We start from the raw sequence: 54829 nt of genomic DNA, 5'->3' as shown, positions 1-54829 counted from the left end.
ACCTGAACATCCAGCAGCGCCATATCGATGTGCTGGCCACCGCCATCGTGATCGCGGTGAGCCAGCGCCGCCAGAATCGCCACCGTCGAATACAGACCGGTAAGAATATCCGTCAACGCCACACCCACCTTCACCGGCCCGGCCCCCTCATCACCCTCAGGCCGACCAGTCAGGCTCATCAGCCCGCCCAACCCCTGGATCATGAAGTCATAACCGGCGCGCTTGGCGTAAGGCCCCGTCTGGCCGAACCCGGTAATCGAGCAATAGATCAAGTTCGGATTCATCGCCTTCAGCGATTCATAGTCCAGCCCATAAGCCGCCAGACCACCGACCTTGAAGTTCTCGATGAGAATGTCCGACTTCGCCGCCAGCTCGCGCACCAGCTTCTGCCCCTCGGGGCGAGTGAAATCGATGGTCACCGACTGCTTGTTGCGGTTGGCCGACAGGTAATAGGCCGCTTCTGACGTATTCTCGCCATAAGCGTCTTTAAGGAAGGGTGGCCCCCAGGCGCGAGTGTCATCGCCATTACCAGGGCGCTCGACCTTGATCACCTCGGCGCCAAGGTCGGCGAGGATCTGCCCGGCCCACGGCCCGGCCAATACTCGCGATAAATCCAGTACCCGCAGATGCGACAGCGCGCCCATGGTCGCTCTCCTATTAATAGAACGCCTGCAGACCGGTTTGCGCACGCCCAAGGATCAGCGCGTGGACGTCGTGAGTGCCTTCATAGGTATTCACCACTTCCAGGTTAACCAGGTGACGCGCCACGCCGAACTCGTCGGAGATACCGTTACCACCCAACATGTCGCGCGCCATACGAGCGATATCCAGCGACTTGCCGCACGAGTTGCGCTTCATGATCGAGGTGATTTCGACCGCCGCAGTACCTTCGTCCTTCATACGGCCCAGACGCAGGCAGCCCTGAAGGGCCAACGTGATCTCGGTCTGCATGTCAGCCAGTTTCTTCTGGATCAACTGAGTAGCGGCCAATGGGCGACCGAACTGCTGACGATCCAGCGTGTATTGGCGAGCGGTGTGCCAGCAGAACTCGGCAGCGCCCAGTGCGCCCCAGGAGATGCCGTAACGTGCAGAGTTCAGGCAGGTGAACGGGCCTTTCAAACCACGCACGTCAGGGAAGATGTTCTCTTCCGGTACGAACACATTATCCATGACGATCTCACCGGTGATCGACGCACGCAGACCAACCTTGCCGTGAATCGCCGGGGCGCTCAGGCCTTTCCAGCCTTTTTCCAACACGAAGCCACGAATGTCGCCGGCATCGTCTTTGGCCCAGACCACAAACACATCAGCGATCGGGCTGTTGGTGATCCACATCTTCGCGCCGGTCAGGCTGTAGCCGCCGTCGACCTTACGTGCACGAGTGATCATCGCACCCGGGTCGGAACCGTGGTTGGGTTCGGTCAGGCCGAAGCAGCCGATCCACTCGCCGGAAGCCAGTTTCGGCAGGTATTTCTGCTTCTGTGCTTCGGTGCCGAATTCGTTGATCGGCACCATTACCAGCGACGACTGCACGCTCATCATCGAGCGGTAGCCGGAATCGACCCGCTCGACTTCACGGGCAATCAGACCATAGCTGACATAGTTGAGGCCACTGCCACCGTACTGCTCAGGAATCGTCGCACCCAACAGGCCGACTTCGCCCATCTCGCGGAAGATCGCCGGGTCAGTCTTCTCATGACGGAAAGCTTCGAGGACACGCGGTGCGAGGCTCTGTTGAGCAAACTGCTCGGCGGTGTCGCGGATCATGCGCTCTTCTTCGGTGAGCTGTTGATCCAGCAGCAGGGGATCGATCCAGTTGAAGCTAGCTTTACCGCCCATGAGTGTGTCCTCGCAAATCGGCTGAATTAACGTGGCATTGATCGTAGGCGCGGTTCGCCGTCGCGACAAACGAGGATTTCGCATTCTGTTGTGCTAATTTCTCATTCCGAAACGTCGCGAAATGCCTTTTATGCGGCGCATTAGTGAGGTTGACGTACATGCGCAGGAAGATCCCCAGTACAACCGCCCTGATCAGCTTCGAAGCTGCCGCTCGCCACGAGAGCTTTACCCGGGCCGCTGAAGAACTTTCCCTCACTCAAGGCGCCATTTGCCGACAGATCGCCAGCCTTGAAGAGTTCCTCAGTGTGGAACTGTTCCGACGCTCGCGACGCGGGGTAAAACTGACCGAGGCGGGACTTTCCTACAGTCGCCGTGTCGCCACGCAACTGGATGCAGTCGAACGCGACACCTTGTCGGTGATGGGCCAGCAAGGCACCAACGTGATCGAACTGGCGGTGGTGCCGACCTTCGGCACGCAATGGCTGCTACCGCGGCTCAAGGATTTCCAGCTCAAACACCCGGAAGTCACGGTCAACCTGACCAACCGCACCCGGCCCTTTCTGTTTGCCGATACCGAATTCGATGCCGCGATCTACTTTGGCGATGCCGACTGGTCGGGTACCGAATCCCACAGGCTGATGGGCGAAAATCCGATGCCGGTGTGCAGCCCCGCCCTACTCGGTAACAAGACACATCTGACAGCCGAGGCAATCGCCGAGCTACCGTTGTTGCAGCAGACCACCCGCCCTTATGCCTGGCGTCAATGGTTCAACTCACAACACCTGAACATCCCCCGCGACATGACAGGCCCGCGCTACGAGCTATTCTCCATGCTCGCCCAAGCCGCCATGCACGACATGGGCATCGCGCTGATTCCACCGTTCTTGATTCAGCGTGAATTGGCAGAGAAGCGCCTGGTGATTGCCAACCCGCAGGCACTCTCCAGCATCAAGGCCTATTACCTGATGATTCCCGAACGAAAGGTCGAATCAGCGTCATTAAAGGCTTTTCGTGACTGGCTGGTAATCCAGGCGCAGAGCTACAGCCTAGAAGGATAAAGGCTTACAGCAATTGCTAACCCGGTAGTCAGGAAAATAAAAGCCCTACAGATATAAGTATTTGTCGCAATTGCACAGACTGTATCCGAAAGTCGTACAGACGTCCCACAAGCGCCTGACGACGTGGCTTTGAGCCTTCATCGGCGACGCATTGATGCCTATTCACGTCACCGATGAGAAATTTTTCCATAATCGGCCAGAATCCTTACAAGGCACGGCCTGCAAGGGATTCAGCTGGCCATCTGCGACATTCGGTCACGGCATGACTTGTAGTTAATTTTCCGTCACCCGTCATAATCCCTTGAAGGGCATAAAGTTCGCCTGCAAAATGCCGCGCCCCGCCCTGATTTGGCGGGATCGTGCTGATCGGCCGCCCCAGTCGCACCATCCGTAGTGCATGGGTTTACTCAATAAGATCACGCAGGAGATTTGACGTGCACATTGGTGTTCCTCTCGAAACCCAGACCGGTGAAACAAGGGTTGCTGCAACCCCGGAAACCATTAAAAAGCTGATCAGCCAAGGTCATAAGGTCACAGTGCAAACCGGCGCCGGCGTAAAAGCCAGTGTGGTCGACAGTGCCTATGAAGCGGCAGGCGCAACCATTGGCAGTGCCAATGACGCGTTTGGCGCCGAGCTGATTCTCAAAGTGGTCGCCCCGAGCGATACCGAACTGGCGCTGATCAAGCGCGGTACGGTGCTGGTCGGCATGCTCAACCCGTTCAACAACGAAACGATCGCGAAGATGGCCGAGTGCGGCATTACCGCGTTCGCCCTCGAAGCGGCGCCGCGCACCTCGCGCGCGCAGAGTCTCGATGTGTTGTCGTCGCAGGCGAACATTGCCGGCTATAAGGCTGTGTTGCTGGCCGCTCACCACTATCCGCGCTTCATGCCGATGCTGATGACGGCAGCGGGCACCGTGAAAGCGGCGCGCGTGCTGATTCTTGGCGCCGGCGTTGCCGGGTTACAGGCGATTGCCACGGCGAAACGTCTGGGTGCGGTGATCGAAGCGTCTGACGTGCGTCCGGCAGTAAAAGAGCAGATCGAATCCCTCGGCGCCAAGTTCGTCGACGTGCCTTACGAGACCGATGAAGAGCGTGAATGCGCCGTTGGTGTCGGCGGTTACGCCCGGCCTATGCCGGCGAGCTGGATGCAGCGGCAGGCACAGGCCGTGCACGAGCGCGCCAAGCAGGCTGACATCGTCATCACTACTGCGCTGATTCCGGGCCGCAAGGCACCGACGCTGTTGAGCGCGGACACCGTGGCGCAGATGAAACCGGGCTCGGTGGTCATCGACCTCGCCGCGGCTCAGGGTGGAAACTGCCCGCTGACCGTGGCTGATCAAGTCGTGATCGAGAATGGCGTGACCATTTGCGGCCCGACCAATCTGGCCGGTGAAGTCGCTGCAGACGCCTCGGCACTGTACGCCCGCAACCTGCTGGACTTCCTCAAGCTGGTCTTCACCAAAGAAGGCCAGTTCGACGTCAACCTCGAAGACGACATCGTCGCCGCGTGCCTGATGTGCCGCGACGGCCAAGTCATCCGCAAAAACGCCTAAGCAGGGATTCAGACGATGGAAGAGCTTATTTCCCCCGGTATCTACAACCTGATCATCTTCGTGCTGGCGATTTATGTCGGTTACCACGTGGTCTGGAACGTTACACCTGCGCTGCACACGCCATTGATGGCAGTGACCAACGCCATTTCGGCGATCGTGATCGTCGGCGCCATGCTGGCGGCCGCACTGACCGTCACGCCGCTGGGCAAAACCATGGGCACCCTCGCCGTGGCATTGGCTGCGGTCAACGTGTTCGGTGGCTTCCTGGTCACCCGCCGCATGCTTGAGATGTTCAAGAAGAAAGCCCCGAAAGTAAAAGAAGAGGCGCCGAAGTAATGAGCATGAATCTCGTCACGACGCTCTACCTGATCGCGTCGATCTGCTTTATCCAGGCCCTCAAAGGCCTGTCGCACCCGACCACTTCGCGGCGCGGCAACCTGTTCGGCATGCTCGGCATGGCGCTAGCCATCCTGACCACCGTCGGCCTCATCTATAAGCTCGGGGCTGAGCTCGCCACTGCCGGTATCGGTTACGTCATCGTTGGTCTGCTGGTCGGTGGCACGGCCGGTTCGATCATGGCCAAGCGCGTTGAAATGACCAAGATGCCGGAACTGGTCGCCTTCATGCACAGCATGATCGGCCTCGCAGCAGTGTTCATCGCTATCGCTGCGGTGGTTGAGCCGCAATCGCTGGGCATCGTCAAACAACTGGGCGACTCGATCCCGACGGGCAACCGTCTGGAGCTGTTCCTTGGTGCCGCTATCGGTGCAATCACCTTCTCTGGTTCGGTAATCGCCTTCGGCAAGCTGTCGGGCAAGTACAAGTTCCGTCTGTTCCAGGGCGCACCGGTACAGTTCGCCGGTCAGCACAAACTGAACGCTGTGCTGGGGCTGGCGACGCTGGCACTCGGCCTGACCTTCATGTTCACCGGCAACCTCACCGCGTTCGCGCTGATGCTGGCGCTGGCGTTCGTGATGGGCGTGCTGATCATTATCCCGATCGGCGGCGCGGACATGCCGGTGGTGGTGTCGATGCTCAACAGCTATTCCGGCTGGGCGGCGGCCGGTATTGGCTTCTCACTGAACAACTCGATGCTGATCATTGCCGGCTCCCTGGTGGGTTCGAGCGGTGCAATCCTCTCGTACATCATGTGCAAGGCGATGAACCGTTCCTTCTTTAATGTACTGCTCGGCGGTTTCGGCAACACGGCCGATGCAGGCCCTGCCGGTGCGAAAGAAGCCCGTCCGGTTAAATCCGGTTCGGCTGACGACGCGACCTTCCTGCTGACCAACGCCGACACCGTGATCATCGTCCCGGGTTATGGCTTGGCGGTCGCGCGTGCACAACATGCGCTGAAAGAGCTGACCGAGAAGCTGACCCACCGAGGCGTGACCGTGAAGTACGCGATCCACCCGGTGGCCGGCCGTATGCCGGGGCACATGAACGTTCTGCTCGCCGAGGCCGAAGTGCCTTACGACCAAGTGTTCGAGATGGAAGACATCAACTCCGAGTTCGGCCAGGCCGACGTGGTGCTGGTGCTCGGTGCGAACGACGTGGTCAACCCGGCCGCGAAGAACGATCCGAAGTCGCCGATTGCCGGCATGCCGATTCTCGAAGCGTTCAAGGCCAAGACCATCATCGTCAACAAGCGCTCGATGGCCAGCGGCTACGCCGGTCTGGACAACGAACTGTTCTACCTGGACAAGACCATGATGGTTTTCGGCGACGCGAAGAAAGTCATCGAAGACATGGTCAAAGCGGTCGAGTAATCCACCGTTGCAATACCAAACGCCCCGACCTGTCGGGGCGTTTTTGTTTGCGCAAACGGTCGGACAATATGCCGCGTTGTTGCAGATCCAGTAACGGTGTTTTACTTGAAACCCGCTGAATAGACGCCTCGTTTGCGACCTTGGTAGCGGGACAGGCGCCCGTCAAATTCACTAGACTGCGCATCCTGCTACTCGCTTCCCGAGATAATAATCCATGTACCGTGACCGTATTCGCCTGCCTTCGTTGTTGGATAAAGTGATGAGCGCCGCCGACGCAGCCGCTCTGATTGAGGACGGGATGACCGTCGGCATGAGCGGTTTCACCCGTGCCGGCGAAGCCAAAGCCGTCCCTCACGCACTGGCCGAGCGGGCCAAGGTCACGCCGCTGAAGATCAGCCTGATGACTGGCGCCAGCCTGGGCAACGACCTCGACAAGCAATTGACCGAAGCCGGCGTATTGTCGCGACGCATGCCATTCCAGGTCGACAGCACCCTGCGCAAGGCGATCAACGCCGGCCAAGTGATGTTCATCGACCAGCATCTGTCGGAAACCGTCGAGCAACTGCGCAACCAGCAACTGAAGCTGCCGGACATCGCGGTCATCGAAGCCGTGGCCATCACCGAGCAGGGCCACATCGTGCCGACCACTTCGGTGGGCAACTCGGCGAGCTTCGCGATTTTCGCCAAACAGGTGATCGTCGAGATCAACCTGGCGCACAACGCCAACCTCGAAGGCCTGCATGACATCTATATCCCGACGTATCGCCCGACGCGCACGCCGATCCCGCTGGTAAAAGTTGACGACCGCATCGGTAGCACGGCGATTCCGATACCGCCGGAGAAGATTGTCGCCATCGTCATCACCCAGCAGGCGGATTCGCCGTCCACCGTGTCGTCGCCGGACGTCGACACCAACGCCATCGCCGATCACCTGATCACCTTCTTCAAGCAGGAAGTCGACGCCGGGCGCATGACCAACAAGCTCGGCCCGTTGCAGGCCGGCATCGGCAACATTGCCAACGCGGTGATGTGCGGCCTGATTGATTCGCCGTTCGAAGACCTGACCATGTACTCCGAAGTGCTGCAGGATTCGACCTTCGACCTGATCGATGCCGGCAAGCTGAGCTTCGCTTCGGGCAGCTCGATCACCCTGTCGGAGCGCCGCAACAGCGACGTGTTCGGTAACCTGGAGAAGTACAAGGACAAACTGGTACTGCGTCCGCAGGAGATCTCCAACCACCCGGAAGTGGTCCGTCGCTTGGGCATCATCGGCATCAACACGGCGCTGGAGTTCGACATCTACGGCAACGTCAATTCCACCCACGTTTGCGGTACGCGGATGATGAATGGCATCGGCGGTTCCGGCGACTTCGCGCGCAACGCGCATCTGGCGGTGTTTGTGACCAAGTCGATCGCCAAGGGTGGCGCGATTTCCAGCGTAGTACCGATGGTCAGCCACGTTGACCACACCGAGCACGACGTCGACATTCTGGTGACCGAAGTGGGTCTGGCCGATTTACGCGGCCTGGCGCCACGGGAGCGTGCGCGGGTCATCATCGATAACTGCGTGCACCCGGACTTCCGTCAGGCACTGAACGATTACTTCACGGCGGCCTGTGCAATCGGTGGTCATACCCCGCACATCCTGCGGGAAGCCTTGAGCTGGCACATGAATCTGGAAGAAACCGGGCGCATGCTCGCGGTCTGATTCACACAGATAAACCGCCGACGCAACCACAGTTTGCGTCGGCGGACTTTCGCAAGCCTCCAACCTGACAAAAACTGTACTTCTGTACTGGTCATTTCCTACAGACTTTGCCTACCTTTCCAAGTGAATCGAGCATAAATGCACCACTTGAGTGCGGACAAGTACAGTTTGCTCAATTTTGACCCATACACCCGCTATAAACAGTTAACTGGTCACTCACAATACAGTTGAACTGTATCTAGAGAGACTTGGCAAACGAGAGGATCATGGGCACCAGTCAAACCACTACCTGATCCCGCCACAAGCGGAAGGATGTCAACCATGGAACGTACACTCAGTTCCGAACTGTTCTTCGAAGACAAAGCTGTAAACACCCAGGCTTCCCTGCCTCTGCGCGTTATCGCCAACCTGATGTTGTGGCAGCGCCGCATCTCCAGCCGCCACCAATTGGCCCGTCTGGATTCGCGTCTGCTGGCTGACGCCGGTATCAGCGAAGCACAACGCTACGAAGAGCTGAGCAAGCCGTTCTGGCGCTAAGTAGCGTCGCTGGCTCTGGTCGTTAGACCCACCGCCAGCAACCCGAATTGAACAAACAAAACCCGTCGTGGGAAACCACGACGGGTTTTGTCGTTTTCGGGCCGGAAAAATGCCGGTACACCTGCCGATATCGATAACAGGTACAGTTTTAAATAATCAACATCTGAACCAGTACAATTTCATTCGAGTGTATCTGCATCTTTGTCCGCGACAGGCTCAACATGACCTTCCGCCTTCACCGGTAAACGGAATACGCCATGAATGACTTACAGGATGTTTCAGAAATTTTAAGCTTACCGGCTTCTCGCCCCAACGCTCTGCAACGCTTGTTTCACAGCCTCTGGGGCAGCCTGGAGCGCGCCAGAACGCGGCGCCTGCTATCTCAACTCGATAATCGTGATCTCGCTGATCTTGGTCTCAGCCACGCCGACCGCGTGAACGAACTGGATAAACCCTTCTGGCGCTAGCACTCTGCCCACTGTGCGAAAGTCGCCCGTCGGCCTAATATCCACGCAGAACGTGGCGAATGCTGTGTCACTGGCGTCTGACTCCTCAGATACCGAGCCACCTCTCAATACGGTTTATCCACAGGAGTTACACCATGTCCCGTCTTCGTCTGCTCAGTGCCGCCGCCATGCTGGCCGTGGCTGCCAACGCCAGCGCCACCAGCTTTATCGTCACCACCGACGCCGTTGTCGGTGCACTGAAGTCCTCGTCCGACGCGACTTCCGACGTCACCTCGTCCTTCCGTGACGACAAAATCGTTCTGGCTGCCCGTGACGACGCCGCCAGCTTCGTCGCCAGCGAAGGCGAGATCCGTGGGGTGAAACTGGAAAGCGCGCTGGATCATATCCGTCACCAGGCGCCACAACTGAATGCGACCGACGCACAGCTGGCCCAAGCCATACTGACGATCTAAGCGAGTCCAGGCATTGCGGGACACGCGCAACGTGTCCCGATGTTTCGGCGCTGGCTCTGGCCCGGGCATTGCGCTAGCCTTTGGGCTCAGCAAAAATTACCGAGTCCGATGCGCTTTCTTTCAAATCTACTGATCCCCTCTGTATTGTTCAGCACCTGCTGGGCGACGCCAGTCAATGCCTTTGATGCCTTCAATGCGTCGACACAAGGCACCGTCGTCAGTGGTTACGCCACCAGCATGGTGTCTTCCGCACCTTTCGACCGTAAACTAGTGCTCGCGGCCCGCGATGATGCGGCTGCGTTTGTTGCCAGTGACGGTGAATGGCGAGGTGCCCGTCTGGAATCCGCGCTGCATTACTTGCGCAAAACCCGGCCGAAACTTCATGTCAGTGACCTTGAACTGGCAGAGGCAATTCTCGTCCAATAGTTATCCTGTTCCCCCGTTATCCTTGCCCCTCCGGAGTCGTTCCATGCGTAGCCCGCTGATTGCTGCCGCCCTTGGCCTGTTTTTGTTGGCCGATGTGGCCCAGGCGCACACCCTGGTAGCCACCAGTAACATCATCGTTCGTGCCTCCCAGCGCACCATCGATTTCACTTCCGATACCACCACGTCGATTCGCGACTCGAAAATCATCCGCGAAGCGCACGATGACGCCGCCAGTTTCGTCGCCACAAACGGCGATATCCGCGGCGCGCATCTGGAAGCAGCGCTGAACACCCTGCGCACTCGTGTGCCGGAAGCGCGTGACGCCAGCGATCAGGTACTCGCCGAAGCCATCCTCGCACTGTGAAGTCAATCGGCGCCTGGCTGCTGGCCGGGGCGTTGTTGCTACTTGGCAACAGCGCCCACGCCGGCCTGCAATTGCGGCTCAAGACCGACGGTCTGAGCCCCACCCAACAACAGGCCAGCCAGGCGCTGATCGATGAGGCGATGCAAAAGCTGCCGCCGAGTTTTATCGAGCGGCTGGACCGGCGCATTGATGTCGGCTGGACCGATGACATGCCCGGCAATGCCTATGGCCAGGCCACGCTGGTTTCCGAGCTCGATCTGAATCGCAAACTGCTCGCGGGCCTCACCGATGGCAGCGCGGCCAAAGAAAAAACCAATCGCCCCCACGGCACTGTGCGCCAGGAACTGCTCGCCACGGTGCTGCATGAGATCACCCACATTTACGACCGTGCGCGCTTGTGGCCGGACGCCGAGCGCACGCTGATCCAGCGCTGCACCCGACGATTCAACAGCGCCGGGCTGATCGGCATTCCCGACGAATGCCGTGGCCAGAATGGCCGGCGCTTCACCCTCAGCGATGATCCGCGCCTGCTCGACCTCGCTGGTTGGCAGCAATACGTCGGTCGTCGCGGTGAGCGCGAACAACACAATCGGCAGATCGCCCGCAGCCCGGACCTGTACGAAATCTCCAGTCCCAAGGAGTTCGTCGCGGTCAACATGGAGTATTTCCTCCTCGACCCGAGTTATGCCTGCCGCCGTCCTGCGTTGTACCGCTATTACCAGCAACACTTCGGCTGGGCGCCATCGGCCAAAGACTCTTGCAGCAAGACCTTCGCGTTTCTCAATGCCGGTAACGACTTTGCCAAGCAACCGTTAGGGCAAGTCGACCCGGAACGGGTCTATGCAGTCGACTACCTGCTGGCCGAGGCCAATCAGAACTGGGTCAGCCGCTGGGGCCACAGCATGTTGCGTCTGGTGATCTGCGCGCCGGGCCGCCCACGTGGCCCGGATTGCCGGCTCGATCTGGACCAGCATCTGGTGTTGTCCTACCGCGCCTTTGTCGGTGATGTGCAGCTGTCGAGCTGGGACGGACTGGTCGGCAAATACCCATCGCGCCTGTTCGTGTTGCCGCTGGCGCAGGTCATCGACGAATACACCAAGACCGAACTGCGCAGCCTCGCCTCCGTGCCACTGAACCTGTCCCGCGACGAGATCGAAGGCGTGGTCGAACACGCTGCCGAAATGCACTGGAGCTATGACGGCAACTACTTCTTCCTGTCCAACAACTGCGCGGTAGAAGGCCTGAAGCTATTGCGCAGCGGCAGCAACAACACGCAGTTCGTGGGCCTGGACAGCATCATGCCCAACGGCTTGCTGGAAGTGATGAAGGGCCGTGGTCTGGCGGACACCAGTGTGCTGGATGATCCGAAAGAAGCGTTGCGTCTGGGCTATCGCTTCGACTCGTTCCGCGATCGCTATCAGGCGATGTTCGATGTGCTGAAAAAGCAATTACCGATCAAGCAGAACACCGTCGAGGAATGGCTTTCGCTGACAGCCGAAGAACGCCGTGAGTGGTTCGAACGTGCAGATCTGCGCACCAGTGCCGCGCTGCTGTTGCTGGAGCAAGCCAGCTATCGCCGCCAATTGCTGCTGGCGCAGGACGAGGTCAAGCAGCGTTACCTCGGCGCTCGCGAGCTGGAAAACGGCGGCATGGACAAGGCCAACGCGACCTTGCAGGAAATTCTCGCCAACAGCGGGTTCCTCAGTCGCCCGGCGGAACTGCTCGATAGCCGTGGTTATGGATTGCCGCAACCGAGCGAGTTCAAGCGACTGGAAGACGAAAGCAGCCAACGACAGAAAAAGCTATTGGTGCTTTCCGGCGATCTGGACGCAGAAGTACGCAAGTTGCTGGAACCCAAGCGTGCTGCGGAGATTGCCGCCAGCGAGGAGAACGTGAAGCAGATTGGCGCGCATCTGCGCAAACTGCACAAGGCCTCCGGCGGACTGGAGCTGCCCTGAAAAAAGACCGCAGCCATTGGCTGCGGTCTTTTTTATTACCTGCAGATCAATTCAAGACGCCATCCAGAATCTCGTAAACGATCCCGGTGCCCACCGCGATCAGCACGATATCGCCTCCCGCCCGCCGCCATTCGTAGCCCGGATACACCGGCAAACGACCTAGCGCACGATTATCCAGACGCTCGCCGTAATAGCCGTGCGGCAACGGCCGGCCACGCTCCAGATGAATCCCCGGAGGCGGCGGTGCGCCGCGCACGAAGTAGCCATGGTTATCGCGAATGGTCTGGCGTACCGGGCCGAAGTCGCGCGGTGGCGGGCCGCCACGGTGATCGTTCTGCGGGCCACGGTGATCGTCGCGATGGTCATTACCATGGTTGTCGTACTGGCCCTGCTGCGGGCCGCCGTGGTCGTGATCATCGCGCTGATCGGCGCTGGCCAGCAGCGGTGTCGCACTGATCAACAGCACGCCCAGTCCGGCCATCAGACGTTTCGGCATTTTCATCGGGTCTTTCCTCACGGCACAAACAGCAAAAAGGGCCTCAGAACGATGTTCTGAAGCCCTCGGTCTTGCTCATTTAGTCTGTGCTTTAAGGTGCTAATTCCTCTGTATCAGGAACTTTACCTTCAGCTGACGCGGGCCTTACGTACGCCTTCGGAAAGTGCCGAGCACAGGCTCAGTACACCGTCGATGGCCTGGGCTGGCGTCGTTGCGTTGGCAATGTGATCGATCAACGCCGAACCCACCACAACACCGTCGGCCAGACGCGCGATGGCCGCTGCCTGCTCCGGCGTGCGAATACCAAAACCGATACTGATCGGCAGGTCGGTATGACGACGCAGACGGGTCACCGCCTCTTCGACGTGCTCCAGCGTTGCTGCACCAGCACCGGTCACACCGGCCACCGACACGTAGTAAACGAAGCCGGAGCTGCCATTGAGCACCTTCGGCAGACGCGCGTCGTCAGTGGTCGGCGTGGTCAGACGGATGAAGTCCAGACCGGCAGCCTGTGCCGGGTCGCACAGCTCGGCGTTGTGCTCAGGCGGCATGTCGACCACGATCAGGCCATCGACGCCGGCCTCTTTCGCATCAGCAATGAAGCGCGACACACCGTACATGTGAATCGGGTTGAAATAGCCCATCAACACCAGCGGCGTGTCGCTGTTGCCTTCACGGAACTCACGAACCATTTGCAGGGTTTTCAGCAGATTCTGCTTGGCACCCAGCGCGCGAATATTCGCCAGTTGAATCGCCGGACCATCGGCCATCGGGTCGGTAAACGGCATGCCCAGCTCGATTACGTCGGCGCCAGCACCCGGCAAGCCTTTGAGTATCGCCAGCGAGGTGTCGTAGTCCGGATCACCGGCGGTGACGAAGGTCACCAGCGCGGCGCGGTTCTGTTCTTTGAGGTCGGCAAAACGGCTTTGCAGGCGGCTCATCAGTGTTTCTCCTGCTGGGACTGTTCCATATGGTGCATGACGGTCTGCATATCTTTGTCGCCACGGCCCGACAGGTTAACCACCATCAGATGGTCCTTCGGCAGCTTCGGTGCGCGTTTGAAAACCTCAGCCAGAGCGTGAGCGCTTTCCAGGGCAGGAATGATCCCTTCCAGACGGCAGCATTTGTGGAACGCGTCGAGGGCTTCGTCGTCGGTCACCGAGGTGTACTGAACACGGCCGATGTCATGCAACCACGCGTGTTCCGGGCCGATGCCCGGATAGTCGAGGCCGGCGGAAATCGAGTGGGCGTCGATGATCTGGCCATCGTCGTCCTGCAGCAGGAAGGTGCGGTTGCCGTGCAACACACCCGGAACGCCACCATTCAGGCTCGCCGCATGCTTGCCGGTTTCAATGCCGTAACCGGCGGCTTCAACGCCGATGATTTCAACGCTCTTGTCGTCGAGGAACGGGTGGAACAGCCCCATGGCATTGGAACCGCCACCGATGCACGCCACCAGGCTGTCCGGCAGACGGCCTTCCTGCGCCTGCAACTGATCGCGGGTTTCCTTGCCGATCACGGCCTGGAAGTCGCGAACCATTGCTGGATAAGGGTGCGGGCCGGCCACAGTGCCGATCAGGTAGAAGGTGTTGTCGACGTTGGTCACCCAGTCACGCAGGGCTTCGTTCATCGCATCTTTCAGAGTGCCAGTGCCTGCCACGACCGGAATCACTTCAGCGCCCAGCAGCTTCATGCGGAATACGTTGGCCTGCTGACGTTCGATGTCAGTGGTGCCCATGTAGATCACGCAATCCAGGCCGAAACGCGCGGCGACGGTGGCAGTGGCCACGCCGTGCATGCCGGCGCCGGTCTCGGCGATGATGCGTTTCTTGCCCATGCGCCGCGCCAGCAGGATCTGGCCGATGCAGTTGTTGATCTTGTGCGCGCCGGTGTGGTTCAGCTCTTCGCGTTTGAGGTAGATCTTCGCGCCGCCGCAGAACTCGGTCAGGCGTTCAGCGAAATACAGCGGGCTCGGACGTCCGACGTAGTCGCGCTGGAAGTAGGCCAATTCTTCTTTGAATGCAGGATCTTCCTTGGCCGCTTCGTATTCACGGGCCAGATCGAGGATCAACGGCATCAGGGTTTCCGCCACGTAGCGGCCACCAAACGAGCCGAACAAGCCGTTATCGTCCGGGCCGTTGCGCAGATCAGAGGTGTTCGAAGTCTGGGTCATGAGTCGCTCCAGGTGAATTCGGGTGAAAAGACAATGACGACCACTCTACCCCTGACCTACTACGCTGAAAACCGATAAGATCGCCACAACCTGTCAGGAAAACTCACAGATACCATGAGCCATGACCTTCCCCCGTTGAATGCCTTGCGCGCGTTCGAAGCCACCGCCCGGCTGAACAGTGTCAGTCAAGCTGCCGAGCAGCTGCACGTTACCCATGGCGCGGTCAGTCGTCAGCTCAAGGTGCTGGAAGAGCACTTGGGAATCAGTTTGTTCGTCAAGGACGGGCGCGGCTTGAAACTCACAGGTGCCGGCATGCGTTTACGCGATGCCAGCGGTGAGGCGTTTGACCGGTTGCGCAGTGTTTGTGCCGAATTGACGCAAAGCACGGCGGATGCACCGTTTGTGCTGGGTTGCTCCGGAAGCCTGCTGGCACGCTGGTTTATTCCACGCTTGGGGCGATTGAATGCCGATCTGCCGGATTTGCGTCTGCACCTGTCGGCGGGAGAAGGCGATCTTGATCCCCGTCGCCCCGGACTGGATGCCTTGCTGCTATTCGCCGAGCCACCGTGGCCAGCAGACATGCAGGTCTACGAACTCGCCGCAGAACGCATCGGCCCAGTGATGAGTCCGCTGTTCAGCGGCTATCAGCGCCTGCAAACAGCGCCAGCCTCAGCGCTGCTCGATGAACCGCTGCTGCACACTACTTCCCGCCCACAAGCCTGGCCAAGCTGGACACAGCAAAACCACCTCGATGCCAAAGCATTGAAATTGGGGCAAGGTTTCGAGCATTTGTATTACTTGCTGGAAGCAGCAGTCGCAGGTCTGGGCGTAGCAATCGCGCCGGAGCCGCTGGTAACAGAAGATTTGAAGGCCGGTCGCCTGGTTGCGCCATGGGGCTTCTGTGAAACCCCGGCGCAACTGGCGTTGTGGCTACCCAAGCGCGCCGCAGACGGACGCGCTCGGCAACTGGCGCAATGGCTCAAGAATGAGCTGCGCCAGAGCGATCACTCGCCGCGCTTGAACAGCAAGTAAGCGGCGAGCAGACCGATTGCACCGACCGCGACACCGGCAGTCGTCCACGGATGTTCCTGCGCGTAGTCGCGGGTGGCGATCCCGGTTTCGCGGGTTTTCACTTTGACTTCTTCATAGGCATCGCTGAGCAAGTGACGTGAATGTTTCAGCGCACTTTCGGCATTGCTTTTCAGCGCCTTGAGGGTCTTGCGCGACTCGTCCGAAGCGTCGTCCTTCAAGCTTTCCAACGATTTGAGCAGACTCTCGATCTCGGCTTCCATGCTTTGCAACGAGGCTTTACGTAAAGAGGTGTTGGCCATGGTGGCTCTCCTGCATTGGTGATGAGTGGCGTGTGTTGGTTGGGACTTCAGCGGTTTGAGAAAGTGCAGAAAATCTGAACTTCGCTTGCGCGCCGCCACCGAAATCAACAGTGCAGATTCACTGCTAGTCTCAAATCCACACGCCAAGGAGATCGTTATGAGTGACCATCACACGTACAAGAAAGTCGAGCTGGTCGGTTCGTCCGCCAGCAGCATTGAAGATGCCATCAACAACGCGCTGGCCGAAGCCAACAAGAGCATCAAGCATCTTGAGTGGTTTGAAGTGGTCGACACCCGTGGCCACATCAAGGACGGCAAGGCTGCGCACTTTCAGGTAACGCTGAAAGTCGGCTTCCGCATTGCCAGCAGCTGAGTTTGGTCTAGTCTTCTGAACTTGCGCGCTGGCCGAGTGCCATAGGAATGGCAAAGCGCTACAGGGTGAGTGCATCGGGTGATCGCTCGATGCCCGCCTCTTTTAATCCGACCAGGGAGTGCGACCGATGAAGAAGTTCATGTTGGCAGTAGGTTTGTTGAGCCTTGCGGGTGGTGCGTTTGCTGCCGGTAAGCCATGTGAAGAGCTGAAAAGCGAGATTGCGGCGAAGCTGGATGCCAAGGGCGTTTCCGGGTATTCGCTGGAGATTGTTGATAAGGGTGCAGATGCAGGCGCCAAGGTCGTTGGCACCTGCGAAGCTGGCTCCAAGGAAATCGTCTACAAGCGCGGTTGAACGGGCCTGAAATGCAAAAGCCGACGTGAAGGCGTCGGCTTTTTTGTGTCCGGGATTTGAGATTTTTGTGGATTTGAAATCGAACCCCCTCACCCCAGCCCTCTCCCCCAAGGGGGGCGAGGGGGAGAGGGAGCAGATCGGGGGCTGTTCAGACCGTGAGTTCGACTCGATTTTTCAGTTCGATGTATCTCGAACATTCAACCCGGTCAGTCCCCTCTCCCTCCGGGAGAGGGCTAGGGTGAGGGTGCCTTTCGGCTTTTCAGCCCTTCATCACCTGCGCCAGCAACTCGTACGAATGCACCCGATCAGCATGCTCATACAGATCACTGGTGAAAATCAGCTCATCCGCCTGGGTCTGCTCAACCAGCACTTCCAGCTTGGCGCGGATCTTCTGCGGACTCCCCACCATCGCCAGCCCCAGGAAATCCCCCACTGCCTCACGCTCATGTGGCAGCCACAGGCCATCCATGGTTTTCACTGGCGGACGCTGCACCAGGCTTTGCCCGCGCATCAGCGCAAGAATGCGCTGATACACCGACGTCGCCAGATAGTCGGCTTGTTCATCGGTATCCGCCGCCACCAGCGGCACACCGAGCATCACATACGGCTTGTCGAGCACCGCCGAAGGCTTGAAGTGATTGCGATAGACGCGAATCGCCTCGTGCATGAAGCGCGGGGCGAAATGCGAGGCGAAGGCATACGGCAAACCGCGCTCACCGGCTAATTGCGCGCTGAACAGGCTGGAACCGAGCAGCCAGATCGGCACATTGGTGCCGGTGCCAGGCATCGCGATCACGCGCTGGTCCGGGGTACGCGGACCGAGGTAGCGCACCAGTTCGGCAACGTCTTCGGGGAAATCATCAGCGCTGCCGGAGCGCTCACGGCGCAAAGCACGCGCGGTCATTTGGTCAGAACCCGGTGCGCGGCCCAGGCCGAGGTCAATCCGCCCCGGATACAGGCTTTCCAGCGTGCCGAACTGCTCGGCGATCACCAGCGGCGCATGGTTGGGCAGCATTACGCCGCCAGAGCCGACACGAATGGTCGAAGTACCGCCGGCCAGATAACCGAGCAGCACAGACGTCGCCGAGCTGGCGATGCCGTCCATGTTGTGGTGTTCGGCCACCCAGAACCGCGTGTAGCCGAATTTCTCGACGTGCTGTGCCAGGTCCAGCGAATTGCGCAGCGACTGCGCCGGGCTGCCGTTCTCGCGCACCGGCACCAGATCGAGGGTGGAAAATTTTACGTCGGACAGTTGCTTCATAAACCTGCGTCTCCGAGTGAGGAGGCAGGTTTTTCTTGCGAACGAAAACCTGCCGAATTCATAAGCGTGTTTTGTGCAATGAGGGCATATACCCGAGTTTCAATAGCAGAGTCGAAATTTCCTACTAAAAAAGTCAACGATTCAACCGGGCTGAACTTTGTTCCGGCGTCTATCCTCAGAAGCCTTGCAAGCAAAAACCACGACGACGCGGCGTTTCCGCGCCAGAGACTGAGGAGGAAAACATGGCTATCGTGAAGAAAGCATCCGCACATTGGGCAGGTGATCTGAAAACCGGTATCGGCTCGATTTCCACCGAAACCGGCGTTCTCAGAGAAGCTCCGTACGGCTTCAAGGCGCGCTTTGAGGGCGGCAAGGGCACCAACCCGGAAGAATTGATCGGCGCGGCGCATGCCGGCTGTTTCTCCATGGCGTTTTCGATGATTCTTGGCGATGCGGGCTTGAAGGCTGACAGCATTGATACTCAGGCTGAAGTCACGCTCGATCAGGTAGAGGGCGGGTTCGCGATCACCGCGGTGAAACTGATCCTCAAGGCGAAAATCCCCGGGGCGACGCAGGCGCAGTTCGAAGAGCTGAGCAACAAGGCCAAGGAAGGGTGCCCGGTGTCGAAAGTGCTGAATGCGAAGATTACGCTTGAGGCTTCGCTGGTCAGCTGATTCTGTGTTGTCTGATCTGACACCTTCGCGAGCAAGCTCGCTCCCACAATGAACCTGTGCAGCAGGACCAATGTGGGAGCGAGCTTGCTCGCGAAGGCGATTTTGCAATCGACACAGGTCTGAAACCAAACATACAAGTTGTGAGCGAAGTCAGAACCCCCGCTGTAAAAATGTGGTCGAATAAATGACAGCAGCTTCAGCGCACACCCGTGCGCGCTGCCTCAGGGAGCTTCACTCATGAAACGTATTGGCTTGGCGATCCTCTGCAGTGCACTGGCCACCTCGGTAATTGCGGCACCCAAAGACTGCGAGGAACTGAAGAAAGAAATCGAAGTGAAGATTCAGGCCAAAGCCGTGCCCTCCTACACGCTGGAAATCGTCAGCAAGAAAGAGGCTGCAAAACACGATATCGCCATGGTTGTCGGCACTTGCGACTATGGTCGCAAGAAAATCATCTACCAGAAGAACGACAGCTGAGTCACCTCAGATAATGCAGTTGTAGTCGTAATCCTCGGCAACGATTTCGCGCTTGGCGTTGTAGAGCCGGGCACTCGGGGTGAACGCCAGCGAACGGCCCTCCAGCGTGTAACGCTGGCCGGCCTCGAAATGGTCGTAGCGGATGTACATGTAACACAACCGTTCCACCGGGCCGGTCATCAATGCACCACCACCGCCAAACACTTCGAAATCAAAGCGTACGCGCAGCTCATGACTGCCGGGCGTAACCTGGAAAAAACGCCCGTCGTCCAGGCGTTGATTATCCAGCCGTTCGGCCATCAACAGCTTGCCGCCCGGGGTGGGTGTTGAGAAGTCGACCCAGGCCATGTGCGGATCGACCGGTGGCAACGGCGTCTGACAACCGGCCACAAGACTGGCAACGAGCAACAACAGCAACGGGCGCATGATGGATATCCACAGATCTGAATATTCAGCATAGCGCCGATCAGCTGCTCTGACAGCCTGCCGGCGTGCCTTGGCCTACCACTCTGCGCTGCTCGTCATAGAGCTTCGCCCATGGCCGAAAACCAATGCTGCCAGCCTGCAACTGATAACGCTGGCCGGCATTGAAGTCCTTGAATTTCACGTTCAATTGGCAATCGCGCCACAACGGCTCAGCGTCAGGACCGATGTTGGTCGCTGCCACCGGAAACTGATAACGCACCCTCAGTTCATGGCTGCCGGGCTGCACTTCGAAATAGCGTTTGTCGTCGCTCACGCTGCTATCGACCTTTAGCGCTTGCAACGTCGTGTCCTGTTGCCGGGCATCAAGCTCGATCCAGGCTTGCGAAGGGTCGGGGTCGGGCATTCCGAAATTGGCACAACCGGCCAGCGTCAGCAGGCCTCCTGACAGCATCAATATGCGCATAGCGGTGCTCCTTAAGGCGGGATAGTCTTGCGGGCAGACTCTCCGGGGGATTTCTTATTTTGAGCAGGCCGTTTCCAAGCCTTGGGTTACTTGATCGCGTTTTTCGGGTTTTGTTTCCAGGTGTGTTGTTTTTGTTGCTCAACGGTTGCGCCAGCGTCAGCTATTACGGGCAGCTGGCTAGCGGCCAGTTGCAATTGCTGCGGGCGCGCGAGCCGGTGGAAAAAGTCATTGCCGACCCGAGCCGCGACGCGACACTACGCAAGCACTTGGCGCAATCGCAGAAGGCCCGCGCTTTTGCCAGCGAGCATCTGCACCTGCCGGACAACCAGAGCTATCGCCTGTACGCCGACATCGGCCGGCCGTTTGTGGTGTGGAATGTATTCGCCACTTCAGAGTTCTCCCTGACGCCGCAAAACCATTGCTTCCCGATTGCCGGGTGTGTGGCCTATCGCGGTTACTACAGCCAGAGCGCCGCGCGCGGTGAGGCGGCAATCCAGCGATTGCAGGGCATGGATGTATCGATTGGCGGCGTCGAGGCCTATTCGACGCTCGGCTGGTTCAATGACCCGATCATCAACACAATGATGGGCTGGGGCGATGAACGCCTGGCCACGCTGATCTTTCATGAACTGGCGCACCAACGCTTCTATGTAAAGGACGACACAGAATTCAACGAGTCCTTCGCCACGTTTGTCGAGCAGGAAGGCACGCGGCAGTGGCGAGCGTTTCGCGGGTTGTCGGCGGATACCGATTCACGGTTGCAGCAGCGTGATCAGTTTATTGGGTTGGTACTCCAGACCCGCTCACGGCTGGAAAAGCTTTACGCGCAGCCATTGCCGATTGAGCAGATGCGCGAACGCAAAGCGGCGGAGTTCGAGCAGTTTCGCCGGGATTATCGGGTGATGAGGGACAGTCAGTGGGCTGGAGACAAGCGCTATGACGGCTGGGTGAATGCGCCGCTGAACAACGCGCGGTTGCTGCCGTTTGGACTGTATGACCAGTGGGTGCCGGCGTTTGCGGCGTTGTTCAAAAAGGTCGGGGGGGATTGGGGGAGGTTTTATGCTGAGGTTGAGCGGTTGGGTGGGTTGCCGGTGGCTGAGCGTAAGGCGGCACTGAAAGCACTGGAACAACCTGGGACCTAACAGGCCCCTTCGCGAGCAGGCTCGCTCCCACAGGGGATTTGCGCCGTATACAAATCCAGTGTGGGAGCGAGCCTGCTCGCGAAAGCTATTTCATCAGCGCCGCAGAAACGCCTGATGCAACGCGTCCAGCGTTTCAAAGTGATAAGCCGGCGCCTCGGCATTCAACTCTTCAAAACTGCCAAACCCATAACCGACCGCCGCCGCATCCAGCCCGTTGCTGCGCGCCCCGATCAGGTCATGCTTGCGATCGCCGATCATCAGCGTGTTCGCCGGATCCAGCCCTTCTTCTTTCATCAGATGCGCAATCAACTCGACCTTGTTGGTCCGCGTGCCATCCAGCTCGCTGCCGTAGATCACCTTGAAATGCCGGGCGAAATCAAAATGCCGGGCAATCTCGCGGGCAAATTCCCACGGCTTCGAAGTGGCGATATACAGCTGCCGCCCTTGCCCGCTCAAGGTTTCCAGCAACGGCGTAACGCCGTCGAACATACGGTTTTCATACAGGCCGGTGACCTTGAAACGCTCGCGATAGAAATTCACCGCCTGCCATGCCTTGGCTTCATCAAAATCGTAGAACTGCATGAACGCCTGCAACAGCGGCGGGCCGATGAAGTGTTCGAGTTTGGTCAGGTCTGGCTCATCAATACCGAGTTTGGCGAGGGCAAACTGGATGGATCGGGTGATGCCCTCCCGCGGGTCGGTCAGGGTGCCATCGAGGTCGAACAGTACGGTTTGGTAATGCATGGGAAGTCCTGAGCAGTCGCAAATTCGATTCAGAGTGTGTCGTAGCCTTCGGCCAGATGCAGATCCTTGAGTTTCACGTAGTTCGCCGCGCTGTAGGTGAAGAAGGCTTTTTCCTTGTCGGTGAGCGGACGCACCTGCTTCACCGGGCTACCCACATAGAGGAAGCCACTTTGAAGACGCTTGCCCGGCGGCACCAGGCTGCCGGCGCCGATGATCACATCGTCCTCGACCACCGCACCGTCCATGACAATGCTGCCCATGCCGATCAACACGCGACTGCCAACGCTGCAGCCGTGCAACATGACTTTGTGGGCGATGGTCACGTCATCGCCGATCAGCAGCGGGAAACCGTCCGGGTTGAACGGGCCGGCGTGGGTGATGTGCAGCACGCAGCCGTCTTGCACGCTGGTGCGCGCACCGATGCGAATGCGGTGCATGTCGCCGCGGATCACGGTCAGCGGCCATACGGAGCTGTCTTCGCCGATTTCGACGTCGCCGATAACCACCGCCGAGCCGTCGACAAACGCGCCTTTGCTCAAGCGCGGGGTGTGATTCTGGTACTTGCGAACGGACACGATAATTTCTCTCTCTGTCGCCGATAGCTGCGGTGAATGCCGATTGTAATTAAGATGGGGCAATGTTTCCCCAGCCAAGGTGCCAACCGTGAGCGTGAACAACCCTCTGCTGCAGTCCTATGACCTGCCACCGTTCTCCACGATCCGTGCCGAACACGTCCTGCCCGCCATCGAAACGATCCTGGCCGACAACCGCGCCGCCATTGCCGAAATCCTCAAGACTCAGGTTCAGAACCCGACCTGGGCCGGCCTGGTATTGGCGATGGACGAACTCAATGATCGCCTCGGCGCTGCCTGGAGCCCGGTCAGCCACCTCAATGCCGTGTGCAACAGTGCCGAACTGCGCGAAGCCTACGAGTCGTGCCTGCCAGCCTTGAGCGCCTACTCCACCGAGATGGGCCAGAACCGCGAGCTGTTCCAGGCTTATGAAGCACTGGCCAACAGCCCGGAAGCCGGCGGTTTCGACGTGGCGCAAAAGACTATTCTGGAACACGCCCTGCGCGACTTCCGTCTGTCGGGTATCGACTTGCCGGAAGCCGAACAGAAACGCTACGCCGAAGTGCAAAGCAAACTGTCCGAGCTGGGCAGCCGCTTCTCCAATCAACTGCTCGACGCCACTCAGGCGTGGACCAAACACGTCAGCGACGAAGCCGACCTCGCCGGCCTGACCGACTCGGCCAAGGCGCAAATGGCGGCCGCCGCACAGGCCAAAGGCCTCGATGGCTGGCTGATCACTCTGGAATTCCCGAGCTACTACGCGGTGATGACCTACGCGCAAGACCGCACACTGCGTGAAGAAGTCTACGCCGCCTACTGCACCCGCGCCTCGGATCAAGGCCCGAACGCCGGCCAGAACGACAACGGCCCGGTGATGGAAGAGATCCTCGACCTGCGTCGGGAACTGGCCAGACTGTTGGGCTTTGCCAGCTTCTCCGAGCTTAGCCTGGCCACGAAAATGGCTGAATCCAGCGATCAGGTGCTGAGCTTCCTCCGTGATCTGGCCAAGCGCAGCAAGCCGTTCGCCGCCCAGGATCTGCAACAGCTGCGCGCTTACGCCGCCGAACAGGGCTGCGCCGATCTGCAAAGCTGGGACAGCGGTTTCTACGGCGAGAAGCTGCGTGAACAACGTTACAGCGTTGCTCAGGAAACCCTGCGCGCCTACTTTCCGATCGACAAAGTGCTGGGCGGTCTGTTTGCCATTGTTCAGCGTCTGTACGGCATCGAAATCGCCGAACAGAAAGGCTTCGACACCTGGCACTCGGACGTTCGCCTGTTCGAGATCCAGGAAAACGGCCAGCACGTCGGCCGCTTCTTCTTCGACCTCTACGCCCGCGCCAACAAGCGTGGCGGTGCCTGGATGGACGGCGCCCGTGACCGTCGCCGCACCGTCGACGGCGTGCTGCAAAGCCCGGTGGCCAATCTGGTGTGCAACTTCACCCCGGCCGACAGCGGCAAGCCTGCGCTGCTGACCCACGATGAAGTGACCACGCTGTTCCACGAGTTCGGTCATGGCCTGCATCACCTGCTGACCCGCGTTGATCACGCCGGTGTTTCCGGCATCAACGGCGTGGCGTGGGACGCGGTCGAGCTGCCAAGCCAATTCATGGAAAACTGGTGCTGGGAACCGGAAGGTCTCGCGCTGATTTCCGGTCATTACGAAAGCGGCGAGCCGCTGCCGCAGGACCTGCTGGAAAAAATGCTCGCGGCGAAAAACTTCCAGTCCGGCCTGATGATGGTCCGTCAGCTGGAGTTCTCGCTGTTCGACTTCGAACTGCACGCCACCCACGGTGATGGTCGCAGCGTTGCGCAGGTGCTCGAAGGCGTGCGTGACGAAGTTTCTGTCATGCGCCCACCGGCCTACAACCGCTTCCCCAACAGCTTCGCGCACATCTTCGCCGGCGGTTACGCGGCGGGTTACTACAGCTACAAGTGGGCTGAAGTGCTGTCGGCCGATGCCTTCTCGAAATTCGAAGAAGACGGCGTGCTCAACGCAGAAACCGGTCGCGCCTTCCGTGAAGCGATTCTGGCGCGCGGCGGTTCGCAGGCACCGATGGTGCTGTTCGTCGACTTCCGTGGCCGTGAGCCGTCGATTGACGCACTGTTGCGCCACAGCGGCCTGGGTGAGGACGCGGCAGCATGAGTGAGGCGCCTGTGATTACCAAGAAACGCTTTATCGCCGGGGCTGTGTGCCCGGCATGCAGCGAGCCGGACAAGTTGATGATGTGGAACGAAGACAGCGTGCCGCATCGTGAGTGTGTGGCTTGCGGTTACTCCGACACGCTCAACGAGCAAGGGCTGTCGGTGCCGAAAGAGCTGGGCACGCGGGTCAACACCAGCGCGCTGAACAAACCTGCACCAGACAAAACCGTGCAGGCAGTGCAGTTCTTCCCGAATCCGAAGCTGAAGAAAAAGTCCGAAGACTGAGTCGTTGCTGAAAACCTTCCACGACGCAATGTCGTGGAAGGTCGCGACTACTTCAGATTGACCGACTGAAACCAGCTTTTCATCGAGCAGGTAGCGAACGCGCTGGTGCTGCAATCACCATTGGCCAGCGCCGTGCGCAGCTTGTCGACATCGGCCTGCATCACGTAACGCACGCTGTCGCGAAAGTGCCCACTCTCACCAAAACCACCCTGGGTCATCTCGCTCAAGGCATCTTCTTTGCTCCAGCCCTGCACCACCACCCGATACATCGCAGCCATCAGGCCGGTGCGGTCGGAGCCGTGTTTGCAATGCATCAACACCGGACCGTTGGCTTCGGCGGACTGAATCGCGCGCAGTGTCTTGAGCACATCGGCGTCATCGACATGGTTGGTGCGGTAAGGCAATTGCACTTGGTTGATGCCCGGTTCGGACAACCAGCTGCTGTCCGCTTCCGGAAGGAAGTCGATCACCGTGGCGACTTTGAGATTTTTCAGCAAAGGTACTGCGCCGCCATCGGGCAAGGCGCTGCGATAGAGCGTCGGCGACATCTGGAACAGGTTGTATTGCACTTCGACCGGTTGCGCCCAATCAGTGGGCCGGGCTGTCGCTGGCGTCGCAGCGTGGGCCGGCAGCCAGTACAACAGCGCTAGAAACGATAAACACAAAGCAGGGAAAAAACGCACTCGGGACATGCTGGGGTGACCGTTTCGGGATTCATCAATGAGGGAAACGCAGCTTCGGCGTTACGCGGTCAAAGCCCTGTGAGGCGCCTGTCAAAGAATCGTGAATCCACACGCTTTCAACCATTGCAGTTAAGAAAACCGGTCTTTTTTCCGCTGAATCGGTTCATCCGGAAGCTTAGCCTGCTACCATTTGTCACATCATGTTGCAGACGCGTCCCCATTTTTGGGGGCAGACCGGATCCGTCTCAACGAAAAATCCTCAAGCCGTTCGCAGAAACGGCTGTCCCCTAATGCCTGATGAGGTGCACCCCCATGTCTGATGAAGATCGAGACAACCCGCGGCGTGAGTTTTTGCGCAAATCCCTGACCCTGATTCCGGTGGTCACCCTGGCTGGCACCAGCCTGGGCAGCAGCGTCCTGCAAGCAGCACCCGAAGCCGCGCCTGCGGCACCGGTCGCGCAACCCGCTCGCGCTGAAGCCGGCGTGTATCAGCCGAACTACTTCACCGCCGAAGAATGGGCGTTCATCAATGCCGCCGTCGCGCAGTTGATCCCCAACGATGCCCAAGGCCCGGGTGCGCTCGAAGCCGGCGTGCCGGAATACATCGACCGGCAGATGAACACGCCGTACGCCGCCGGTGCCCTTTGGTACATGCAAGGCCCGTTCAATGCCGACGCCGCACCCGAGATGGGTTGGCAGAGCAAACTGGTGCCCAAAGAGATCTATCGCCTCGGCATCGCCGCCACGGATCAGTGGGCAAAATCCCTCAACGGTAAAGTATTTGCTGAGCAAGACAGCGCTACCCGAGACGATTTGCTCAAGCAACTCGAAGCCGGCAAACCGCAATTCGACGCGGTTCCGGCGAAGATTTTCTTCAACCTGCTGCTGCAAAACACCAAGGAAGGGTTCTTCTGCGACCCGATCCACGGTGGCAACAAAGGCATGGTCGGCTGGACCATGATCGGCTTCCCCGGCGCCCGCGCCGATTTCATGGATTGGGTGGAACGCAACGAGCAATACCCCTTCCCGGCAGTTTCGATTCGCGGCGAGAGGGCGTAAGCATGGCAACGGTAATGAAGAAGGTTGACGCAGTCATCGTCGGTTTCGGCTGGACGGGCGCGATCATGGCCAAGGAGCTGACCGAAGCGGGTCTTAACGTGCTGGCGCTGGAGCGCGGGCCGATGCAGGACACCTACCCCGACGGCAACTATCCGCAGGTGATCGACGAGCTCACCTACAGCGTGCGCAAAAAACTCTTTCAGGACATCTCCAAAGAGACCGTGACCATTCGCCACAGCGTCAACGACATTGCTCTGCCGAACCGCCAGTTGGGCGCGTTCCTGCCGGGCAACGGCGTCGGTGGTGCTGGCCTGCACTGGTCGGGCGTGCACTTTCGGGTCGACCCGATCGAGTTGCGCATGCGCAGCCACTACGAAGAGCGCTACGGCAAAAGCTTCATCCCCAAGGACATGACCATCCAGGACTTCGGCGTCAGCTATGAAGAGCTGGAGCCGTTCTTCGATTTCGCTGAAAAAGTCTTCGGGACTTCGGGTCAGGCCTGGACGGTGAAAGGTCAATTGGTCGGTCAGGGCAAGGGCGGCAACCCGTACGCACCGGATCGCTCCAACCCGTTCCCGCTGGAAGCGCAGAAGAACACCGTGTCCGCACAGCTGTTCGGCAAAGCGGCAACAGAGGTCGGTTACAAACCCTACAACCTGCCTTCGGCAAACACCTCCGGGCCGTACACCAACCCTTACGGCGCACAGATGGGCCCGTGCAACTTCTGCGGTTTCTGCAGCGGTTATGTCTGCTACATGTATTCCAAGGCTTCGCCAAACGTGAACATTCTGCCGGCGTTGAAACCGCTGCCGAATTTCGAGTTGCGCGCCAACGCCCACGTGCTGCGCATCAACCTCGACAGTACGAAAAGCAAAGCCACTGGCGTCACCTACATCGACGCTCAGGGCCGCGAGATCGAGCAACCGGCGGATCTGGTGATCCTCGGCGCGTTTCAGTTGCACAACGTGCGCTTGATGCTGCTCTCCGGGATCGGCAAGCCATACGACCCGATCACGGGCAAAGGCGTGGTCGGGCGTAACTTCGCCTACCAGAACATGGCGACCATCAAGGCGTTCTTCGACAAGGACACCCACACCAACAACTTCATCGGCGCCGGCGGCAACGGTGTGGCGCTGGACGATTTCAACGCCGACAACTTCGACCACGGCCCGCACGGCTTCGTCGGTGGCTCGCCGATGTGGGTCAATCAGGCCGGCAGCCGGCCGATTGCCGGCACCTCGAACCCGCCGGGCACCCCGGCGTGGGGCAGTGACTGGAAACGTGCGACCGCCGATTACTACACCCACCAGGTATCGATGGACGCCCACGGCGCGCATCAGTCCTACCGTGGCAACTACCTCGATCTCGATCCGGTGTACCGCGACGCTTACGGTTTGCCGTTGCTGCGAATGACCTTCGACTGGCAGGAAAACGACATCAAGATGAACCGCTTCATGGTCGAGAAAATGGGCAAGGTCGCCGAAGCGATGGGCCCGAAAGCCATCGCGGTGATCGGCAAGAAAGTCGGCGACCACTTCAACACCGCGTCATACCAGACCACCCACCTCAACGGTGGCGCGATCATGGGCACCGATCCGAAGAAGAGCGCGCTGAACCGCTACTTGCAGAGCTGGGACGTGCACAACGTCTTCGTTCCGGGCGCCTCGGCGTTCCCGCAAGGCCTCGGTTACAACCCGACCGGGCTGGTTGCGGCACTGACCTATTGGTCGGCGAAGGCGATCCGCGAGCAATACCTGAAAAACCCCGGCCCGCTGGTTCAGGCTTAAGGAGCGATGACCATGAAAAATCTCGTTATCGCGACCCTGGCGCTGCTCGGCAGTGCCTCCATTCATGCGGCCGACGTTGATCAAAGTCTGATCAAACAGGGCGAATATCTGGCCCGCGCCGGTGACTGCGTGGCGTGCCACACCGCCAAGGGCGGCAAACCGTTTGCCGGTGGCCTGCCGATGGAAACCCCGATCGGCACCATTTACTCGACCAACATCACTCCGGACAAGACCGGCGTCGGCGAATACAGCTTCGAAGACTTCGATCAGGCCGTACGCCATGGCGTCGCCAAAAACGGTAGTACGTTGTACCCGGCGATGCCGTATCCGTCCTACGCGCGTGTCAGCGAAACCGACATGCAAGCGCTGTACGCGTACTTCATGCACGGCGTCGAACCGGTGGCGCAAGAGAACAAGGCCAGCGATATTCCGTGGCCACTCAGCATGCGCTGGCCGCTGATGGGCTGGCGCTGGATGTTTGCGCCGAAGGTCGAGGATTACCAAGCGACGAGTGCCGACCCGGTGATCGATCGTGGCGCGTATCTGGTCGAAGGCCTCGGTCATTGCGGCGCCTGCCATACGCCACGTGCGCTGACCATGCAGGAGAAATCCCTGAGCGCCGCTGACGGTACAACCTTCCTCGCCGGCAGTGCGCCGCTGGAAGGCTGGATCGCCAAAAGCCTGCGCGGCGATCACAAGGATGGCCTCGGCGGCTGGAGCGAAGAGCAACTGGTGCAGTTCCTAAAGACCGGTCGCAGCGATCGCAGCGCGGTGTTCGGCGGCATGAGTGATGTGGTCACCCACAGCATGCAATACATGACCGATGCCGACCTGACCGCAATTGCCCGCTACCTCAAGTCGTTGCCGGCCACTGATCCGAACGATCAGCCGCATCAGTACGACGAGACAGCGGCGAAAGCCCTGTGGAACGGCGATGACAGTCAGCGTGGCGCTGCCGTGTACATCGACAACTGCGCGGCGTGCCACCGCACCGATGGCCACGGTTATACCCGGGTGTTCCCGGCGCTGGCGGGTAATCCGGTGCTGCAATCGGAAGACCCGACTTCACTGATCCACATCGTGCTCAAGGGCGGTACGTTGCCGGCGACGCACACCGCACCATCGACGTTCACCATGCCGGGCTTCGCCTGGCGCCTGTCGGATCAGGAAGTGGCGGATGTGGTGAGTTTCATTCGGGGCAGTTGGGGCAACAAAGGCGCGCCGGTCAGCGCCAAAGAAGTTGCGGAGTTACGCAGCGACGATATGAAAACAACGTCCACTGATGATCTTGGCCAGGTAACCGAACATCATTAAAAACAGAAACCCTGCATGAACCGTTCATGCAGGGTTTTTTAATATACGTATATCGCAACAAACTTCGATCTCAAGGATTAACAATACTTACATAAGCCTTGGCCAGCGCAATCAACTTCGCCTTGTCATCGTTATCAATATCGCCATCACCGTCGACATCTTTCTTGTTGGTGCGGATAGTGAAGGTCTTGCCACGGTCGCTGGACACCGCCACCACGTAGATCGAGTCAACCAGAGTCTCGGTCGGCAGTTCCTGCTCGGCGTTCCAGCCCAACTCCTTGCGCGCAAGTTGCATCGAAACAATGGTATTGGGCTCCGATGCATTGGGCAGCATCAGTTGCATAAAAACGCCACGCTGATTGAGAAAAGACATGAATTAAATCCTTTTAATTTAATTATCGGACAAGTGCCGATGGAAGTGGCCAAGACTATATTCGATAACTTGTCGCGACAATCGAGCATATGTATCTCGGGTTGTATTTAGCCTTTGCACCTCTATATAAACTCTAGAATTCAAAGCCCCATCGCTGAACGGTACTGGATCACACCGAGCACGCTCAGGTACTGTATGCATATACAGATCAGGAGCCCACCCAATGATCAACGCTCTCCCGCCACGCGGTCGCGGCACCGCCAGCAACCCGCATAACCGCTTCGCGCCGAACCGCTCGGTGGCCGAGGATGACGGCTGGTATCAGGAAGTGCCGCTGACGCAAGGCACCGAGGTGATGATCGAAACCGCAAAAACCATCATCACCCGCAACACTTCACCGGATCTGCCTTTCGACCGCTCGATCAATCCTTATCGCGGCTGCGAACATGGCTGCATCTATTGCTACGCACGGCCCAGCCACGCCTATTGGGACATGTCGCCGGGGCTGGATTTCGAAACCAGGCTGATCGCCAAGACCAACGCCGCCCAAGTGCTGGAAGAACAGCTCGGAAAAAAAGGCTATCAATGCGCGCCGATCAATCTGGGTTCCAACACCGACCCGTATCAGCCAATCGAACGCGAACACAAAATCACCCGCCAGACCCTCGAAGTGCTGCTGCGTTACAGGCATCCGGTAACCATCGTCACCAAGGGCTCGCTGATCCTGCGCGACCTCGACCTGCTCACCGAACTGGCGCAGCAACGGTTGGTCGCGGTGATGATCAGCCTGACCACGCTCGATGACGAGCTCAAACGCATCCTCGAACCGCGCGCGGCGGCGCCCAAGGCGCGATTGCGCGCTATTCGAGTGATGCGCGAGGCGGGGATTCCGGTCGGTGTGCTGTGTTCGCCGATGATTCCGATGATCAACGACAGCGAGATCGAAAACCTGCTCAACGAGGCCCACGCCGCCGGCGCGCAAAGTGCCGCCTACATGATGTTGCGTCTACCGCTGGAAGTGGCGCCGCTGTTCGAAGAATGGCTGCAGGCGCACTATCCGCAACGGGCGGCGCATGTCTTGAGCCTGATCCGTCAGAGCCGTGGCGGCGAGCTGTACGACAGTCGTTTTAGCGCACGCATGCGCGGCGAAGGAGTGTTTGCCGATCTGTTGGCTCAGCGGTTTGCGAAGGCGATTAAACGCCTTGGTCTGAATCATCGCGAAGGCTACAACCTCGATTGCACAGCCTTCTGTCCGCCGGGTCGCCAGATGTCGTTGATTTAGCGACAATTGGCCTATGGTTGAGGGGTCGGAATCCTTCCGCCGAAATCACCCAGTCACGTTTTTTGTGACCTGGAACACACGTTCTAGAGCGTTTGATTCAGTTTGAGTTAAGTTTCGGCGGCTACCTTGTTCATCGAGTGACTGACGGGTCGGGATGACCCGGATGTTTAAACAGCCACTGGCTTCATACCGGAATACATGGGAATGACTCCCCTAATCCGCCAAAGAGGATGAATCATGAGTGACAAGGATAAACAGCCGTTGGCTGCGTCGGCGCAAACCCCTGAAGCGGAATCCGCCGATGCAGCGCTGCGACAGATCGTAGACGGCTTTTTGCATTTTCATCATGAGGTCTTCCCACAGCAGGAAGAACTCTTCAAGAAACTCGCCACGGCCCAGGCGCCCAAGGCGATGTTCATCACCTGCGCCGACTCGCGTATCGTCCCCGAGCTGATTACTCACAGCTCGCCCGGCGATCTGTTCGTGACCCGTAACGTCGGCAACGTTGTGCCGCCTTACGGGCAGATGAACGGCGGCGTTTCCACCGCCATCGAATACGCGGTACTGGCGCTCGGCGTGCAGCACATCATCATCTGCGGCCACTCCGATTGCGGCGCCATGCGTGCGGTGCTCAACCCGGACAGCCTGGAAAAAATGCCGACGGTCAAAGCCTGGCTGCGCCACGCTGAAGTCGCGAAAACCATGGTGCATGAGAACTGTAACTGCGCCGACGAAAAAGAAAGCATGCCGATCCTCACCGAGGAAAACGTCATCGCCCAATTGCAGCACTTGCGTACCCATCCTTCGGTAGCCTCGCGCATGGCGAACGGTCATTTGTTCATCCATGGCTGGGTCTACGACATCGAAACCAGCGAAATCAAAGCTTACGACGCGGATCAGGGCCGTTTCCTGCCGCTCGACGGCAGCCATCCGATTCCGGTGGCGACGCCCAAAGCGCGCTTCTAAATCCTCCTAAACATCTGTGTGGTTTGACGCCGGTCGCTGATTCAGCGACCCGGCCTCGCCATGCCTGAAGAAAACTTCGGGAGAATCGCCATGCGTGCGGCTCAATTGAAAGCGGTGTTGCCACGGGAGCTGCTCGCTTCAGTGGTTGTGTTTCTGGTCGCCCTGCCGCTGTGCATGGGTATTGCGATCGCCTCAGGGTTGCCGCCGGCCAAAGGGCTGATCACCGGGATCATCGGTGGTCTGGTGGTCGGCTGGCTGGCGGGATCGCCGTTACAGGTCAGCGGGCCGGCGGCGGGTCTGGCGGTGTTGGTGTTTGAACTGGTGCGTCAGCACGGCATCGAGATGCTCGGGCCGATTCTGCTGCTCGCCGGTTTTCTGCAACTGGTCGCCGGGCGCTTGAAGCTCGGTTGCTGGTTTCGGGTCACGGCGCCAGCGGTGGTGTACGGGATGCTGGCGGGGATTGGCGTCTTGATCGTGCTGTCGCAGGTGCATGTGATGCTGGATGCGTCGCCCAAGCCTTCGGGGCTGGATAACCTCACCGCGTTCCCGGCGGCAGTGGCACAAGCGCTGCCGTCGTTCGGCTGGCAGGCCGGGCTACTCGGGCTGTCGACGATTGCGGTGATGTGGTTGTGGGAGAAGTTTCGTCCGCATTCGTTGCGCTTCGTTCCGGGTGCGTTGCTCGGTGTAGGTCTGGCGACCGGGGCAAGTCTGTTGCTCGCTTTGCAGGTGAAGCGTGTTGAAGTGCCGGCGAATCTGGCGGAGGCCATCGATTGGCTCAAGCCTGCAGATCTGCTCAGCCTGGCCGACCCGACGCTGCTGATCGCCGCGTTCGCCGTGGCGTTTATCGCCAGCGCGGAAACCCTGCTGTCCGCCGCAGCAGTGGATCGCATGCACAGCGGCGTGCGTTCGGACTTCGACCGTGAACTGTCGGCGCAAGGGGTCGGCAACATGCTCTGCGGTCTGCTCGGCGCACTGCCGATGACCGGGGTGATCGTGCGCAGCTCGGCCAACGTCCAGGCCGGCGCGACCACGCGTTATTCGACGATCTTCCATGGCCTGTGGCTGCTGGCGTTCGTGTTGCTGCTGTCGAGTGTGCTGCAAAGCATTCCGGTGGCAAGTCTGGCGGGCGTGCTGGTCTATACCGGTTTCAAACTGGTCGATCTCAAGGCGTTTCGAGGCCTGGGTCGCTATGGGCGGATGCCGATGTTCACCTACGCGGCGACGGCGCTGGCGATCATCTTCACCGACCTGCTGACGGGCGTGTTGATCGGTTTCGGTCTGACGATGTTGAAGCTGGCGTTCAAGGCTTCGCGTTTGAAGATCAGCCTGATCGATCTGCCGCAGGATGGTGAGATGGAATTGCGTCTGGTCGGTGCAGCCACCTTTCTCAAAGTGCCAGCACTGACCCAGGTACTGGGCAGTATTCCGCAGGGGACGACGGTGCATGTGCCGCTCAATAACCTGAGCTACATCGACCACTCGTGTCTGGAGTTGCTGGAGGAATGGGGCCGGGCGAATGCGGCGAAGGGCTCGAAGCTGTTGATCGAGTCGCGGGGGTTGAAGCGCAGGCTTGAGGGACGGATTCGAACCACTACCGGTATCGGTGCTGCCGGCTAAATCTCCGGGTTGAACTCAAACCCTGTAGGAGTGAGCCTGCTCGCGATGGCGGTGGGTCAGTCAACAAAGATGTTGATTGATCTATCGCCATCGCGAGCAGGCTCACTCCTACATTGGATTGTGTGTAACTCAGGCAGCAGGCTGGTCCAGTTCCAGGCCCACACCCAGTCGGCGGCCCATGCACGGCCAGCGTTTCCACGCGGCGCCGGTGTCCGGGCTGCTGAGTTTGCCGCGGTAGGCTTCTACCGACTCCAGCGCAAAACTCTCGTCGTTGAGCATCTCGTCGATCGCGTGATGCACCGCTTCGTCCAGTTGGTTGGCAAATTCCTCACCGATCAATTGGTGAGCAATCAAGTTGGCGACCGTCATGTCCAGGGGGATCAGTGGCTGGCCGAAATGCTTGATGTACAGGTCGTTGACCTCTTCGACAAAACGGTGCGCCAGATAGGCTTCGTCGAGCAGGCTGTCCAGGCCAACGTGCCCGGCCATGATGGCTGGCGGCTGGAGGAAATACTGCTCGGCGATTTTCAGCACCGGTTTGATCTGCGACTCGATTCCCGCTTCCCTGGCGACTTCATTGGCTGCGTCCAGCAGGTCCGGCACTTCATCGATGTAGGCGGCGACAAAACGCGTCAGCACGCCATTGGCGTCGGCTTCCGGCAATTGGATCGCCGGGTGTAAATGAGGCAGCTTGCTTTCCAGCTGACGGGTCAGCAGGCCGGTATCTTTTTCGTGTTGTTGGGCTTTTTGGATCTGCTCGCGCAATGCGGCGGTGTTCATGAAAACTCCAGGAAACAAGGCAATGAAATAGGGAAGACATAACTTAGCTGGCTTACGAAAAATGCTAAGACGCATTTGTCATAATTATTTCATCCTTGATGCACCTGCGTTATATCGATTTGCCACCACTCGTCTGCATCCTTCTCCATTCGTGCCCTCGAATGCAAGTACCCGCTGTTTCAGATCATTTACGTCCACACATTGCAATTTCCCGTCGCTGTCTATACTCGCCAGTGAATGGAGTTAGCTGATGACGCCCGACTGCACCCGCAGCAAGGCCCGGCGATTCAAGTTCGTAGTCTGATGCAGCCGCTCCCTTGCCGCAGGCGAAAGCCGGCGGGATAACAAGAACGATAAGGGGAACCCGCAATGATGCGACATCCACACGTCTGGATGGGCCTCCTGTTGTGGTCGATTTTCAGTCCGGCGCACGCCGCATGGACTGTGAATATGGCGCCTGGAGCGACTGAAATCAGTCACGCAGTATTCGACCTGCACATGACCATTTTCTGGATCTGTGTGGTGATCGGGATCATCGTCTTCGGCGCCATGTTCTGGTCGATGATGGTGCACCGCCGTTCTACCGGGCAGGTCGCCGCAAAATTCCACGAAAGCACCACCGTCGAAATTCTCTGGACCGTCGTACCGTTCCTGATTCTGGTGGCGATGGCCGTACCGGCGACCGCCACACTGATCAAGATGTACGACACCAGTGAGCCGGATATCGATATCCAGATCACCGGTTATCAGTGGAAGTGGCACTACAAATACCTGGGCCAGGACGTCGAGTTCTTCAGCAACCTGGCCACCCCCGCCGAGCAGATCCACAACAAGGAAACCAAGGGCGAGCACTACTTGCTCGAGGTCGACAAGCCATTGGTGCTGCCGACCGGGGCGAAGGTGCGCTTCCTCGTGACCTCCGCCGACGTTATCCACTCGTGGTGGGTGCCGGCCTTCGCGGTCAAGCGCGATGCGATTCCGGGCTTCGTCAACGAGGCGTGGACGCGCATCGACAAACCCGGAATCTACCGTGGCCAGTGCGCCGAATTGTGCGGCAAGGATCACGGCTTCATGCCGATCGTGGTCGAGGTGAAGGACAAGGCTGACTACGACAAGTGGCTCGCCGAGCGCAAAGCCGAAGCCGCCCAGCTTAAAGAGCTGACCAGCAAGGAATGGACGCTCGACGAACTCAAGGAACGCGGCGACAAGATCTATCACACCACCTGCGTGTCCTGTCACCAGGCCGAAGGTCAGGGCCTGCCGCCAATGTTCCCGGCGCTCAAGGGCTCGAAAATCGCCACCGGCCCGAAAGAAGGCCACTTGAGCATTGTCTTCCACGGCAAGCCCGGCACCGCCATGGCGGCGTTCGGCAAGCAGCTGTCGGAAGTCGATATCGCAGCGGTCGTGACTTACGAACGTAACGCCTGGGGCAACAACAAGGGCGACATGGTCACGCCAAAAGAAGTGCTGGAGCTGAAACAGGCGGAAAGCAAATGAGCCGGTCTATCGCGTACGTCGTGAACCGGTCGGGGCCGCACGCCCCGGCCTGCCCCATCCACTCACGTAAAGGAGGCCGGCCATGAGCGCTGTAATCGATGACCACGGTCATGCCGACCACGCCCACGGCCCCGCCAAAGGCCTGATGCGCTGGGTGCTGACCACCAATCACAAGGACATCGGCACGCTATACCTGTGGTTTGCGTTTTCCATGTTCCTGCTTGGCGGTACGTTCGCGATGGTGATTCGCGCCGAACTGTTCCAGCCGGGGCTGCAAATCGTCGAGCCGGCGTTCTTCAACCAGATGACCACCATGCACGGTTTGGTGATGGTCTTCGGGGCGGTGATGCCAGCATTTGTCGGCCTCGCCAACTGGATGATCCCGTTGATGATCGGCGCGCCGGACATGGCCCTGCCCCGGATGAACAACTTCAGCTTCTGGCTATTGCCAGCGGCGTTCCTCATCCTCGTGTCGACACTGTTCACCCCCGGTGGCGGACCGAACTTCGGCTGGACGTTCTATGCGCCGCTGTCGACAACGTATGCGCCGGAAAGCGTGACCTTCTTCATCTTCGCCATCCACTTGATGGGCATCAGTTCGATCATGGGCGCGATCAACGTGATCGCCACCATCCTCAATCTGCGCGCGCCCGGCATGACGCTGATGAAAATGCCGCTGTTCGTCTGGACCTGGCTGATCACTGCGTTTCTGCTGATCGCGGTGATGCCGGTGCTGGCCGGCTGCGTGACGATGATGCTGATGGACATCCACTTCGGCACCAGTTTTTTCAGTGCGGCCGGTGGCGGTGACCCGGTGCTGTTCCAGCATGTGTTCTGGTTCTTCGGCCATCCCGAGGTGTACATCATGATCCTGCCGGCCTTCGGCGCCGTCAGCTCGATCATCCCGACCTTCTCGCGCAAGCCGCTGTTCGGCTACACCTCGATGGTCTACGCCACCGCGAGCATCGCCTTCCTGTCGTTCATTGTCTGGGCGCACCACATGTTCGTGGTCGGCATTCCGCTGGTGGGCGAGCTGTTCTTCATGTACGCCACGCTGCTGATCGCGGTGCCAACCGGAGTGAAGGTGTTCAACTGGGCCAGCACGATGTGGCAAGGCTCACTGACCTTCGAGACGCCGATGCTGTTTGCCGTGGCGTTCGTGATCCTGTTCTCCATCGGCGGTTTCTCCGGGTTGATGCTGGCCATCGCGCCGGCGGACTTCCAGTATCAGGACACCTACTTTGTGGTCGCGCACTTCCATTACGTGCTGGTGCCGGGCGCGATCTTCGGGATCTTCGCCTCGACCTACTACTGGCTGCCGAAATGGACCGGCCACATGTACGACGAAACCCTCGGCAAGTTGCATTTCTGGCTGTCGTTTGTCGGCATGAACCTGACCTTCTTCCCGATGCACTTCGTCGGTCTTGCGGGAATGCCGCGACGGATTCCGGACTACAACCTGCAGTTCGCCGACTTCAACATGGTCTCCTCGATTGGCGCGTTCATGTTCGGCGCCACGCAGATCTTCTTCCTGTTCATCGTGATCAAGACGATTCGCGGTGGCGAGCCTGCACCGGCCAAGCCTTGGGATGGCGCGGAAGGTCTGGAGTGGAGCGTGCCGTCACCGGCGCCGTATCACACCTTCACCACGCCGCCGGAAGTGAAATGAACAGAGATCTCCCTGTGGGAGCGAGCCTGCTCGCGAAGAACGATGACGCGGTTCATCTGATGCACCGAGTTGTCTGCTTCGCGAGCAGGCTCGCTCCCACAAGGGATCTGGAGCGAGGCATGAACCATGGCTGACTCGATCTCGATGAAAAAACTCGTCACCCGCCTCCTCGGTGTAGTGGTGGCGATGTTTGTCTTCGGCTTTGCCCTGGTGCCGATCTACGACGTGATGTGCAAAGCCTTCGGCATCAATGGCAAGACCGGTGGGCAGTACGAGGGTGAGCAGGTGGTCGACACTTCGCGCCAGGTGCGCGTGCAGTTTCTGTCGACCAACACCGCTGACATGCCTTGGGACTTCTACCCCAAGCACGACGAACTCACCGCCAACCCCGGCGCGGTCAACGAGATGATTTTCATCGCGCGCAACCCCACCGACAAACCGATGAGTGCGCAAGCCGTGCCAAGCATCGCGCCGAGCAATGCAGCGGCGTATTTCCACAAGACCGAATGCTTTTGCTTTACCCAGCAGGTGCTGCAGCCCGGTCAGCAGATCGAGATGCCGGTGCGCTTCATTGTTGACCGCGACATGCCCAAGGATGTGAAGCACCTGACGCTGTCCTACACGCTGTTCGATATCACCGCCCGACATCCGCCGGTGGCTGTAAACACTGGCGGTTGAGCGTGCCCGATAAGGAGAACAATAAATGGCAACTCATGAGCACTATTTCGTTCCGGCCCAGAGCAAATGGCCGATCATTGCCACTTTCGGCATGGCCATTACTGTGTACGGCCTCGCTGTCTGGTTCAACGATCTGAAGGCGGCGCGCCCGGAATCCCACGGCCCGTACATCTTTTTCGTCGGTGGCCTGTTGCTGGCGTACATGCTGTTCGGCTGGTTCGGTACGGTGATCAAGGAAAGCCGCGCGGGGCTTTACAGCGCGCAGCTGGATCGCTCGTTTCGCTGGGGCATGAGTTGGTTCATCTTCTCCGAGGTGATGTTCTTCGTCGCCTTCTTCGGCGCGCTGTTTTACGTGCGACACGTCTCCGGCCCGGCGCTCGGCGGGGAAGGCACCAAAGGCATCGCGCACATGCTCTGGCCGAACTTCCAGTTCACCTGGCCGCTGCTGCACACGCCGGATCCGAAACTGTTCCCGCCGCCGAAAGAAGTCATCAGCCCCTGGGGCCTGCCGCTGATCAACACGATCCTGCTGGTCAGCTCCAGCGTGACCATTACCATCGCCCACCATGCCTTGAAGAAAGGCCATCGCGGCGCGCTGAAAATCTGGCTGGCGATCACCGTGCTGCTCGGCTGCGCGTTTCTCGGTTTCCAGGCCGAGGAATACATGCACGCCTACCACGAACTGGGGCTGACCCTCGGTTCGGGCATTTATGGCGCAACGTTCTTCATGCTCACCGGGTTCCACGGTGCCCACGTGACCATCGGCACGATCATTCTGTTTGTGATGCTGATGCGCATCATGAAGGGCCACTTCGACAACGAGCACCAGTTCGGCTTCGAAGCGGCTAGCTGGTATTGGCACTTCGTCGACGTGGTCTGGATCGGCCTGTTTATCTTCGTTTACGTGCTCTGAGGACCAGAGCTACCAAGGTGCATGCGACACCAATTGGCCGCTGTAGAAACCCCAGGCGATCAAGCCGACAGTGGCGGCGGCCAATGCCACCCGAACACTCAAGGCGATGACCAGGCGATTGGAACTGCTGTCGTCCTTGACCAGGAAAAACAGGCCGCTGAACAGGCTGATCACCGTGGCAATCAGCATCAGGACGATCGCTGTTTTGAGCATGGGAAGAACTCCGGGGGACAGGCGATGCAGTTGAGTATAGCGATCGCAACGACTGACTTTGTGGCGCAGCCATGAAGCGTTTTCGTCCGGGCGTGATACCGACCGTGGTGGTGGCGTTGTTGCTGCCCTTGCTGGTGTCGCTGGGCTTCTGGCAACTGAGCCGGGGCGCCGAGAAAACCGCCCTGCTCGCGAGTTACGCCGAACGCCGCGCGGCCGAACCGATGGCAAGCAGCGAACTGCTGAATAGCGCCGATCCGGCTTATCGCCGCGTGCATTTGCACGGCCAGTTCGATGCCGCGCACAGTTTGCTGCTGGATAACCGTCAGCGTAACGGCAAGGTCGGCGTCGAGCTGCTGCAACCGTTTCAGGATCAACGCACCGGCCAATGGCTGCTGGTCAATCGCGGCTGGTTACCGTGGCCGGATCGCCGCGTGCCGCCGCAATTCACCACGCCCACTGAGGCATTCAATGTCGACGCCTGGGTCTACGTCGCCCCCGGCGCGACCTTCCAGTTGCACGCCGATCCGGTCAGCAGCACCTGGCCGCAAACCATCACCGCCGTCGAGCCGGCCAAGCTGTGGAAAACCCTCGATCGTGACGGCTTCGCCTACGAATTACGCGCCGAACCCGGCCCGGCCAGCTACGAGGCCGATTGGCCGGTGGTTGCCATGGGCCCGGAAAAACACCTCGGTTACGCCGTGCAGTGGTTCGCAATGGCCACCGCCCTGCTCGGCCTCTACGTCTATTTGGGCTTGCACAACGCAAAGGAGAAACACCATGGGAACGGCCATGAATCCACCCAGCATGTCTGAGGCGAAACCTGCCGCTACCCGCCGTCGCGGGCGCATTCAATTGCTGTTGATACTGCTTGGCGTGATCGGCCCGATGGTGCTCGCCACCGGCATGTACAAATTGCAGTTCTGGGTGCCGGAGGGTCGCAGCTATCACGGCGAACTGATCGGCAACGGCCAGACCCGTGCCGACCTCGGCGTGCAGGCCGACGAGGATCGCTGGCAGATGCTGGTCACCGCGCCGAAGGATTGCGCGGTGGATTGCCAGCAACTGGTGTATCTGGCGCGGCAGATCCAGATCGGCCTCGGTCGTGACGCCGGCCGCGCCAGCCACGCCCTCGCCGCTGCGCAACCGCTGAGCGCCGATTACGAGGCCAAGCTGAGCCGTGAATATCCGCAACTGCAACGCTATCCGCTGGATGCTGGCGTGTTCAGCAAAATGACTGGCGACAAAGCCACGCCGCAACTGTGGATCATCGACCCGCACGGCAATCTCGTGCTGCGTTACGAGCCGAATGTGAAAGGCAAGGATCTGCTCAACGACCTGCGTCACCTGCTGAAACTGTCGAACATCGGATAAGGGCATCGTCATGGCCAAACCTGGATTTCGCCTCGCGCTGTTTGCCACCCTGCTGGCACTGATTGTGGTGCTGCTCGGCGCCTATACGCGCCTGACCCACGCCGGCCTCGGCTGCCCGGACTGGCCGGGCTGCTACGGTTTTATCAGCGTGCCGAAAAGCGAAGCCCAACTGGCCCATGCCGAACTGCATTACCCCGACTCGCCGGTCGAGGCGCACAAGGGCTGGAACGAGATGATCCATCGCTACTTCGCCGGCACCCTCGGCCTGCTGATTTCGATTCTCGCCGGGCGTGCCTGGGTCAATCGTCGTCATCCGGGGCAGCCGTTGAAGCTGCCGCTGTTCCTGCTGGCGGTGGTGTTTGCGCAAGCGGCGTTCGGCATGTGGACGGTGACGCTGAAGCTTTGGCCGCAAGTGGTCACCGGGCATTTGCTCGGCGGGTTTGCCACGTTGAGCCTGCTGTTTTTGCTGACGTTGCGATTATCCGGCGTACTGCCAGCGCTGACGGTGCCCAAGCGTTTGCAATATTGGGCGACGGCGGGGCTATTGTTGGTGATTGGCCAGATCGCGCTGGGTGGCTGGGTCAGTTCCAATTACGCGGCGGTGGCCTGCATCGACTTCCCGACCTGTCATGGGCAATGGTTGCCAGCGGCAGATTTCGCCAACGGTTTTCACCTGACTCAGCACATCGGCCCGAATTATCTCGGCGGGCAACTCGACAGTGATGCGCGCACGGCGATTCACCTGACCCACCGGATCGGCGCTTTGCTGGTGACCTTGGTTTTGCTCGGCCTGGCCTGGCAATTGAAAGTGGTCGGCATGACCCGCCTGGCCGGTCTGGTGTTGGTCGCCCTCGCCGCACAGATCACCCTCGGTATCAGCAACGTGCTGTTCCATCTGCCATTGCCGGTGGCGGTCGCGCATAACGCTGGTGGTGCGGCGCTGTTGCTGACGATGGTGCTGGTCAACTATCACGCGCGCACCAGTCTGGTTCGGGTTAAACAACCGGTGCTGGCGCGCTGGCGCCTTAGCCCGCGCAAACACGCGGCCGCGCCCATCACCATAAAAGGAGAAACGCCGTGGCGATTCTGATTGGCGAGCGCCCGCATCAGGCGATCTGGCGTGATTATCTGGAGCTGACCAAACCGAAAGTCGTGGTGCTGATGCTGATCACCTCGCTGGTCGGCATGTTCCTCGCGACCCGCGCCGGGGTGCCGTGGACGGTGCTGGTGTTTGGCAATCTGGGGATTGCGTTGTGTGCCGGCGGCGCGGCGGCGGTCAATCATGTGGTCGACCGGCGCATCGATGCGGTGATGGCGCGCACGCATAAACGGCCGTTAGCAGAAGGCCGGGTTTCACCGGCGGCAGCGCTGACCTTTGCTCTGGTGCTGGCGTTGCTTGGTCAGGCCTTGTTGCTGACCTTCACCAATCCGCTGACCGCTTGGCTGACCTTGGCCTCGCTGCTTGGTTACGCGGTGATCTACACCGGTTTCCTCAAACGCGCGACGCCGCAGAACATCGTCATCGGTGGCCTCGCCGGCGCCGCACCACCGCTGCTGGGCTGGACGGCTGCAACCGGCCACGTCAGCGCCGAACCGTTGCTGCTGGTGCTGATCATCTTCGCCTGGACGCCGCCGCACTTCTGGGCGCTGGCGATCCATCGCAAAGAGGAATACGCCAAGGCCGACATCCCGATGCTGCCGGTCACCCACGGCGAGCACTACACCAAGGTGCACATTCTGCTCTACACCTTCGCGCTGCTGGCGGTGAGTCTGCTGCCGTACGTGATCCACATGAGCGGCGTGCTCTACCTGATTTGCGCGCTCGCGCTCGGCGCAAGGTTTCTGCAATGGGCCGTGGTGCTGTACCGTGGCACTCGGCCGCACGCGGCGATCAACACCTTCAAGTACTCTATTTGGTACTTGTTTCTGCTGTTCATCGCCCTGCTCGTAGACCACTACTTACTGTTGAACCTATGACTCGAACCCAGAAAACCGTCTTCATCCTCGTCGCCGTGATCGCGCTGATCCTCGGCCTGACCGTCAACAAAGTGCTGAGCGGCAAGGGCCAGGGCGACCCGACTGCGCTGATCGACGCCGGCATTATTCTGCTGCCGCAGAGCCGCAATCTGCCGGACGTGACGATGACTGATCAGGACGGCAAACCGGTGGCGATCAACGAGCTCAAAGGTAAGTGGAGCCTGCTGTTTTTCGGCTACACCTTCTGCCCGGACATCTGCCCGACCACGCTGGCGCAGCTGCGGCAGATCAAGAGCGAGTTGCCCAAGGACGCTGTGGACAAGTTGCAGATCGTGCTGGTCAGCGTTGACCCGAACCGCGATAACCCCAAGCAGTTGAAGCAGTATCTGGGCTACTTTGATCCGCAGTTTGTTGGCCTGACGCCGACCTCGATTGAAGAGCTGCAGAAGGTCGCGAATGCGGTGAGTATTCCGTTTATTCCGGCGGATACGAGCAAGCCGAATTACACCGTTGACCATAGCGGCAATCTGGCGGTGATCGGGCCGGACGGGACGCAGCGGGGGTTTATTCGGGCGCCGTTGAATAATGCCAAACTGGTTGCGCAGCTGCCGGTCATGCTTAACCGCAAATAAAAGCTGAAGAGCGAAAAGCCCCTCACCCTAGCCCTCTCCCGGAGGGAGAGGGGACTGGTTGTGGGATATTGGGGAGCCACACCGAATTGAACGTCCTGCTTTGAATCCATAATCGCCAAGATCGTTCAGATCGATGTGCTGTGCCGAATCCATAATCGACTGGTTCTTTCAGGTCGATGTAGAACGCAAGACACCTCGGTCGGCCCCCTCTCCCTCTGGGAGAGGGCTGGGGTGAGGGGAAGCTTCACAGCAGGTCCAAAGCCAAACACCAGACACAAAAAAGGGGACGCGCATGGCGTCCCCTTTTCGTTGCAGCATTCCTGAATCAGAACGCTGGCAATACCGCGCCTTTGTACTTCTCGGTAATGAACTTCTTCACTTCCGGGCTGTGCAGGGCTGCAGCCAGTTTCTGCATCGCATCGCTGTCCTTGTTGTCCGCGCGGGACACAAGGATGTTCACGTACGGCGAATCGTTGCCTTCGATCACCAGCGCATCCTTGGACGGATCGAGCTTGGCTTCCAGCGCGTAGTTGGTGTTGATCAGCGCCAGATCGACCTGAGTCAGCACGCGCGGGATGGTCGCGGCTTCCAGTTCACGGATTTTCAGGTCTTTCGGATTTGTCGCGATGTCTTTGACGGTCGACAGGATGTTGGTCGGATCCTTCAGCGTGATCACGCCCGCCTTGGCCAGCAGCAACAGCGCACGGCCGCCGTTGGTGGCGTCGTTCGGGATCACTACGTTGGCGCCGCTTGGCAGGTCTTTCAGATCCTTGAGCTTGCTCGAGTAAGCGCCCAGCGGCTCCAGGTGCACACCGGTCACAGCGACCAGGTTGGTGCCCTTGGCCTTGTTGAACTCATCGAGGTACGGCTGGTGCTGGAAGAAGTTGGCGTCCAGACGCTTTTCCGCGACCTGTACGTTCGGCTGAATGTAGTCGGTGAAGACCTTGACCTTCAGCTCCACGCCTTCTTTGGCCAGCGCCGGCTTCACGAACTCGAGGATTTCTGCGTGCGGCACCGGAGTGGCGGCCACGGTCAGGGTTTCGGCGTGGGCCGAGAATGCTGCAACGGCAGCGAAAGCAGCGATCAGTTTTTTCATTCAGCTAACTCCTTTTCAAAGCGCCCGTCTGGCGCCTGCCAGCGAATGGCCGGCTCATCTCTTGATTACAAAAACCGGTTATTTGCGCGAGAAATGCACGACCAGTCGATCACCGACCATCTGCAGCACTTGCACCAGAATCAGCAGCAACACCACGGTGACGATCATCACGTCAGTCTGGAAACGCTGATAGCCGAAACGGATCGCCAGATCACCCAGACCACCGGCGCCGACCACACCGGCCATCGCCGTGTAGGACACCAGTGTAATCGCCGTCACCGTAATCGCCGCAAAGATGCCCGGGCGGGCTTCCGGCAGCAAGGCGTTCATGATGATCTGCCGCGTGGTCGCGCCCATCGACTGGGTCGCTTCGATGATGCCGCGATCGACTTCACGCAGCGCGGTTTCCACCAGACGCGCGAAGAACGGTGTAGCACCCACCACCAACGGCGGGATCGCACCGGCCACGCCCAGCGACGTGCCGGTGATCAGCACGGTGAACGGGATCATCACGATCAACAGAATAATGAACGGCAGCGAACGCAGGATGTTCACCGCCAGCGACATGAACGCGTAGAGGCCACGGTTTTCCAGCAACTGACGCGGGCTGCAGAGGAACAGCAACACGCCCAGCGGCAGGCCGAGCAACACGGTGAACAGCAGCGAACCGCCGAGCATCAGCATCGTGTCGCCGGTGGCCAGCCAGATTTCGTACCAGTCGATGTTGGTGAAGAAACTGATCAGGTCTTCCATTAGCGCAATACCTCCATGTGAACGTCAGCGGCGGTGAAGCGGGCGAACGCCGCTTCCATGTCGCCACCGGTGACGGCGAGGGTCAATTGCCCGTAAGGAATGTCTTTGATGCGGTCAATGCGACCGGCAAGGATGCTGTAGTCGACACCGGTTTCCCGGGCGACAGTACCGAGCAGCGGCGCGTAAGTCGCTTCGCCCTGGAAGGTCAGACGCACGATGCGCCCCGGCACGTGAGCGAAGTCATCACGCTGCTCGCTTTCGTCGATCTGCTCGCTTTCCTGGACGAAACGCTTGGTGGTCGGGTGCTTCGGATGCAGGAACACATCGGCCACCGAACCTTGCTCGACGATCACGCCGGCATCCATCACCGCCACTTGATCACAGACGCGACGGATCACATCCATCTCGTGGGTGATGAGGACGATGGTCAGCTTCAGTTCGCGGTTGATCTCGGCCAGCAGTTGCAGGACCGACGCGGTGGTCTGCGGGTCGAGGGCGCTGGTGGCCTCGTCGCACAGCAGAATCTTCGGCTTGGTCGCCAGGGCGCGGGCGATGCCGACGCGCTGCTTCTGGCCACCAGACAACTGCGCCGGATACTTCTTGGCGTGATCGGACAGCCCGACTCGCGCCAGCAACTCGGCAACACGCTTGTCGATCTCGCTGCCCGACAGTTCGCCGGCCAGGGTCAGCGGCAACGCCACGTTGTCGGCCACGGTCTTGGAGGCGAGCAGGTTGAAGTGCTGGAAGATCATCCCAACTTGCTGGCGGAAACGGCGCAGGCCGTTGGCGTCCAGCGCGGTGACCTCTTCGCCGTCGACGATGATCTTGCCGCCACTGGAGTTTTCCAGGCGATTGATCAGGCGCAGCAGGGTACTTTTGCCCGCGCCGGAATGGCCGATCAGGCCGAACACCTGCCCGTTCTCGATGGAGAGACTGGTCGGGTGCAGCGCAGGGATATCCTTACCGGCGACGCGGTAAGTCTTGTGGACGTTTTGAAACTCGATCACGTAGCGAACCTTGTGGGGCGCGTTAGAAAAGGATCAGCGGTTAGCCGGGCGCGCATTTTAGCCTGTCCGTATAGAGGTTCTTAGCATTTATTTCGCAATTAACCTTCGATTTGGCAATAACAAGATCAAAGGTCATAAAAAAGGAACGCCCCGAGCGCCTCATCAGTCACTAAGTAAGCGACTTGAAAACCCTGGGTGCCGTGCCCGGGAACCACTCAAGAGTCCCCGGCGAGCATCGGGGTCAACGAGGAGTTTACGACTGATGAGCAAGAAGCCTACGACCGATAAAAGCCAGATGGCCGGAACCGATACCCCGGATCGCGCCAATACCAACGCCAAACTCGACAGCCTGGAAAAGTTTCGCTCCGACGCCACCGGCCAGGCCCTGCGCACCAACCAGGGCGTGAAGATCGCCGATAATCAGAACACCCTCAAGGCCGGCCCGCGCGGGCCGTCGCTGCTTGAAGACTTCATCATGCGGGAAAAGATCACGCATTTTGACCATGAGCGCATTCCGGAACGCATCGTCCACGCACGCGGCACCGGCGCGCATGGTTTCTTTCAGGCCTACGAGAACCATTCGACGCTGACCAAGGCCGGTTTCCTACAGGATCCGGGGAAAAAGACGCCGGTGTTTGTGCGCTTTTCCACGGTGCAGGGCCCGCGTGGTTCCGGCGACACCGTGCGTGACGTGCGTGGTTTCGCGGTGAAGTTCTTCACCGACGAAGGCAACTTCGACCTGGTCGGCAATAACATGCCGGTGTTTTTCATTCAGGACGCGATCAAGTTTCCCGACTTCGTCCACGCGGTGAAGCCCGAGCCGCACAATGAAATCCCTACCGGAGGCTCAGCCCACGATACCTTCTGGGATTTCGTCTCGCTGGTGCCGGAATCGGCGCACATGGTCATCTGGGCGATGTCCGACCGGGCGATCCCGAAAAGCCTGCGCAGCATGCAGGGCTTCGGCGTGCACACCTTCCGCCTGATCAATGCCGAAGGCAAATCACGCTTCGTCAAATTCCACTGGCGCCCTACCGCCGGCACGTGCTCGCTGGTCTGGGACGAAGCGCAGAAGCTCGCCGGTAAAGACACCGACTACCACCGTCGCGATCTGTGGGAAGCGATCGAGATGGGCGACTACCCGGAATGGGAACTCGGCGTGCAGATCATCGAAGAGGAAAACGAACACGACTTCGATTTCGACATCCTCGACCCGACCAAGCTGATCCCCGAAGAAATCGTGCCGATCACGCCGTTGGGCAAAATGACCCTGAACCGCAACCCGGACAACTTCTTTGCCGAGACCGAGCAGGTTGCGTTCTGCCCTGGCCACATCGTGCCGGGCATCGACTTCTCCAATGACCCGCTGCTGCAGGGCCGACTGTTTTCCTACACCGATACGCAAATCAGCCGACTCGGCGGGCCGAACTTTCATGAGCTGCCGATCAACCGCCCGGTGGCGCCGTTCCACAATGGTCAGCGTGATGCGCAACACCGCACGGTGATCGACAAGGGCCGCGCGTCTTACGAGCCGAACTCGATTGATGGCGGCTGGCCGAAAGAAACGCCGCCGGCCGCGCAGGACGGTGGCTTCGAGAGCTATCCAGAACGCATCGATGCCAACAAGATTCGCCAGCGCAGCGAGTCGTTCAGCGACCACTTTTCTCAGGCGACGTTGTTCTTCAAGAGCATGAGCAAGCATGAGCAGGAACACATCATTGCTGCCTACAGCTTTGAGCTGGGCAAGGTTGAACGCGAGCATATTCGTGCGCGTGAGGTGAATGAGATTCTGGCCAACATCGATCTGGAACTGGCCAAGCGTGTGGCGGCCAATTTGGGGCTGCCGGCGCCGAGCAAAGGCACGGTCGATGCGCGCAAGGTGTCATTCGATCACTCGCCGGCGCTGAGCCAGGCGAATCTTTTGCCGGAAAACATCAAGACGCGAAAAGTGGCGATTCTTGCTGCTAACGGCGTCGATGGTGCGGCGATTGATGCGATGAAGAAGGCTTTGGCGGCTGAAGGTGCGCATGCGAAGTTGCTCGGCCCGACTTCGGCGCCGGTGAAGACGGCGGATGGTAAAACGTTGCCAGTGGATGCTTCGATGGAAGGCATGCCTTCGGTGATCTTTGATGCGGTGTTCGTGCCGGGTGGCGCGGCGTCGGTCAAAGCACTGAGCGGCGATGGCGTGGCGTTGCATTACCTGCTGGAGGCGTACAAGCATTTGAAGGCGATTGCGTTGCACGGTGAGGCCAAGCAGTTGCAGGACTTGCTGAAGCTGGAAGCGGATGCCGGGTTGCTGCAAGGCAAGGATGTGCCGGCGTTGACCAAGCCGTTCTTTGCGGCGATCGGGCAGCATCGGGTTTGGGAGCGGGAGCCTAAGGCCAAGGCCATTCCGGCTTAAAAAGCAAAAGATCGCAGCCTTCGGCAGCTCCTACAGGGTGTACCTCAATCCCATGTAGGAGCTGCCGCAGGCTGCGATCTTTTTTACGGTTTACGCGGACTCAACACCATCTGCGTCGGTACGGTGCGCACAATCTGCTTCTCAATCTTCAGATCAAAATCCGGGTTCAGCTTCTTCACCCGCTTGGTCAGCAACGTCGCCAACCAAGGATAGTCATTGGTCCGTGGCGCCTGAATGGTCACCCCACACTCATAATTCACCACATCAGCGGCGATCGCATCGAGTTGGCGGCGAAGTTTGCGGCTATCGGTGATGTTCAGCGCAACCGTAGTGCTTTCGGCGGTCGGATCGATCACCTTGGCTTTCGGCTTGGCTTCGGCTGCCAGCAATGCAGCCTCAGCTTTTTCCAGCTCAGCCTTGCGCGCCTCGGTAATGGCGCCATTCACGCCACCGGTCAGCGCCGGTGCTTTCGGCATCAACGCACGGGCACGGCTTAACGCCGTAGCAGCGGCATTCACATCCCCCTTCTGCAGCACGATCTGGCTGCGACGCAGATACGCTTCGGCAAGCTGCCGCTGGTATTGCTCAAGGGATTGGTCGTTTGGCGTTTCTTTCTGCAAAGCAGCCAATTGGTCTTCTGCGGTGGCCAGTTCGCTGCTGGCCAGGCTTTGCTCCAGCTGTGCGATGGCCGTAGCCCGCGCATCGGGGACTTCAGCCACCGGCGGCGTGCTTTGGCAGGCGCCCAGCAGCACTGAAAATGCGACAAGGAGCAGATAACGGGAGGCGAACGGCTTCATTCCTGCGACTCTCTATTTGCGCAAAAAGCGGCCAAGTCTACACCCCACGACGGGGCAGAACAAAACTCAACAGAAACAGTGCGGCCGCCGTCACAACGATTGACGGCCCAGCCGGGGTGTCCTTGAACCACGACAACGCCAGCCCACCACCCACCGCGAGCATGCCCAGCAGGCTCGCGCCCACCGCCATCTGCTCGGGCGAACGGGCGTGACGCTGTGCCGCAGCCGCCGGGATGATCAGCAGCGAAGTAATCAGCAACACACCGACGATTTTCATCGCCACGGCGATTACTACCGCAATCAACAACATCAGCGCCATGCGCAGGCCAGCGACCGGCAGGCCTTCAACCTTGGCCAGCTCTTCGTGCACGGTGATTGCCAGCAACGGCCGCCACAACGTGACCAGCAACACCAGCACCGCCGCGCTGCCGCCGAGGATCCACGCCAGATCAGTCGGACTGATCGCCAGCAGGTCGCCGAACAGATAGGCCATCAGGTCGATCCGCACTTCATGCATGAAGCTTAGTACCACCAGACCGAGAGAGAGCGTGCTCGGTGCGAGAATTCCCAAAAGCGTGTCGGACGCCAGCGGTTGGCGCTGTTGCAAGGTCACCAAAAGCACCGCCAGCAGCAAGCAGCCTACGGTGACCGCGACCGTCGGGCTGACATCCAGCAAAAAGCCCAACGCCACACCGAGCAACGCGGCGTGGGACAAGGTGTCGCCGAAATAGGCCATGCGCCGCCAGACCACGAACGAACCCAGCGGACCTGCAACGATCGCCAGCGCCAGACCTGCAAGCAGGGCATACAACAGAAAATCAGCCATGCTTGCAGTTGTCTCCGTGAACGTGAGGTTGGCCAATCACCGGCCCTTTGACCACCGAGCCGTGCAGGTCGTGAGCGTGGTCGTGATGGTGGTGATAGACCGCCAGGCTCTGTGCGTTCTTGCCGAACAGCTCGACAAACGCCGGATCGCCACTGACCTGCTCGGGATGCCCGGAGCAGCAGACGTGACGGTTTAGGCAGACCACTTGGTCGGTGGTGCTCATCACCAAATGCAAATCGTGGGACACCATCAATACACCGCAACCATGGCGGTCGCGCAGTCGGGTGATCAGGCTGTACAACTCGGCTTGGCCGGCGACGTCGACGCCTTGCACCGGCTCGTCGAGCACCAGCAATTCCGGCTCGCGCAGCAGTGCCCGCGCCAGCAGCACACGCTGCATTTCACCACCGGAAACGCTTTGCACCGGGCTGTCGATAACGTGCTCGGCGCCGACTTCTTTCAGCGCCGCCAGCGCACGCGGACGATCAACGCCCGGCACCAGGCGCAGAAAGCGCAGCACCGACAGCGGCAAGGTCGGATCGACGTGAAGTTTTTGCGGCATGTAGCCGACGCGCAGTTTCGGCTTGCGCCAGACGCTGCCGCTGTCCGGCTTGAGCAAGCCGAGCACGGCGCGCACCAAGGTAGTCTTGCCAGCGCCGTTGGGGCCGATCAGGGTGACGATCTGCCCCGGCTCGACGCTCAGCTCGATGTTGTCCAGCACAGCCTGCCCGGCAAATGTGACGGCGACCTGTTCCAGACGGATCAGCGCATTGCTCATCAAGCCCCCTGGCAACCGGAGCACAGGCCGACGACTTCGACGGTCTGCGCTTCGACGATGAAGCCAACGTCTTTGGCGCTGTTGACGATCGCGTCACTGATCACTTTTTGCTCAAGTTCGATGGCGGCGTGGCAATCGCGGCAGATCAGGAACTGGCCCTGATGCGCGTGTTCCGGGTGCACACAGCCAACGAAGGCGTTGAGCGAGGAGATGCGGTGCACCAGACCGTTTTCCAGGAGGAAATCCAGCGCGCGGTACACGGTTGGTGGCGCGGCGCGGCGGCCGTCCTGCTCGCTCAGCACCGCGAGAATGTCGTAGGCACCCAGCGGCTTGTGGCTTTGCCAGACCAATTCCAGCACCCGGCGGCGCAACGCGGTCAGGCGCAAGCCTTTCTGGGCGCACAAGGTATCGGCCTCGGACAAAGCGCTGTGCACGCAATGTGAGTGGTCGTGGGGACGGCTGGCAATCGGTGTAATAGGCATGGGCGGCGACGAGTTTTGATAGAGACGTTATTATGTTACCCGTTCTCGTCTCCTTGAGTGGTCATCGTGTCCCGACTTTTTTCTGTTTTTGTGGCTTTTGTCGCCAGTTTTCTGCTGATCGGTTCGGCCCAGGCCGAGGTCAAAGTCCTCACCAGCATCAAACCGTTGCAGCTGATTGCAGCGGCGGTGCAGGACGGCGTGGCGATTCCCGAAGTGCTGCTGCCGCCGGGTGCCTCGCCGCACAATTACGCGTTGCGGCCATCCGACGTACGGAAGGTGCAGTCGGTCGATCTGCTGTACTGGATCGGCCCGGACATGGAAGGCTTTCTGCCACGCGTGCTGAATGGTCGGACGCTACCGAGCGTGGCGGTGCAGGATTTGCCGGGGATGAAACTGCGGCGTTTTGCTGAGGACAGCCATTCCCACGCCGAAGACGCCGACGAGCATGATCACGATCATCGTCCGGGCACGCTGGATGCGCATTTGTGGCTATCGCCGGTGAATGCGCGGGTGATTGCCGACAAGATGGCCGCAGACTTGAGCGCCGCAGATCCGGCCAATGCCGAGCGCTATCAGAAAAACGCCAAGGCGTTTGACGAACGTCTGGACGCACTGGATCAGCGTTTGAAGAAGCGTCTGGCCAGCGTTGAAGGCAAGCCGTACTTCGTCTTTCACGAGGCGTTTGATTACTTTGAAGAGGCTTATGGCCTGAAGCACACCGGGGTGTTCAGCGTGGCTGCCGAAGTGCAGCCGGGTGCGCAGCATGTCGCGGCGATGCGCAAGCGCTTGCAGGAAGTGGGCAAGACTTGCGTGTTCAGCGAACCGCCATTGCGCCCGCGTCTGGCCGAAACATTGGTCGCTGGCTTACCGGTGAAACTGGCTGAGCTGGATGCGCTGGGCGGGTACACACCGGCGACGGCTCAGGGCTATGAGCAGGTGCTGGAGAAGTTGGGTAACGATTTGGCCGGGTGCCTGGAATCTCTGTAAACCCATAAAAAAGATCGCAGCCTTCGGCAGCTCCTACAGAAGATTCCATGTAGGAGCTGCCGAAGGCTGCGATCTTTTGATCTTAAAGCGCGAAAGGCAACGGTGTGTGCACCTGCTGCCGCTGCGCCAACCGTTGCTCAAACTCCTGCGGATCGTGAATCAACACGTCCTGCCCGGCGAACTGCTCCGCCGCGATCAACCGCGACAGCCAGAACCGAACACAGGCCACGCGCAGCATGGTCGGCCACAACTCAGCCTCCGCCGCCGTAAACGGTCGCAGCGCCGCATAAGCGCCGAGAAACGCACGGGCACGCGGCCCATCGATCACACCGTCTTCGTCCGAACACCAGTCATTCAAGGCAATCGCCACGTCATACAGCATCGGCCCCGAGCAGGCGTTGTAGAAGTCGATCAGCCCGGTCAGGTGCGTGCCTTCGAACATCGCGTTATCGCGAAACAGGTCGGCGTGGATGTTCGCCCGGGGCAGCGCGAGGATCTTCTCTTTGCGCTCGGTGATCTCGTCCAACGCCTTTTGCAGCAGCGCACGCGGCTCATCGCTCAGGTGCGAAAGAAACTCCGTGCCCTCTTCCAGCATCCAGTCCAGGCCGCGATCGGTCTTGCGCTTGATCATGCGCTCGCCCTGGGTCGCCAGGTGCAGGTGCGCCTGCAACTCGCCGACCTGCGCGCAATGCTGGGCATTGGCAACTTTGATGTGCTTGCCAGAGAGGCGCGGTTGCAGCAGTGCCGGTTTGCCCTTCAGCTCACGCAGAGCCACACCGTCAGTGGTGCGCAGTGCATACGGCACCGGCAAGTCGGCTTCGTGGAGCACATCGAGCAGGTCAATGAAGAACGGCATCTCCTGCACCGGGCCACGCTCGACCAGGGTCAGAACGAACTCGCCCTGCTCCAGGCTGATAAAGAAGTTGGTGTTTTCGCTGCCGGCGGCGATCCCCTGGAAATCAAGCAGACGGCCAAGCCCGTAAGGGGCGAGAAAGGTTTCCAGCTCGGGCCGAGCCAGGGGAGTGAACACAGACATGTTTTAACTGCCAGTACGGGCGCCGCCAATTGCGGCGCCGGGTGAATTAAAAATCTACTTCCATTCGAAAATCTTCCACGACGGAATCAGCATATCCGGCTGATCCGAGCGGATGAAGTTTGCATCCGTCCCGTCTGCACGCACCAGAAAGTAAGGCGGCGCGCCCTTTGGCGTGACTTTGATCGCGTACAGGAACCCGTTTTGACGGTACTCCTGAATCGTCTTGTCGCCTTCCGTGCGAATGGTGACTTCAGGATCCCCTGACGGCGCATCATCCGCCGCCATCGCGGCCAACGGTGAGACAGCAATCAGACCGACCAGCAGCAAGCGATTTAACGTACGCATGATAACCTTGTCCCTTTGTCGTCAACGGTCCCGCTATTCTAGCGCCGGACCCGCCGAAAAGGTTGATCCTGCTCATGAGCCAAGCCCCCCTCGTCCTGGTGGACGGTTCGTCTTACCTGTACCGCGCCTTTCACGCACTGCCACCACTGACCACTTCCAAAGGCCTGCCGACCGGTGCGGTCAAAGGCGTGCTGAACATGCTCAAGAGTCTGCGCAAGCAGTACCCGGACAGCCCGTTCGCCGTAGTGTTCGACGCCAAGGGTGGGACATTTCGCGATGAAATGTACGCCGAATACAAAGCCAATCGCCCAAGCATGCCCGACGACATGCGCGTGCAGATCGAGCCCCTGCACCAGAGCGTGATCGCCCTCGGTTTCCCGCTGCTGTGCGTCGAAGGCGTCGAGGCCGACGATGTCATCGGCACCCTCGCCCGCAGCAGCGCGGCGGCTGATCGCCCAGTGATCA

The 54829-nt window shown here is 59.6% G+C and carries 61 protein-coding genes (2 of these 61 only partly in view); 37 read left to right on the top strand and 24 right to left on the bottom strand.

Features of this window, described 5'->3' with window-relative positions:
* Together U6037_RS00570 and U6037_RS00565 are read right to left on the bottom strand one after the other, a co-directional pair.
* Positions 1-644, bottom strand: partial view of a CaiB/BaiF CoA-transferase family protein gene (locus tag U6037_RS00570; protein ID WP_322845453.1) — the 5' portion only. Its footprint begins 577 nt before the window's first position; 644 of the gene's 1221 nt are visible here — the first part of the coding sequence; its start codon is at positions 642-644; its stop codon lies beyond the left edge, outside the window.
* 13 nt (positions 645-657) lie between these two features.
* A complete protein-coding gene (locus U6037_RS00565; protein ID WP_007953903.1) occupies positions 658-1839 on the bottom strand; it encodes an acyl-CoA dehydrogenase in 1182 nt (393 codons plus the stop codon).
* 158 nt (positions 1840-1997) lie between these two features.
* Here U6037_RS00565 and U6037_RS00560 point away from each other — a divergent pair, with 158 nt between their 5' ends.
* The 11 genes from U6037_RS00560 (at position 1998) to U6037_RS00510 (ending at position 12134) form a co-directional block, all read left to right on the top strand.
* The gene (locus U6037_RS00560; RefSeq protein WP_322845452.1) at positions 1998-2897 is read left to right on the top strand and encodes a LysR family transcriptional regulator; all 900 of its coding nucleotides are present in this window, start codon (positions 1998-2000) and stop codon (positions 2895-2897) included.
* A gap of 434 nt (positions 2898-3331) precedes the next feature.
* Positions 3332-4453: a Re/Si-specific NAD(P)(+) transhydrogenase subunit alpha gene (locus tag U6037_RS00555; RefSeq protein ID WP_322845451.1), complete on the top strand. Its 1122-nt coding sequence runs from the start codon at positions 3332-3334 to the stop codon at positions 4451-4453.
* A gap of 15 nt (positions 4454-4468) precedes the next feature.
* A complete protein-coding gene (locus U6037_RS00550) occupies positions 4469-4789 on the top strand; it encodes an NAD(P) transhydrogenase subunit alpha (RefSeq protein WP_003187417.1) in 321 nt (106 codons plus the stop codon).
* Complete coding sequence (locus tag U6037_RS00545) at positions 4789-6222, top strand: NAD(P)(+) transhydrogenase (Re/Si-specific) subunit beta (RefSeq protein WP_016985542.1); 1434 nt, start codon at positions 4789-4791, stop codon at positions 6220-6222. The genes U6037_RS00550 and U6037_RS00545 overlap by 1 nt, the downstream gene beginning before the upstream one ends.
* 214 nt (positions 6223-6436) lie before the next feature.
* Positions 6437-7930: an acetyl-CoA hydrolase/transferase family protein gene (locus tag U6037_RS00540; protein WP_134178487.1), complete on the top strand. Its 1494-nt coding sequence runs from the start codon at positions 6437-6439 to the stop codon at positions 7928-7930.
* Positions 7931-8251: 321 nt separating this feature from the next.
* Positions 8252-8467 (top strand): DUF1127 domain-containing protein, encoded by a 216-nt coding sequence (locus tag U6037_RS00535; protein ID WP_007911656.1) that lies wholly within the window; start codon positions 8252-8254, stop codon positions 8465-8467.
* Positions 8468-8724: 257 nt separating this feature from the next.
* The gene (locus tag U6037_RS00530) at positions 8725-8934 is read left to right on the top strand and encodes a DUF1127 domain-containing protein (RefSeq protein WP_322845450.1); all 210 of its coding nucleotides are present in this window, start codon (positions 8725-8727) and stop codon (positions 8932-8934) included.
* Positions 8935-9068: 134 nt separating this feature from the next.
* A complete protein-coding gene (locus U6037_RS00525) occupies positions 9069-9386 on the top strand; it encodes a DUF2388 domain-containing protein (RefSeq protein WP_074689737.1) in 318 nt (105 codons plus the stop codon).
* A gap of 108 nt (positions 9387-9494) precedes the next feature.
* The gene (locus tag U6037_RS00520) at positions 9495-9812 is read left to right on the top strand and encodes a DUF2388 domain-containing protein (protein WP_322845449.1); all 318 of its coding nucleotides are present in this window, start codon (positions 9495-9497) and stop codon (positions 9810-9812) included.
* Between the two features lie 43 nt (positions 9813-9855).
* Positions 9856-10176 (top strand): DUF2388 domain-containing protein, encoded by a 321-nt coding sequence (locus tag U6037_RS00515; protein ID WP_007911662.1) that lies wholly within the window; start codon positions 9856-9858, stop codon positions 10174-10176.
* Positions 10173-12134, top strand: a complete 1962-nt coding sequence (locus U6037_RS00510) for a DUF4105 domain-containing protein (protein ID WP_322845448.1) — start codon at positions 10173-10175, stop codon at positions 12132-12134. Before U6037_RS00515 ends, U6037_RS00510 begins: the two co-directional genes overlap by 4 nt.
* Positions 12135-12180: 46 nt before the next feature.
* Here U6037_RS00510 and U6037_RS00505 read toward each other — a convergent pair whose 3' ends face one another.
* The 3 genes from U6037_RS00505 to trpB form a co-directional block, all read right to left on the bottom strand.
* Positions 12181-12636: an anti-virulence regulator CigR family protein gene (locus U6037_RS00505; RefSeq protein WP_322845447.1), complete on the bottom strand. Its 456-nt coding sequence runs from the start codon at positions 12634-12636 to the stop codon at positions 12181-12183.
* Positions 12637-12758: 122 nt separating this feature from the next.
* Complete coding sequence (trpA, locus tag U6037_RS00500) at positions 12759-13571, bottom strand: tryptophan synthase subunit alpha (protein ID WP_322845446.1); 813 nt, start codon at positions 13569-13571, stop codon at positions 12759-12761.
* Complete coding sequence (trpB, locus tag U6037_RS00495) at positions 13571-14803, bottom strand: tryptophan synthase subunit beta (protein WP_141126104.1); 1233 nt, start codon at positions 14801-14803, stop codon at positions 13571-13573. Before trpB ends, trpA begins: the two co-directional genes overlap by 1 nt.
* A 114-nt stretch (positions 14804-14917) precedes the next feature.
* On the opposite strand from trpB, the gene U6037_RS00490 reads away from it, so the two are divergent.
* Complete coding sequence (locus tag U6037_RS00490) at positions 14918-15835, top strand: LysR family transcriptional regulator (RefSeq protein ID WP_322845445.1); 918 nt, start codon at positions 14918-14920, stop codon at positions 15833-15835.
* On the opposite strand, the gene U6037_RS00485 is transcribed toward U6037_RS00490, so the two are convergent.
* Entirely contained in the window at positions 15808-16134 is a 327-nt protein-coding gene (locus U6037_RS00485) for a DUF883 family protein (protein ID WP_007911686.1), read from the bottom strand. The two genes, U6037_RS00490 and U6037_RS00485, sit on opposite strands and share 28 nt — an antisense overlap.
* Positions 16135-16291: 157 nt before the next feature.
* Here U6037_RS00485 and U6037_RS00480 point away from each other — a divergent pair, with 157 nt between their 5' ends.
* Both U6037_RS00480 and U6037_RS00475 read left to right on the top strand, forming a co-directional pair.
* On the top strand, positions 16292-16507 hold the full coding sequence (locus tag U6037_RS00480; protein ID WP_007911688.1) for a dodecin: 216 nt from the start codon (positions 16292-16294) through the stop codon (positions 16505-16507).
* Between the two features lie 127 nt (positions 16508-16634).
* Positions 16635-16859, top strand: a complete 225-nt coding sequence (locus U6037_RS00475) for a DUF1161 domain-containing protein (protein ID WP_322845444.1) — start codon at positions 16635-16637, stop codon at positions 16857-16859.
* A gap of 259 nt (positions 16860-17118) precedes the next feature.
* On the opposite strand, the gene U6037_RS00470 is transcribed toward U6037_RS00475, so the two are convergent.
* Positions 17119-18120 (bottom strand): LLM class flavin-dependent oxidoreductase, encoded by a 1002-nt coding sequence (locus tag U6037_RS00470; protein ID WP_034152274.1) that lies wholly within the window; start codon positions 18118-18120, stop codon positions 17119-17121.
* Between the two features lie 242 nt (positions 18121-18362).
* Between U6037_RS00470 and U6037_RS00465 the strand changes: the two genes are divergently transcribed.
* Together U6037_RS00465 and U6037_RS00460 are read left to right on the top strand one after the other, a co-directional pair.
* Complete coding sequence (locus tag U6037_RS00465; RefSeq protein WP_322845443.1) at positions 18363-18794, top strand: OsmC family protein; 432 nt, start codon at positions 18363-18365, stop codon at positions 18792-18794.
* Between the two features lie 237 nt (positions 18795-19031).
* The gene (locus U6037_RS00460; protein WP_093429479.1) at positions 19032-19271 is read left to right on the top strand and encodes a DUF1161 domain-containing protein; all 240 of its coding nucleotides are present in this window, start codon (positions 19032-19034) and stop codon (positions 19269-19271) included.
* A gap of 6 nt (positions 19272-19277) precedes the next feature.
* Here the strand turns inward: U6037_RS00460 and U6037_RS00455 are convergent, their stop codons facing one another.
* Both U6037_RS00455 and U6037_RS00450 read right to left on the bottom strand, forming a co-directional pair.
* Positions 19278-19697, bottom strand: a complete 420-nt coding sequence (locus U6037_RS00455; protein WP_322845442.1) for a hypothetical protein — start codon at positions 19695-19697, stop codon at positions 19278-19280.
* Positions 19698-19737: 40 nt separating this feature from the next.
* A complete protein-coding gene (locus U6037_RS00450; RefSeq protein ID WP_322845441.1) occupies positions 19738-20160 on the bottom strand; it encodes a hypothetical protein in 423 nt (140 codons plus the stop codon).
* A gap of 59 nt (positions 20161-20219) precedes the next feature.
* Between U6037_RS00450 and U6037_RS00445 the strand changes: the two genes are divergently transcribed.
* Positions 20220-21302 (top strand): aminopeptidase, encoded by a 1083-nt coding sequence (locus tag U6037_RS00445; protein ID WP_322845440.1) that lies wholly within the window; start codon positions 20220-20222, stop codon positions 21300-21302.
* A 93-nt stretch (positions 21303-21395) separates the two neighbouring features.
* On the opposite strand, the gene U6037_RS00440 is transcribed toward U6037_RS00445, so the two are convergent.
* Positions 21396-22046, bottom strand: a complete 651-nt coding sequence (locus tag U6037_RS00440) for an HAD family hydrolase (RefSeq protein WP_322845439.1) — start codon at positions 22044-22046, stop codon at positions 21396-21398.
* Between the two features lie 29 nt (positions 22047-22075).
* Positions 22076-22621: a gamma carbonic anhydrase family protein gene (locus U6037_RS00435; RefSeq protein WP_322845438.1), complete on the bottom strand. Its 546-nt coding sequence runs from the start codon at positions 22619-22621 to the stop codon at positions 22076-22078.
* A gap of 88 nt (positions 22622-22709) precedes the next feature.
* Here U6037_RS00435 and prlC point away from each other — a divergent pair, with 88 nt between their 5' ends.
* Complete coding sequence (gene prlC / locus U6037_RS00430) at positions 22710-24761, top strand: oligopeptidase A (protein WP_322845437.1); 2052 nt, start codon at positions 22710-22712, stop codon at positions 24759-24761.
* Positions 24758-25045 (top strand): YheV family putative zinc ribbon protein, encoded by a 288-nt coding sequence (locus tag U6037_RS00425; protein ID WP_007911710.1) that lies wholly within the window; start codon positions 24758-24760, stop codon positions 25043-25045. Before prlC ends, U6037_RS00425 begins: the two co-directional genes overlap by 4 nt.
* A gap of 47 nt (positions 25046-25092) precedes the next feature.
* Here U6037_RS00425 and U6037_RS00420 read toward each other — a convergent pair whose 3' ends face one another.
* Complete coding sequence (locus U6037_RS00420) at positions 25093-25737, bottom strand: tyrosine-protein phosphatase (RefSeq protein ID WP_322845436.1); 645 nt, start codon at positions 25735-25737, stop codon at positions 25093-25095.
* 303 nt (positions 25738-26040) lie between these two features.
* Here U6037_RS00420 and U6037_RS00415 point away from each other — a divergent pair, with 303 nt between their 5' ends.
* From U6037_RS00415 to U6037_RS00405, 3 genes are read left to right on the top strand one after another with little or no spacing between them, the layout of a single operon-like run.
* Positions 26041-26787 carry a gluconate 2-dehydrogenase subunit 3 family protein gene (locus U6037_RS00415; protein WP_322845435.1) on the top strand — a complete coding sequence of 249 codons (747 nt, stop codon included), beginning with the start codon at positions 26041-26043 and terminating at the stop codon, positions 26785-26787.
* A gap of 2 nt (positions 26788-26789) precedes the next feature.
* Entirely contained in the window at positions 26790-28574 is a 1785-nt protein-coding gene (locus tag U6037_RS00410) for a GMC family oxidoreductase (RefSeq protein ID WP_322845434.1), read from the top strand.
* Positions 28575-28586: 12 nt separating this feature from the next.
* Positions 28587-29888, top strand: coding sequence for a cytochrome c (locus U6037_RS00405; protein ID WP_322845433.1), 1302 nt, complete (start codon positions 28587-28589; stop codon positions 29886-29888).
* 70 nt (positions 29889-29958) lie between these two features.
* Here U6037_RS00405 and U6037_RS00400 read toward each other — a convergent pair whose 3' ends face one another.
* Positions 29959-30261 carry a hypothetical protein gene (locus U6037_RS00400; RefSeq protein WP_322845432.1) on the bottom strand — a complete coding sequence of 101 codons (303 nt, stop codon included), beginning with the start codon at positions 30259-30261 and terminating at the stop codon, positions 29959-29961.
* Positions 30262-30484: 223 nt separating this feature from the next.
* Here U6037_RS00400 and U6037_RS00395 point away from each other — a divergent pair, with 223 nt between their 5' ends.
* From U6037_RS00395 to U6037_RS00385, 3 genes are all read left to right on the top strand, one after another.
* The gene (locus U6037_RS00395; RefSeq protein WP_322845431.1) at positions 30485-31543 is read left to right on the top strand and encodes a PA0069 family radical SAM protein; all 1059 of its coding nucleotides are present in this window, start codon (positions 30485-30487) and stop codon (positions 31541-31543) included.
* A 237-nt stretch (positions 31544-31780) separates the two neighbouring features.
* Positions 31781-32509, top strand: coding sequence for a carbonic anhydrase (locus tag U6037_RS00390; RefSeq protein WP_007911720.1), 729 nt, complete (start codon positions 31781-31783; stop codon positions 32507-32509).
* Positions 32510-32599: 90 nt separating this feature from the next.
* On the top strand, positions 32600-34126 hold the full coding sequence (locus U6037_RS00385; protein WP_016983437.1) for a SulP family inorganic anion transporter: 1527 nt from the start codon (positions 32600-32602) through the stop codon (positions 34124-34126).
* A 129-nt stretch (positions 34127-34255) separates the two neighbouring features.
* Here U6037_RS00385 and U6037_RS00380 read toward each other — a convergent pair whose 3' ends face one another.
* Positions 34256-34906 (bottom strand): hypothetical protein, encoded by a 651-nt coding sequence (locus U6037_RS00380; protein WP_322845430.1) that lies wholly within the window; start codon positions 34904-34906, stop codon positions 34256-34258.
* A 369-nt stretch (positions 34907-35275) separates the two neighbouring features.
* Here U6037_RS00380 and coxB point away from each other — a divergent pair, with 369 nt between their 5' ends.
* The 4 genes from coxB (at position 35276) to U6037_RS00360 (ending at position 39663) form a co-directional block, all read left to right on the top strand.
* Positions 35276-36403 (top strand): cytochrome c oxidase subunit II, encoded by a 1128-nt coding sequence (gene coxB, locus U6037_RS00375; protein WP_322845429.1) that lies wholly within the window; start codon positions 35276-35278, stop codon positions 36401-36403.
* Between the two features lie 82 nt (positions 36404-36485).
* Positions 36486-38072: a cytochrome c oxidase subunit I gene (ctaD, locus tag U6037_RS00370; RefSeq protein ID WP_311884673.1), complete on the top strand. Its 1587-nt coding sequence runs from the start codon at positions 36486-36488 to the stop codon at positions 38070-38072.
* Positions 38073-38198: 126 nt separating this feature from the next.
* Positions 38199-38750: a cytochrome c oxidase assembly protein gene (locus U6037_RS00365; RefSeq protein ID WP_064389744.1), complete on the top strand. Its 552-nt coding sequence runs from the start codon at positions 38199-38201 to the stop codon at positions 38748-38750.
* Positions 38751-38775: 25 nt separating this feature from the next.
* Positions 38776-39663 carry a cytochrome c oxidase subunit 3 gene (locus tag U6037_RS00360; RefSeq protein ID WP_322845428.1) on the top strand — a complete coding sequence of 296 codons (888 nt, stop codon included), beginning with the start codon at positions 38776-38778 and terminating at the stop codon, positions 39661-39663.
* A 9-nt stretch (positions 39664-39672) separates the two neighbouring features.
* Here the strand turns inward: U6037_RS00360 and U6037_RS00355 are convergent, their stop codons facing one another.
* Complete coding sequence (locus U6037_RS00355) at positions 39673-39876, bottom strand: twin transmembrane helix small protein (RefSeq protein WP_007911731.1); 204 nt, start codon at positions 39874-39876, stop codon at positions 39673-39675.
* A gap of 71 nt (positions 39877-39947) precedes the next feature.
* Here U6037_RS00355 and U6037_RS00350 point away from each other — a divergent pair, with 71 nt between their 5' ends.
* The 5 genes from U6037_RS00350 to U6037_RS00330 are packed head-to-tail and all read left to right on the top strand — an operon-like array spanning position 39948 to position 43856.
* Positions 39948-40688: an SURF1 family protein gene (locus tag U6037_RS00350; RefSeq protein ID WP_322845427.1), complete on the top strand. Its 741-nt coding sequence runs from the start codon at positions 39948-39950 to the stop codon at positions 40686-40688.
* Entirely contained in the window at positions 40654-41247 is a 594-nt protein-coding gene (locus tag U6037_RS00345) for a hypothetical protein (protein WP_322845426.1), read from the top strand. Before U6037_RS00350 ends, U6037_RS00345 begins: the two co-directional genes overlap by 35 nt.
* Positions 41248-41257: 10 nt before the next feature.
* The gene (locus U6037_RS00340; protein ID WP_322845425.1) at positions 41258-42337 is read left to right on the top strand and encodes a COX15/CtaA family protein; all 1080 of its coding nucleotides are present in this window, start codon (positions 41258-41260) and stop codon (positions 42335-42337) included.
* Complete coding sequence (cyoE, locus tag U6037_RS00335) at positions 42325-43224, top strand: heme o synthase (protein WP_038365028.1); 900 nt, start codon at positions 42325-42327, stop codon at positions 43222-43224. The genes U6037_RS00340 and cyoE overlap by 13 nt, the downstream gene beginning before the upstream one ends.
* Positions 43221-43856, top strand: coding sequence for an SCO family protein (locus U6037_RS00330; RefSeq protein WP_007911741.1), 636 nt, complete (start codon positions 43221-43223; stop codon positions 43854-43856). Before cyoE ends, U6037_RS00330 begins: the two co-directional genes overlap by 4 nt.
* A 325-nt stretch (positions 43857-44181) precedes the next feature.
* Here U6037_RS00330 and U6037_RS00325 read toward each other — a convergent pair whose 3' ends face one another.
* From U6037_RS00325 to U6037_RS00315, 3 genes are all read right to left on the bottom strand, one after another.
* On the bottom strand, positions 44182-44952 hold the full coding sequence (locus tag U6037_RS00325; RefSeq protein ID WP_007911743.1) for a MetQ/NlpA family ABC transporter substrate-binding protein: 771 nt from the start codon (positions 44950-44952) through the stop codon (positions 44182-44184).
* A 78-nt stretch (positions 44953-45030) separates the two neighbouring features.
* Positions 45031-45705 carry a methionine ABC transporter permease gene (locus U6037_RS00320; RefSeq protein WP_016986455.1) on the bottom strand — a complete coding sequence of 225 codons (675 nt, stop codon included), beginning with the start codon at positions 45703-45705 and terminating at the stop codon, positions 45031-45033.
* Positions 45705-46712, bottom strand: coding sequence for a methionine ABC transporter ATP-binding protein (locus U6037_RS00315; RefSeq protein WP_016986453.1), 1008 nt, complete (start codon positions 46710-46712; stop codon positions 45705-45707). The genes U6037_RS00320 and U6037_RS00315 overlap by 1 nt, the downstream gene beginning before the upstream one ends.
* Before the next feature lie 259 nt (positions 46713-46971).
* Between U6037_RS00315 and katE the strand changes: the two genes are divergently transcribed.
* The gene (katE, locus tag U6037_RS00310) at positions 46972-49113 is read left to right on the top strand and encodes a catalase HPII (protein WP_322847376.1); all 2142 of its coding nucleotides are present in this window, start codon (positions 46972-46974) and stop codon (positions 49111-49113) included.
* An 83-nt stretch (positions 49114-49196) separates the two neighbouring features.
* Here the strand turns inward: katE and U6037_RS00305 are convergent, their stop codons facing one another.
* Genes U6037_RS00305 through U6037_RS00290 form a run of 4 tightly spaced genes read right to left on the bottom strand, consistent with a single transcriptional unit; the run spans position 49197 to position 51996 of the window.
* A complete protein-coding gene (locus U6037_RS00305; protein WP_322845424.1) occupies positions 49197-49910 on the bottom strand; it encodes a PA5502 family lipoprotein in 714 nt (237 codons plus the stop codon).
* Between the two features lie 37 nt (positions 49911-49947).
* A complete protein-coding gene (znuB, locus tag U6037_RS00300) occupies positions 49948-50736 on the bottom strand; it encodes a zinc ABC transporter permease subunit ZnuB (protein WP_322845423.1) in 789 nt (262 codons plus the stop codon).
* Positions 50729-51514, bottom strand: coding sequence for a zinc ABC transporter ATP-binding protein ZnuC (gene znuC / locus U6037_RS00295; protein ID WP_007911759.1), 786 nt, complete (start codon positions 51512-51514; stop codon positions 50729-50731). The genes znuB and znuC overlap by 8 nt, the downstream gene beginning before the upstream one ends.
* Positions 51514-51996 carry a Fur family transcriptional regulator gene (locus tag U6037_RS00290; protein ID WP_322845422.1) on the bottom strand — a complete coding sequence of 161 codons (483 nt, stop codon included), beginning with the start codon at positions 51994-51996 and terminating at the stop codon, positions 51514-51516. Before U6037_RS00290 ends, znuC begins: the two co-directional genes overlap by 1 nt.
* A gap of 66 nt (positions 51997-52062) precedes the next feature.
* Between U6037_RS00290 and znuA the strand changes: the two genes are divergently transcribed.
* The gene (znuA, locus tag U6037_RS00285; RefSeq protein ID WP_322845421.1) at positions 52063-52983 is read left to right on the top strand and encodes a zinc ABC transporter substrate-binding protein ZnuA; all 921 of its coding nucleotides are present in this window, start codon (positions 52063-52065) and stop codon (positions 52981-52983) included.
* A gap of 82 nt (positions 52984-53065) precedes the next feature.
* Here znuA and U6037_RS00280 read toward each other — a convergent pair whose 3' ends face one another.
* Both U6037_RS00280 and U6037_RS00275 read right to left on the bottom strand, forming a co-directional pair.
* Positions 53066-54019 (bottom strand): homoserine kinase, encoded by a 954-nt coding sequence (locus U6037_RS00280; protein ID WP_322845420.1) that lies wholly within the window; start codon positions 54017-54019, stop codon positions 53066-53068.
* A 54-nt stretch (positions 54020-54073) separates the two neighbouring features.
* Positions 54074-54364: a DUF2782 domain-containing protein gene (locus U6037_RS00275; RefSeq protein WP_127925310.1), complete on the bottom strand. Its 291-nt coding sequence runs from the start codon at positions 54362-54364 to the stop codon at positions 54074-54076.
* Between the two features lie 74 nt (positions 54365-54438).
* Here U6037_RS00275 and polA point away from each other — a divergent pair, with 74 nt between their 5' ends.
* A protein-coding gene (polA, locus tag U6037_RS00270; protein ID WP_322845419.1) for a DNA polymerase I crosses the window boundary here: on the top strand, positions 54439-54829 show its 5' portion. Its footprint extends 2414 nt past the window's final position; the window shows 391 of its 2805 coding nt (coding positions 1-391); the start codon lies at positions 54439-54441; its stop codon lies off the right edge, out of view.

The organism is Pseudomonas sp. B33.4 (assembly GCF_034555375.1).
In the GTDB taxonomy this organism is placed as follows: Bacteria; Pseudomonadota; Gammaproteobacteria; order Pseudomonadales; family Pseudomonadaceae; genus Aquipseudomonas.
This window is presented reverse-complemented; position numbering and strand designations above follow the sequence as displayed.

Coding starts and splice junctions, on each gene's coding strand:
- U6037_RS00565 (WP_007953903.1), bottom strand. CDS start 1,839: ATGGGCGGTAAAGCTAGCTTCAACTGGATCGATCCCCTGCTGCTGGAT.
- U6037_RS00560 (WP_322845452.1), top strand. CDS start 1,998: ATGCGCAGGAAGATCCCCAGTACAACCGCCCTGATCAGCTTCGAAGCT.
- U6037_RS00550 (WP_003187417.1), top strand. CDS start 4,469: ATGGAAGAGCTTATTTCCCCCGGTATCTACAACCTGATCATCTTCGTG.
- U6037_RS00545 (WP_016985542.1), top strand. CDS start 4,789: ATGAGCATGAATCTCGTCACGACGCTCTACCTGATCGCGTCGATCTGC.
- U6037_RS00540 (WP_134178487.1), top strand. CDS start 6,437: ATGTACCGTGACCGTATTCGCCTGCCTTCGTTGTTGGATAAAGTGATG.
- U6037_RS00535 (WP_007911656.1), top strand. CDS start 8,252: ATGGAACGTACACTCAGTTCCGAACTGTTCTTCGAAGACAAAGCTGTA.
- U6037_RS00530 (WP_322845450.1), top strand. CDS start 8,725: ATGAATGACTTACAGGATGTTTCAGAAATTTTAAGCTTACCGGCTTCT.
- U6037_RS00525 (WP_074689737.1), top strand. CDS start 9,069: ATGTCCCGTCTTCGTCTGCTCAGTGCCGCCGCCATGCTGGCCGTGGCT.
- U6037_RS00520 (WP_322845449.1), top strand. CDS start 9,495: ATGCGCTTTCTTTCAAATCTACTGATCCCCTCTGTATTGTTCAGCACC.
- U6037_RS00515 (WP_007911662.1), top strand. CDS start 9,856: ATGCGTAGCCCGCTGATTGCTGCCGCCCTTGGCCTGTTTTTGTTGGCC.
- U6037_RS00505 (WP_322845447.1), bottom strand. CDS start 12,636: ATGAAAATGCCGAAACGTCTGATGGCCGGACTGGGCGTGCTGTTGATC.
- trpA (WP_322845446.1), bottom strand. CDS start 13,571: ATGAGCCGCCTGCAAAGCCGTTTTGCCGACCTCAAAGAACAGAACCGC.
- trpB (WP_141126104.1), bottom strand. CDS start 14,803: ATGACCCAGACTTCGAACACCTCTGATCTGCGCAACGGCCCGGACGAT.
- U6037_RS00490 (WP_322845445.1), top strand. CDS start 14,918: ATGAGCCATGACCTTCCCCCGTTGAATGCCTTGCGCGCGTTCGAAGCC.
- U6037_RS00485 (WP_007911686.1), bottom strand. CDS start 16,134: ATGGCCAACACCTCTTTACGTAAAGCCTCGTTGCAAAGCATGGAAGCC.
- U6037_RS00480 (WP_007911688.1), top strand. CDS start 16,292: ATGAGTGACCATCACACGTACAAGAAAGTCGAGCTGGTCGGTTCGTCC.
- U6037_RS00475 (WP_322845444.1), top strand. CDS start 16,635: ATGAAGAAGTTCATGTTGGCAGTAGGTTTGTTGAGCCTTGCGGGTGGT.
- U6037_RS00470 (WP_034152274.1), bottom strand. CDS start 18,120: ATGAAGCAACTGTCCGACGTAAAATTTTCCACCCTCGATCTGGTGCCG.
- U6037_RS00465 (WP_322845443.1), top strand. CDS start 18,363: ATGGCTATCGTGAAGAAAGCATCCGCACATTGGGCAGGTGATCTGAAA.
- U6037_RS00460 (WP_093429479.1), top strand. CDS start 19,032: ATGAAACGTATTGGCTTGGCGATCCTCTGCAGTGCACTGGCCACCTCG.
- U6037_RS00455 (WP_322845442.1), bottom strand. CDS start 19,697: ATGCGCCCGTTGCTGTTGTTGCTCGTTGCCAGTCTTGTGGCCGGTTGT.
- U6037_RS00450 (WP_322845441.1), bottom strand. CDS start 20,160: ATGCGCATATTGATGCTGTCAGGAGGCCTGCTGACGCTGGCCGGTTGT.
- U6037_RS00440 (WP_322845439.1), bottom strand. CDS start 22,046: ATGCATTACCAAACCGTACTGTTCGACCTCGATGGCACCCTGACCGAC.
- U6037_RS00425 (WP_007911710.1), top strand. CDS start 24,758: ATGAGTGAGGCGCCTGTGATTACCAAGAAACGCTTTATCGCCGGGGCT.
- U6037_RS00420 (WP_322845436.1), bottom strand. CDS start 25,737: ATGTCCCGAGTGCGTTTTTTCCCTGCTTTGTGTTTATCGTTTCTAGCG.
- U6037_RS00415 (WP_322845435.1), top strand. CDS start 26,041: ATGTCTGATGAAGATCGAGACAACCCGCGGCGTGAGTTTTTGCGCAAA.
- U6037_RS00410 (WP_322845434.1), top strand. CDS start 26,790: ATGGCAACGGTAATGAAGAAGGTTGACGCAGTCATCGTCGGTTTCGGC.
- U6037_RS00405 (WP_322845433.1), top strand. CDS start 28,587: ATGAAAAATCTCGTTATCGCGACCCTGGCGCTGCTCGGCAGTGCCTCC.
- U6037_RS00400 (WP_322845432.1), bottom strand. CDS start 30,261: ATGTCTTTTCTCAATCAGCGTGGCGTTTTTATGCAACTGATGCTGCCC.
- U6037_RS00395 (WP_322845431.1), top strand. CDS start 30,485: ATGATCAACGCTCTCCCGCCACGCGGTCGCGGCACCGCCAGCAACCCG.
- U6037_RS00390 (WP_007911720.1), top strand. CDS start 31,781: ATGAGTGACAAGGATAAACAGCCGTTGGCTGCGTCGGCGCAAACCCCT.
- U6037_RS00385 (WP_016983437.1), top strand. CDS start 32,600: ATGCGTGCGGCTCAATTGAAAGCGGTGTTGCCACGGGAGCTGCTCGCT.
- U6037_RS00380 (WP_322845430.1), bottom strand. CDS start 34,906: ATGAACACCGCCGCATTGCGCGAGCAGATCCAAAAAGCCCAACAACAC.
- coxB (WP_322845429.1), top strand. CDS start 35,276: ATGATGCGACATCCACACGTCTGGATGGGCCTCCTGTTGTGGTCGATT.
- ctaD (WP_311884673.1), top strand. CDS start 36,486: ATGAGCGCTGTAATCGATGACCACGGTCATGCCGACCACGCCCACGGC.
- U6037_RS00365 (WP_064389744.1), top strand. CDS start 38,199: ATGGCTGACTCGATCTCGATGAAAAAACTCGTCACCCGCCTCCTCGGT.
- U6037_RS00360 (WP_322845428.1), top strand. CDS start 38,776: ATGGCAACTCATGAGCACTATTTCGTTCCGGCCCAGAGCAAATGGCCG.
- U6037_RS00355 (WP_007911731.1), bottom strand. CDS start 39,876: ATGCTCAAAACAGCGATCGTCCTGATGCTGATTGCCACGGTGATCAGC.
- U6037_RS00350 (WP_322845427.1), top strand. CDS start 39,948: ATGAAGCGTTTTCGTCCGGGCGTGATACCGACCGTGGTGGTGGCGTTG.
- U6037_RS00345 (WP_322845426.1), top strand. CDS start 40,654: ATGGGAACGGCCATGAATCCACCCAGCATGTCTGAGGCGAAACCTGCC.
- U6037_RS00340 (WP_322845425.1), top strand. CDS start 41,258: ATGGCCAAACCTGGATTTCGCCTCGCGCTGTTTGCCACCCTGCTGGCA.
- U6037_RS00330 (WP_007911741.1), top strand. CDS start 43,221: ATGACTCGAACCCAGAAAACCGTCTTCATCCTCGTCGCCGTGATCGCG.
- U6037_RS00325 (WP_007911743.1), bottom strand. CDS start 44,952: ATGAAAAAACTGATCGCTGCTTTCGCTGCCGTTGCAGCATTCTCGGCC.
- U6037_RS00320 (WP_016986455.1), bottom strand. CDS start 45,705: ATGGAAGACCTGATCAGTTTCTTCACCAACATCGACTGGTACGAAATC.
- U6037_RS00305 (WP_322845424.1), bottom strand. CDS start 49,910: ATGAAGCCGTTCGCCTCCCGTTATCTGCTCCTTGTCGCATTTTCAGTG.
- znuB (WP_322845423.1), bottom strand. CDS start 50,736: ATGGCTGATTTTCTGTTGTATGCCCTGCTTGCAGGTCTGGCGCTGGCG.
- znuC (WP_007911759.1), bottom strand. CDS start 51,514: ATGAGCAATGCGCTGATCCGTCTGGAACAGGTCGCCGTCACATTTGCC.
- U6037_RS00290 (WP_322845422.1), bottom strand. CDS start 51,996: ATGCCTATTACACCGATTGCCAGCCGTCCCCACGACCACTCACATTGC.
- U6037_RS00280 (WP_322845420.1), bottom strand. CDS start 54,019: ATGTCTGTGTTCACTCCCCTGGCTCGGCCCGAGCTGGAAACCTTTCTC.
- U6037_RS00275 (WP_127925310.1), bottom strand. CDS start 54,364: ATGCGTACGTTAAATCGCTTGCTGCTGGTCGGTCTGATTGCTGTCTCA.